General features: G+C 64.8%; 44 protein-coding genes (1 of these 44 running past the window's edge). 21 read left to right on the forward strand and 23 right to left on the reverse strand.

Annotated elements, in window-relative coordinates:
• The 12 genes from VGM61_RS12760 to VGM61_RS12815 form a co-directional block, all read right to left on the reverse strand.
• A partial coding sequence (locus tag VGM61_RS12760; protein ID WP_331523209.1) for a filamentous hemagglutinin N-terminal domain-containing protein occupies positions 1–8,685 on the reverse strand: 8,685 nt, incomplete at its 3' end.
• A 115-nt stretch (positions 8,686–8,800) separates the two neighbouring features.
• Positions 8,801–9,190, reverse strand: coding sequence for a hypothetical protein (locus tag VGM61_RS12765; RefSeq protein ID WP_331523210.1), 390 nt, complete (start codon positions 9,188–9,190; stop codon positions 8,801–8,803).
• 71 nt (positions 9,191–9,261) lie between these two features.
• The gene (locus tag VGM61_RS12770; protein WP_331523211.1) at positions 9,262–9,894 is read right to left on the reverse strand and encodes a hypothetical protein; all 633 of its coding nucleotides are present in this window, start codon (positions 9,892–9,894) and stop codon (positions 9,262–9,264) included.
• Between the two features lie 9 nt (positions 9,895–9,903).
• A complete protein-coding gene (locus VGM61_RS12775; RefSeq protein WP_331523212.1) occupies positions 9,904–11,616 on the reverse strand; it encodes a putative porin in 1,713 nt (570 codons plus the stop codon).
• A 52-nt stretch (positions 11,617–11,668) separates the two neighbouring features.
• The gene (locus tag VGM61_RS12780; RefSeq protein ID WP_331523213.1) at positions 11,669–12,364 is read right to left on the reverse strand and encodes a TonB family protein; all 696 of its coding nucleotides are present in this window, start codon (positions 12,362–12,364) and stop codon (positions 11,669–11,671) included.
• Positions 12,361–12,765, reverse strand: coding sequence for a biopolymer transporter ExbD (locus VGM61_RS12785; protein ID WP_331523214.1), 405 nt, complete (start codon positions 12,763–12,765; stop codon positions 12,361–12,363). The genes VGM61_RS12780 and VGM61_RS12785 overlap by 4 nt, the downstream gene beginning before the upstream one ends.
• 12 nt (positions 12,766–12,777) lie before the next feature.
• Complete coding sequence (locus VGM61_RS12790; RefSeq protein WP_331523215.1) at positions 12,778–14,610, reverse strand: DUF2341 domain-containing protein; 1,833 nt, start codon at positions 14,608–14,610, stop codon at positions 12,778–12,780.
• 41 nt (positions 14,611–14,651) lie between these two features.
• Positions 14,652–16,235, reverse strand: a complete 1,584-nt coding sequence (locus tag VGM61_RS12795) for a ShlB/FhaC/HecB family hemolysin secretion/activation protein (protein WP_331523216.1) — start codon at positions 16,233–16,235, stop codon at positions 14,652–14,654.
• A gap of 204 nt (positions 16,236–16,439) precedes the next feature.
• Entirely contained in the window at positions 16,440–17,414 is a 975-nt protein-coding gene (locus VGM61_RS12800) for a FecR family protein (RefSeq protein ID WP_331523285.1), read from the reverse strand.
• Between the two features lie 5 nt (positions 17,415–17,419).
• Entirely contained in the window at positions 17,420–17,956 is a 537-nt protein-coding gene (locus VGM61_RS12805; protein WP_331523217.1) for an RNA polymerase sigma factor, read from the reverse strand.
• Between the two features lies 1 nt (position 17,957).
• Complete coding sequence (locus tag VGM61_RS12810) at positions 17,958–18,587, reverse strand: secretin and TonB N-terminal domain-containing protein (RefSeq protein ID WP_331523218.1); 630 nt, start codon at positions 18,585–18,587, stop codon at positions 17,958–17,960.
• Positions 18,588–18,802: 215 nt separating this feature from the next.
• On the reverse strand, positions 18,803–19,171 hold the full coding sequence (locus VGM61_RS12815) for a hypothetical protein (protein WP_331523219.1): 369 nt from the start codon (positions 19,169–19,171) through the stop codon (positions 18,803–18,805).
• Positions 19,172–19,294: 123 nt separating this feature from the next.
• Here VGM61_RS12815 and VGM61_RS12820 point away from each other — a divergent pair, with 123 nt between their 5' ends.
• The 3 genes from VGM61_RS12820 (at position 19,295) to VGM61_RS12830 (ending at position 21,560) form a co-directional block, all read left to right on the forward strand.
• Positions 19,295–19,489 carry a hypothetical protein gene (locus VGM61_RS12820; RefSeq protein ID WP_331523220.1) on the forward strand — a complete coding sequence of 65 codons (195 nt, stop codon included), beginning with the start codon at positions 19,295–19,297 and terminating at the stop codon, positions 19,487–19,489.
• 76 nt (positions 19,490–19,565) lie between these two features.
• Complete coding sequence (locus VGM61_RS12825) at positions 19,566–21,047, forward strand: glycoside hydrolase family 32 protein (RefSeq protein WP_331523221.1); 1,482 nt, start codon at positions 19,566–19,568, stop codon at positions 21,045–21,047.
• A gap of 105 nt (positions 21,048–21,152) precedes the next feature.
• Positions 21,153–21,560, forward strand: a complete 408-nt coding sequence (locus VGM61_RS12830) for a hypothetical protein (RefSeq protein WP_331523222.1) — start codon at positions 21,153–21,155, stop codon at positions 21,558–21,560.
• Between the two features lie 18 nt (positions 21,561–21,578).
• Here the strand turns inward: VGM61_RS12830 and VGM61_RS12835 are convergent, their stop codons facing one another.
• Positions 21,579–23,078 carry a serine hydrolase domain-containing protein gene (locus VGM61_RS12835; RefSeq protein ID WP_331523223.1) on the reverse strand — a complete coding sequence of 500 codons (1,500 nt, stop codon included), beginning with the start codon at positions 23,076–23,078 and terminating at the stop codon, positions 21,579–21,581.
• Between the two features lie 502 nt (positions 23,079–23,580).
• On the opposite strand from VGM61_RS12835, the gene VGM61_RS12840 reads away from it, so the two are divergent.
• Together VGM61_RS12840 and VGM61_RS12845 are read left to right on the forward strand one after the other, a co-directional pair.
• Positions 23,581–23,736 (forward strand): hypothetical protein, encoded by a 156-nt coding sequence (locus VGM61_RS12840; protein ID WP_331523224.1) that lies wholly within the window; start codon positions 23,581–23,583, stop codon positions 23,734–23,736.
• A 44-nt stretch (positions 23,737–23,780) separates the two neighbouring features.
• Positions 23,781–32,372: a GH36-type glycosyl hydrolase domain-containing protein gene (locus VGM61_RS12845; protein ID WP_331523225.1), complete on the forward strand. Its 8,592-nt coding sequence runs from the start codon at positions 23,781–23,783 to the stop codon at positions 32,370–32,372.
• A 261-nt stretch (positions 32,373–32,633) separates the two neighbouring features.
• On the opposite strand, the gene VGM61_RS12850 is transcribed toward VGM61_RS12845, so the two are convergent.
• Genes VGM61_RS12850 through VGM61_RS12860 form a run of 3 tightly spaced genes read right to left on the reverse strand, consistent with a single transcriptional unit; the run spans position 32,634 to position 34,291 of the window.
• Positions 32,634–33,176 (reverse strand): DinB family protein, encoded by a 543-nt coding sequence (locus VGM61_RS12850; protein ID WP_331523226.1) that lies wholly within the window; start codon positions 33,174–33,176, stop codon positions 32,634–32,636.
• 54 nt (positions 33,177–33,230) lie between these two features.
• Positions 33,231–33,758, reverse strand: a complete 528-nt coding sequence (locus VGM61_RS12855) for a lipocalin family protein (protein ID WP_331523227.1) — start codon at positions 33,756–33,758, stop codon at positions 33,231–33,233.
• Positions 33,755–34,291 (reverse strand): DUF2878 domain-containing protein, encoded by a 537-nt coding sequence (locus VGM61_RS12860; protein ID WP_331523228.1) that lies wholly within the window; start codon positions 34,289–34,291, stop codon positions 33,755–33,757. The genes VGM61_RS12855 and VGM61_RS12860 overlap by 4 nt, the downstream gene beginning before the upstream one ends.
• Positions 34,292–34,476: 185 nt before the next feature.
• On the opposite strand from VGM61_RS12860, the gene VGM61_RS12865 reads away from it, so the two are divergent.
• Complete coding sequence (locus tag VGM61_RS12865; protein WP_331523229.1) at positions 34,477–35,148, forward strand: class I SAM-dependent methyltransferase; 672 nt, start codon at positions 34,477–34,479, stop codon at positions 35,146–35,148.
• A gap of 68 nt (positions 35,149–35,216) precedes the next feature.
• The gene (locus VGM61_RS12870; protein ID WP_331523230.1) at positions 35,217–37,394 is read left to right on the forward strand and encodes a Six-hairpin glycosidase-like protein; all 2,178 of its coding nucleotides are present in this window, start codon (positions 35,217–35,219) and stop codon (positions 37,392–37,394) included.
• 8 nt (positions 37,395–37,402) lie between these two features.
• Here the strand turns inward: VGM61_RS12870 and VGM61_RS12875 are convergent, their stop codons facing one another.
• Both VGM61_RS12875 and VGM61_RS12880 read right to left on the reverse strand, forming a co-directional pair.
• Positions 37,403–37,645, reverse strand: a complete 243-nt coding sequence (locus VGM61_RS12875) for a hypothetical protein (RefSeq protein ID WP_331523231.1) — start codon at positions 37,643–37,645, stop codon at positions 37,403–37,405.
• Positions 37,646–37,735: 90 nt separating this feature from the next.
• Positions 37,736–39,154, reverse strand: a complete 1,419-nt coding sequence (locus VGM61_RS12880; RefSeq protein WP_331523232.1) for a PLP-dependent aminotransferase family protein — start codon at positions 39,152–39,154, stop codon at positions 37,736–37,738.
• Between the two features lie 96 nt (positions 39,155–39,250).
• On the opposite strand from VGM61_RS12880, the gene VGM61_RS12885 reads away from it, so the two are divergent.
• The gene (locus VGM61_RS12885; protein WP_331523233.1) at positions 39,251–39,688 is read left to right on the forward strand and encodes a carboxymuconolactone decarboxylase family protein; all 438 of its coding nucleotides are present in this window, start codon (positions 39,251–39,253) and stop codon (positions 39,686–39,688) included.
• 101 nt (positions 39,689–39,789) lie between these two features.
• Here the strand turns inward: VGM61_RS12885 and VGM61_RS12890 are convergent, their stop codons facing one another.
• Complete coding sequence (locus VGM61_RS12890) at positions 39,790–40,047, reverse strand: hypothetical protein (protein ID WP_331523234.1); 258 nt, start codon at positions 40,045–40,047, stop codon at positions 39,790–39,792.
• 210 nt (positions 40,048–40,257) lie between these two features.
• Positions 40,258–40,920, reverse strand: coding sequence for a glutathione S-transferase family protein (locus tag VGM61_RS12895; RefSeq protein ID WP_331523235.1), 663 nt, complete (start codon positions 40,918–40,920; stop codon positions 40,258–40,260).
• A 224-nt stretch (positions 40,921–41,144) separates the two neighbouring features.
• Between VGM61_RS12895 and VGM61_RS12900 the strand changes: the two genes are divergently transcribed.
• The 5 genes from VGM61_RS12900 to VGM61_RS12920 all read left to right on the forward strand — a co-directional run bounded on the left by VGM61_RS12900 (position 41,145) and on the right by VGM61_RS12920 (position 47,306).
• A complete protein-coding gene (locus VGM61_RS12900) occupies positions 41,145–43,586 on the forward strand; it encodes a TonB-dependent receptor (protein ID WP_331523236.1) in 2,442 nt (813 codons plus the stop codon).
• A 115-nt stretch (positions 43,587–43,701) separates the two neighbouring features.
• Positions 43,702–44,568: a glycine betaine ABC transporter substrate-binding protein gene (locus VGM61_RS12905; RefSeq protein ID WP_331523237.1), complete on the forward strand. Its 867-nt coding sequence runs from the start codon at positions 43,702–43,704 to the stop codon at positions 44,566–44,568.
• Positions 44,555–45,667 carry an ABC transporter permease gene (locus VGM61_RS12910; RefSeq protein WP_331523238.1) on the forward strand — a complete coding sequence of 371 codons (1,113 nt, stop codon included), beginning with the start codon at positions 44,555–44,557 and terminating at the stop codon, positions 45,665–45,667. Before VGM61_RS12905 ends, VGM61_RS12910 begins: the two co-directional genes overlap by 14 nt.
• Positions 45,664–46,587, forward strand: a complete 924-nt coding sequence (locus tag VGM61_RS12915; RefSeq protein ID WP_331523239.1) for an ABC transporter ATP-binding protein — start codon at positions 45,664–45,666, stop codon at positions 46,585–46,587. Before VGM61_RS12910 ends, VGM61_RS12915 begins: the two co-directional genes overlap by 4 nt.
• Positions 46,584–47,306: an ABC transporter permease gene (locus VGM61_RS12920; protein ID WP_331523240.1), complete on the forward strand. Its 723-nt coding sequence runs from the start codon at positions 46,584–46,586 to the stop codon at positions 47,304–47,306. The genes VGM61_RS12915 and VGM61_RS12920 overlap by 4 nt, the downstream gene beginning before the upstream one ends.
• Here VGM61_RS12920 and VGM61_RS12925 read toward each other — a convergent pair.
• A complete protein-coding gene (locus VGM61_RS12925; protein ID WP_331523241.1) occupies positions 47,287–48,162 on the reverse strand; it encodes an alpha/beta hydrolase family protein in 876 nt (291 codons plus the stop codon). The two genes, VGM61_RS12920 and VGM61_RS12925, sit on opposite strands and share 20 nt — an antisense overlap.
• Before the next feature lie 131 nt (positions 48,163–48,293).
• Between VGM61_RS12925 and VGM61_RS12930 the strand changes: the two genes are divergently transcribed.
• From VGM61_RS12930 to VGM61_RS12965, 8 genes are read left to right on the forward strand one after another with little or no spacing between them, the layout of a single operon-like run.
• On the forward strand, positions 48,294–49,004 hold the full coding sequence (locus tag VGM61_RS12930) for a FadR/GntR family transcriptional regulator (RefSeq protein WP_331523242.1): 711 nt from the start codon (positions 48,294–48,296) through the stop codon (positions 49,002–49,004).
• Positions 49,001–49,933 (forward strand): 2-dehydro-3-deoxygalactonokinase, encoded by a 933-nt coding sequence (locus VGM61_RS12935; RefSeq protein ID WP_331523243.1) that lies wholly within the window; start codon positions 49,001–49,003, stop codon positions 49,931–49,933. The genes VGM61_RS12930 and VGM61_RS12935 overlap by 4 nt, the downstream gene beginning before the upstream one ends.
• On the forward strand, positions 49,930–50,568 hold the full coding sequence (locus VGM61_RS12940) for a 2-dehydro-3-deoxy-6-phosphogalactonate aldolase (RefSeq protein ID WP_331523244.1): 639 nt from the start codon (positions 49,930–49,932) through the stop codon (positions 50,566–50,568). Before VGM61_RS12935 ends, VGM61_RS12940 begins: the two co-directional genes overlap by 4 nt.
• The gene (gene dgoD, locus VGM61_RS12945) at positions 50,565–51,713 is read left to right on the forward strand and encodes a galactonate dehydratase (protein ID WP_331523245.1); all 1,149 of its coding nucleotides are present in this window, start codon (positions 50,565–50,567) and stop codon (positions 51,711–51,713) included. The genes VGM61_RS12940 and dgoD overlap by 4 nt, the downstream gene beginning before the upstream one ends.
• A complete protein-coding gene (locus tag VGM61_RS12950) occupies positions 51,713–52,480 on the forward strand; it encodes an SDR family oxidoreductase (RefSeq protein WP_331523246.1) in 768 nt (255 codons plus the stop codon). The genes dgoD and VGM61_RS12950 overlap by 1 nt, the downstream gene beginning before the upstream one ends.
• Positions 52,477–53,391, forward strand: coding sequence for an SMP-30/gluconolactonase/LRE family protein (locus VGM61_RS12955; RefSeq protein WP_331523247.1), 915 nt, complete (start codon positions 52,477–52,479; stop codon positions 53,389–53,391). The genes VGM61_RS12950 and VGM61_RS12955 overlap by 4 nt, the downstream gene beginning before the upstream one ends.
• Before the next feature lie 33 nt (positions 53,392–53,424).
• The gene (locus tag VGM61_RS12960) at positions 53,425–54,825 is read left to right on the forward strand and encodes a sugar porter family MFS transporter (protein ID WP_331523248.1); all 1,401 of its coding nucleotides are present in this window, start codon (positions 53,425–53,427) and stop codon (positions 54,823–54,825) included.
• Between the two features lie 5 nt (positions 54,826–54,830).
• On the forward strand, positions 54,831–55,616 hold the full coding sequence (locus VGM61_RS12965) for a 3-hydroxybutyrate dehydrogenase (RefSeq protein ID WP_331523249.1): 786 nt from the start codon (positions 54,831–54,833) through the stop codon (positions 55,614–55,616).
• A 22-nt stretch (positions 55,617–55,638) separates the two neighbouring features.
• Here the strand turns inward: VGM61_RS12965 and VGM61_RS12970 are convergent, their stop codons facing one another.
• Positions 55,639–56,628 carry an LLM class flavin-dependent oxidoreductase gene (locus tag VGM61_RS12970; protein WP_331523250.1) on the reverse strand — a complete coding sequence of 330 codons (990 nt, stop codon included), beginning with the start codon at positions 56,626–56,628 and terminating at the stop codon, positions 55,639–55,641.
• A gap of 37 nt (positions 56,629–56,665) precedes the next feature.
• Positions 56,666–57,671, reverse strand: the 3' portion of a protein-coding gene (locus tag VGM61_RS12975; protein ID WP_331523251.1) for a hypothetical protein. The gene runs 332 nt beyond the window's last position; only the last 1,006 of its 1,338 coding nucleotides appear in the window; its start codon lies beyond the right edge, outside the window; its stop codon occupies positions 56,666–56,668.

Raw genomic sequence — 57,671 nt, forward strand, 5'->3', positions numbered from 1 at the left:
GTAGTCGGCGGTTTGGTTCTGCAACGGTGCCTGCAGTGGCTGGTAGTACGGATCGGCGGTGATGTCCGCGACGCCACCGCCCGGTGTCGCGCCACTGGCCACGGTGCCGTTCTTCAGGTTGATCGAGCCGTTCCAGATGCCGTTGGCGTCCAGGTACTGCTGGGAGTTCTGGTAGGCGGCAACGGCGTCGGCATAGCCATTGTCGTTCACCGGCGGCGGCGGTGCCGCCGGATCTGCAAGCACAGCCCCATCGTTCTGCTGGTAGAAGCCATCGGTAATGCTGGCCTGGATGTCCAGCTCATTGGCCGCGCGCACCGTCAGGATGGGTGCCTGGTCCTGGTAGCGATAGGCCAGGGTGATCTGGCCGTCGGACCCGGTAACACCGGCACCGAGGTTCCAGTTGGTCAGCACCGAGATCGTGCCGCCGTTGTTGCCGTCCAACGGATTGCGCAGGTCGATGCCGGGGCGAACCGCCGCGTTGGCAATGCCGCTGAAACGGTCGCCAAAAGCAAAGCCTGGCTGTTCCACGAAACCCATCAGCGTTCCGGCACCCTGGCTGGCGTCGCCACCGATATAACCGTAGAACGTTTGATGATCGGCATTTGCCGAATCGGGCATGAAATAGTCGTTAGTAAGGTACTGTTTCAACTGTGCGTCGTCCAACGGCGCATCGAGCACGCTACCGGCTGCGTCCACCCACTTGCCGGCAACCATCGACGGCGCACCCGTACTACCGTCGGCATACCAGCCCGACGGGTCGATCACACCGTCGAAGTGTTTGCTCAGGTCGTCGTTCTTGTCGCCGCTGCTCCACACCGCAAAAGGCTCGATGTCCACCTGTCGCGCACCTGCAATGGACTTGCCACCGCCATCGATGGCAATGCGTACATCGCCATCGGCCAGCAGCGGCGCGCGGAAGCTCACATGGCCGCCCGTGGAGGGGTCACTGGACCCACCCGAGACGTCCACCAGCGCATTTGCGCCAAGATGGATGAAGCCCGAACCTGCCGCGTCCACGTTCTGGTACCCATAGGTGGTGTTCAACGAACCATTGGTCACGCCGTCGGTGTCGATCACCACATCGCCGCCACGCTGGCCGGTGATCGAACTGGTGGCGCGCAACGTGCCTTCGATATCCACGCCGCTCTTGCCGTAGAGCTCGATGTGGCTGCCCGAAGGCGCCGACGCGTCGATGGTTCCGTCAACGATCACATTGCCATCAGTGGCGCCGGGAAGGGCACCGCCGTTGGCGGTGAGGTAAACCTTCTGTGCCACCAGGTTGTGGCCGCCCGAGAGCTGCAGATTGCCCGCGCCGCTGGTGACCCCCACCATGCCGGTCAAGCCGGCATCCGCGGCCATGGCGGCAATGGTGTCCAGGTCCACGGCCGCGCCCGATGTCAGGCTGAAATAACCGCCGCGGTAACCATCGCCTGCGTGGCCATTGATCTGTCCATCGAGCGTCGCAGAGCCGCCAGCCGTTAAGTTGAGGCTACCGGCATCGCCACCCTGCGCAGCTCCAGCGAAATCAAGCCAGGCGCCCGGCTGCAGGTTCACATTGCCATGGGTTGCCGTGATCGTCAGTGCGCCGCCGGGTGCATAAGTCTGGGTATCGAAGAAGGTCTTGTTGACCCCAGCAGTGTCCGCGCGGCTTCCGGCCAGGAAGTCGATATTGCCCGACGTAGCCGTGAGGTCCAGGTTGCCTGCAGCGGCCTGCAGGTCACTGCCGATGGCAAGGCTGCCCGCCTGCAGCGTAAGCGCGCCACCCATCGCATCACGCCGCAGGGCTGTGCCCGCACCCGGGGCGACGGTCATGGCGCCAGTGGTGGTAAGGCTCGTATCGGCGCCACTGTCGGCCATCAGGATCGGTGTCTGCAGGTGCACGTCCAGGCTGCCAAAGTCCACGCCGCCAGTTCCCTGCCCCACCATGCCCTGCGTGGCGGTTGCCGCAAAGCTGCCGAAGCCCTGTAAGGTAGTGGTTCCGGGGCCGAAGTCGATTTCGTTGGCTTGCGCGGCAAAGCTACCGCTGCCCGCCGCGAAGCTTCCGTCCTGGCTTCCCAGGGTGTTGCCCAGGCGCAGGGTTCCGGCCTCTACCGCCACCTGCCTACCGTCGCTGGCGAGCACCGGCGCACTTAGTTCCAGCGTATTGTCGAGCGAGACGTTCACGTCGCCGATGAAGTCGATGGCGCCGCGGCTGCGCAAGGTTACCGAGTCGGCATTACGGAACAGGTTCAGCGTCTGCGGACCGATCACGAGCCCACTCAGGCCGGCTGACCCATCGTTGCCGACAAAGGTGATCAGGTTGCTGTTGGCGTCGATGGCTTTGCCTGTAAATGTCGCCGTGGGATCAACCACCGTAGCGCCAGTGGCATCGAGGGTGAGCGCACTGCCACCATCGATGCTGGCACTTGCATCGATGGTCAGGCGGCCCTGCGACGTACCTGCCACGCCACCCACGCCCGGAACCTGGAAGCGCGTCGTGGTGGCGGCACCGTTCTGTGAAACACGCAGCATGGAACCGTCCCCGCTCACGCCGGGTACACTGGCGCCGTTGGCATCGACCGACGGATCGCTGCCGAACACCAGCGCATGCGTACTTGAAGGATTGCCGTCGCCACGGGCCTGGATCACGCCGCCACTTTCCACCAGCACGCCTTCCGCATCGGCATTGGCCGTGCCGCGCGTGACCAGCATGATTTCCTGGCCGACCAATGGATGGGTCGCATCGTTGGACAGCACCACGCTATCGGCCACGCTGGTGATCTGGTCACCATTATCTGCCGCGCTTCGCGTACCCCCCACCAACAGGCTGCCGGCACCCAGTTGGGTGAGGCCATCGGCCGAGAGTTGCAGGTAACCATCGCGTGCGGTCTCGCCATCGCCCAGGACCTGGATCGCCTGGGCGGCGATGTCCACCTGGGAGCTACGTCCATCCTCAGCCGGTTCAGCTGTCAGGGTTGCACCCAGGTCGAGGGTCTTGCCGGCGGAAAGCACCAGCCGTGCGGCATCGCGCGGCGTAGGCGGCGCGACGTTACCCGCCTTGCTGGCCAGGTTGTCGAAGAACGTATCGGCGTCGGAAAGGGTGTACTGCGAATACTGCTGCCATACCGGGCCGCCCTGTAACAGGAACGTAGTGGTCTGCGCCGAACGCGAACCACTGAGTGCGTTGGCCATGTAACCCACCGCGCTGATGGTGCCGTCGGGCTGGATCGCCGTGCGGCCGGCCACGCCAGCGGGCGCGCCGGTGTCCTGGACCACGCGGAATGCTCCGGGGAGGGTGGCATACCCCGCTGGCAACAAGGTGTACGTGCCATCGGGCAAGCCCGGCACGCCCGACAGATAGATAGCCTGGCCCAACAACGGCGGAATGTTTCCGTTCAACTGGATCGATGTGTCGTGGGCCGCCACTGGCGCGTGATAGCCCGGCACGATGGCGTACACCGCACGACCATCGGCATATTGCGGCACTGCCGTGCCCGAACCATTGCCTTGCGTGAAGTCCGTGCTGTACTGGGCAAGCACGTCACGCGTGCCACCGGTACCGGGTACCCATTCCTGGGCTTGCAGCTTGCCGCCGCCGGAAAGGTCGATACCCGCACCCTTGTCCAGGGCAAGGTTCGTGCCGCCGATGGTGATCTGCCCGGACGGCGGTGCGGTGATGTCGGCCGAATTGACGTCAGTTGAAACGTTGTAACGCCATTCCGTGCCGTCAACGGTGGTTCCGAAGGGAACAGTGGCGCCATCGAGCGACACGGAAGTCAGGCTGCCATCGGCAAGATGCACGCTCTTCGTGGCAACCAGGGGGAACAGCGACGGATCCAGTCCGAAGGCCGCCGCGTCGGCGGATGGGTCCTTCACGCCAAGTACCAGGGTGCCGGCGGGCACCTTGATGCTGCCTTCCTGCTCAATGTGGTCCGCGCTCACCAGCAGCGCGCCACCGGCGGAAAGCGGAGCATCGGATGGACCGTTGGGCAGGAAGGTTATCGTGGTTTCACGTGCGTTCCCATTGGCATCGGCGATACCCGATGCGTTGGCGTCGATCACGAACCGGTCATCGGTGGCCGGATAAAGCTGGGCCGCCTTGAAGGTGAGGTCGCCCGTGGTAAACAGCAGCCCCGTCGGTACCACACCGTTGATCGCGGCAAGGTTGTTGTTGAACCGGATGTCGCCGCTGGCGTTGAACGTCGCGCCGGCCCATTGCTGCAGATTGACGCTATCGCCAATGTCGATGAAGTCGGCATCGACGACAAGGTTTCCATCGCCTGCACGTGCGATGACGCCGGTGCTGCCACCGCCATTGAAGCTGGCGTATGGCGCACGGATGTGCACGGTGCCGTCACCCTGGGCGTAAGAACCCGCAATCGTCGCCAGGCTTGTGCTTTGGTCGGGCAAGGCGACGAGCGTGGATGCTTCGGCAGTAAAGGAGCGGGCGACATCGATGTCCACATCGCCGGCGAAACCGATCACCGACCCGGCGTTGAGGTCCAAGGTGGAGATGCCCGAGCCATGCAGGCGGTCGGCCACGAAATTCAGGACACCCGAAGGGCCATTTGCTTCCACCGTAGCGCCGGGTGTCAGCGAAGAATCCAGCGCGTCGCCCGACTGCCGTACCAGGATGCCCGCAGGGGTCGGCAATCCCACTCGGCTTGGTCCCAGGGTGGAGATGGTGAGCGTACCGCCGTCGGCCAGCGGACCGCCGCCGTGGGCCAAAAGCGTGCTGTCCACGTCAAGCCCGATGGTAGCTGCCAGGCTGATATCGCCAGCATCGCTCCACACCGGTGAACGCAGATAACCCAATGTGTCGCCGACGAAGAGCTGGGCGGCAACCGGCAGGTCAAACTGGTCTGCAACACCCGATACATCGATTCGGGAGCCTTCCCTGGCAAGCACGTAGCCGTCCTTGCTTGAAAGCGATACGGATCCTCCGGCCAGCACGACGCCCGCGCGAGGCGTGAACGGCAACGCGGTATCCGAAGGATCCCGCACCGGCGTCGCCAGCGGATCAATCAGGGCAACGCCTGAGGCGTCAAGCGAAGCGTCCGAGCCCAGCCACACTTGTGCAATGGTGGGTTGCTTGACGGAGTTCGCTAGGGTCGAGATGTCGATGCTGCCGCCATGTGCCGTCACGTCCCCAAGCACGGTGACCGACTTCTCGCTGGCGAGGTTGACGCTGCCGCCGGCATCCACGCCGATGGACGAACCATTGTCCAGCAGCAACGCGCCGGTAAGGCCCGGGTAACTGGGGGGGCCGAGCGATCCGCTTGCGGCTATACGGTTCCATCCAAGATAGTTACCCGCGGCCAGGCTGAAACCTGGACCGCGACCATCCGCCGTGTCGCGCGTCGCCCAGCGGTGATAAGCATCCAGGCTGCCGATGGCCGCATAGGAGTAGATATCGCTCCCCGTGGTCGCCGTGCGCAGCGCGTCAAGATCCGGCAGGAGGTTGTCGCGTTGCACTTTCACGGAGGTACCCGCGGCAACCGTCGCGTCCGCTATGGCACTCAAAGAATAGTTGTCAAAACCCTTGCCGGCGAAGAATCCGGCGTCGAGATGGAGCGTATCGGGTGTCAGCAGATGATTGCTGTCGCCGCCAATCTCGATCGCCGGCGCCTGTAAGGTGAAGTTGCCGCCACCGCTGAAACCGTAGCCCAGGATGCTGCCGCCCATGGTGATACGGCCACCGTGCAAGGTGGTCGGCGAGCTGGCATTCACGCCGAACACCTGCGGGCCACCATAGGTCACCAGCGACACATCGCCGCCCTCACCCTCGGGCACGCCGTCGCGGATGCGAACCAGGCCATCGGCGCCTACGTAACCGCCGCCGGAGACATCAATCATGCTGCCGGCCTGCAGCACGATCGACCCTGTGCCATCGACGAGTTTGTCGGGACTGCCCAAATAGGCCTGGTCCGTGGTCAGGCTAACGCTGCCACCGTTGATGTAGAGGTCGCCCTGCAAGGCATCGGAACTTGCACCGCTATCATTTACCCACAGCCCACGCGTGCTGACAACGGCGCTATCACCCAGCGTAATGTCCGCGCCCTGCAGCGACGCCGAGCCATCCTCACCGGCCTGCGCGCTCGGCGTGTGGGTGGTCAACTGTATCTGGCCCGACGGTGCGGTGAGCGTACCGAGGATGTCGATGCGGGAGCCTTCCAGGTTGATCAACCCGCCGGGCGCGACCGCCAGCACCGTGCCCGGCGCCTCCACGATCGGTGCGTAGTTCCCGAAGGAGTCCGCATTGATCGTGACACTGCCGAACCCGGCACGGGTAATGGTGTCGGCTGGGATAATCAGCCAGTTCCGCAGGTTATCTTCCGTTGTCGCGGTTGCGTCCTGTGAGGCGAGAACCATGTCCCAGGGGGTATCGGCAGCGAAACCCGGAACCAGGTCATCGAGAGTGAGCGATGACTGCTGCAAACGGATGCCTGGTGTAGTCGCCCGGCGAATGGTCGAGGCTGGCATGACCTCGATTTCCAGTATCCCGGGTGCGGGCGGCGTGCCGTTGACGATCTGGTTGCGGCCGACATACGCGATAGCCGAGATATCGCCGTCAAGCACCAGTGCATCGTCGGCATCGATGGTCAGGCTGCCGGCGGCGCTGCCGCTGATGAAACCTTCATCCCAGCGCCGGGTCCCTGCAAGGATCGGCGAATTGTACGTTTGCGAAACACCCCAGCGCGGGTGGTTAATCGAGTACTGGCCCGCAAACCCGACGTAATCCATTTGCGGATCGGCCGTGGCGATGTTGTAAATGCGGCCGTCGGCACCGAGCAGGTTGGGGGTGTCTATCCAGCCCGCCTGGTAGGCGAGGTAGCCGCCATCGAGCTTTAGCTGGGCGCCCGAGTGTACGATCACCTCATCGCCGTTCAGGCTGATGGCGCCACCTCGCGTGAGCATCTGCGAAATATCACGCGGCACGTTGTCGACATAGCCAGCCACGTTCAGGATGGGGCTGCCGACCCAGTCCAGGCCGTCGGCGCGCGTTCCCGACTGGCTGCTGTCGATCAGGATGTCTTTTTGCGTATACAGGAAGCTGTTGCGCAATAGCGGGGAGTTCGCCAGTTCGTTTTGGCCAATACGCGGGATGTCCACTAACAACGCCGACACCGGCAGCACGACATTGGCCAACCCGGAGACGTCGATCACCGCGCCGTCGTCGACGTATACTCTGCCGGCGTTGGGCAACGGCAGCGAATTCGCATTGTTCCGAATGGCGGCGACATCGAGGGTTGCGGCCGGCGCTTCGACTTGCGAGCCGCTGGCGAATGTCACTGTGCCGCCGACGAGAGTGACCGCACCGTTCACGAAGACCTTGTCGGCGCTTGGGCTGGACGAAGTGGTGGCGCCATCCTTCTCAGGCAGGATGGTGGTGACCGATCCCGTGCCGAACGTCAGGCTGCCAGACCGAGCGAATGAACCGATGGTAACGGTAGAACTGTTGCCGTAATCCTGTGCCCGCAGTTCGATGCTGCCCGGCTGGCTGATGCTGGTGGAAGCCAGCACAACACCTTCCTGGTCCACGTTGTAGCCGAGCAGCTGCACGCCGCCGCGACGTGCCTGCACCAGGCCAGTGTTTAGCGCAGTTCCACGGTTCGCCAGATAATCCTGGCCGGAGAATATCAGCGTGCTGGCATATGCGTGCAGGGGGCCGGTAGCACCGGTGCTGCCCACGTTGGTTGCGGCTACCAGGATCGCTTGCCCATCGTCAGCCACCACCTGGCCGGCATTGCTAACATTTGGCGCCGCCACCAGTGCGAAGCCCTGGGCACCGGTGCTCAGCGAAGCACCCTTCTCGATCACTACGTCATGCTTCTGGCCGTCCGTGAAATCAGAGACCAACATACCTTGGCGGGGTGCACCATCGGGTGTTGCAGCCAGCCCCTCATTCAAGAACGTCGTGTTGCTGGTAACTACATCCGAACTAAACAAATCCAACGACGACACCAACAACGAATGCGTATTAACCGTACTGCCACCACCAAACAGGAACCCGTTCCGGTTAAGCAGGTACACCGTACCCTCAGCCTTCACATGCCCCAGTATCTGGCTCGGCGAATCCCCCGCCGCGATACGATTAAGCGCGATCCACTGGTTGCCGCCGCTGGTCTGGTTACCCGCACTCTGGTTGAAGTAAAGCGTGGTATCACGCCCCACATTGAAGCTATCCCAGTTCAGGATCGCCTTGGCGGCCGTCTGCTTCACTTCCACGGTGGTCTGGCCATTGGCCACGCTCTGCGTGGGCGCATTGGCGTTCTGCCACAACGTGGGATCGGTGGCGATGCCTGCCGCCGGCGCAAGGCCGCCGACGGCCAGGCCATTGGGGATATTCGACGGTATCGTGCCGGCAAGGCTGGCGGCGGCCTTCTGCGCAGCCATCTGCGCGGCCACAGCCTGCGCCGCATTGTTCAGGTTCGTAATCGACTGCTGCACATTCTTCTGCAGCAAGGCATTGCCCGGCGTCAAAGCGCCACCCGTGTTCGCTCCGCCCGTGCCCGGCGTGGTCACGTTGCTCGAAGCGCCAGGCTGCCCCTTCTGCGCCAGCCATGCCGCACTGAATGCCTGTGGTCCGGCGGCATGCGCATTCATGCTGCCCGCGGCCAGTGCCAGTGTGATCAACTGCGCCAGTGTGCGTCGGCGCAACGCCGGGCGGCGGTTGGCGGGAAGGTTGGATGCACGTGCGCTCATGGGCTTGTCCGGTGTGCGGCGATCCTGCCGCCAAAGGTCGCGCGCGTCCCTGCGCACGGTAATGACGCTGGTGTGCCACGTTTCATTGCGCGTGGATGACAGTGGGCCATGGCTGTCATTCCTCGCTGTTCAAGCTGTTGCGGGTCATCGAAGCGATTTCAGGATCAAGGCCCGGCAGAGCCGCCAGGGCCGCCAGTTCGTCGGCGGCAAGCTCGGCCAGCACGTGGTGGATTGCCGAGCGCCAGCCCTCGGAGCACCAGGCGTTGAGTACGTGCAACAGCACCTTCAGGGGCGGCAATTCTTCGGTGTGGTGGTCAACGCGACGCAATCGAAGCTTCGATTCCACGACATAACGCGCGCGGCCCGTCAGCACGTGGGTCTCGGATTCGAGCAGGATCGCCAGCACCTCGCGGGAGCAGCGGTCCAGCACCACGTCGGCATTGGGCTGGTGCCGCTCGGCGATCAGCTGGTGAATCGCCTCGGCCAATGCGTCAGGCACGCTCATCGGTAGGCCGCGAGCGGCCCAGGCCGCTGCCCTTGCTGTAGACGTTCTTCCATGATGCGTGCCTGGTTGCATCAGCGCCCCGGAGCCTGCTTGGCCGGGTCGAAGCGCTGGTCGTAGAGTTTGTCGCCAAAGGCTTGCGCTGCGTTCTCCAGGCGCACCCGCGCACTGGCGGCAAAAGGCTGCCGTGCCGACATCACCTGGCCCATGTCGATGTGTTCGTAGGCATCAAGGATCTCCTTGCCCACGTCGTAGAGTTGGATGTTCTTCGCAGCGCAGGTATCGAGCCTGGCATTGACCTGTTCAAGCTGTCCCGCCAGGCGCGCGCGTTCGGTTTCGGTGGCGCGTGCGGCCGTGGCGGACTGGTCATAGTCATGCTTGTAGCGGTCGGCCGTGGTCTGCAACGTCTGCTGGCGGGCACGCTCACTGGCCAGTGCCTGGGCATCGCCGGCGCTGCGTCCCTTGCTGCTGGCAAGCTCGGCACGGGCGGCTTCGGCTTCCTTGCGCGCCGCGTCACGCTCGGCTTCAAGGGCAGCATTGCGCGATTGCAGCTGGGCCTGTTGGCCCTGCATGTCCTGCACCTGCCCCTGCAGCTGGCGAAGCTGGTCGCGCAAACGCGATTCAAGGCTGGCCGGTTGCGCAACGACGCTGCCTGCAAATACCAGCGACAGCAGGAGTGCAAGCGGTAGAAGGGTACGTTTTTTCATCATCGCCTCCTAGAACCGCGCGTTCATTTCAAGCTGGATCACGTCAATCGACAGCGGCGGCCCGTACACCTGCTTGGCATTGAAGTAGCGCGCTGACAACCAGGTGTACTTGTTCAGGCCGTAGCTGCCGCTAAACACGAAGCCCTTGGCGTTGGTGCCGCCCAGGTGGAAGTCCGGATCGTTCAGGCCATCGACCACGGCATCCGGCTGCAGGTACTTGTAAGCGAACACCACGTTCCAGTCGTTGACTTCGGTAGGCTGCGGATGGCCAAGGGTGGCGCGCAGCATCCAGCCCACCGGACCGCTCTTGTAGCTGTCGGCGGTGATATCACCGCTGCCGAAGTTGTTCACCAGCCGGTTCAGCCCGATGTTCGGGCCGAAGGCATCGGCGCTGTGGTAAGACATGTTGCGCACGTACTCAGCCTCCAGGCGAAGCGGCGTACCGGCTACGTGCATGTCCAGCTGGGTGATCGCATCGGCCAGGTGGTAGTCGTACACCAGGCCCACGAACTGCGGTTGGGCGTAGGCGCTGGGCGAGGACGGATCGGGCACGATGTCACGCAGCAGGAACAGCGAGTTGCCCTTCTGCATATAGGCCGGGCGCGTGTTGTCGGTGCTGCAGAAATCCACGCCCTGGTAGATCGCGCATGGGCTGGACAACTCACCGCGCAAGTCGTTGAAGCGGTAATAGGCCAGCGCGGTCTTCCACTGCGTGTCTTCGCTGATCTTCCAGTTCACGCCCACCTGGGCGGCGGTCAGCCACTTGTCGCGGCTGGAATCCTTCGGGCTCTGGGTGCTGGGGAAGTCATCGGCCTGGTACTCGATCGGGAACATGCCCGCCGTGGCAAAACCGCTGAGGTCGCCAACCAGCGGCACGTTGAACTTGCCGGCAAGGCCGTCGAAGTTCAGGTCGTTGGCAAACAGCAGGTCGCTGCTCATGAACGGGTTGGGCATGCGGCCACCGGTAATGGCGAACCAATCGGCCGGCTTCCAGGTCAGGTAGGCCTGGTCGAGCCAGAGATCCTTCTTGGTGAAGCCGCCGCCCAGGGTCTGCGTGGTCGACACCGGATTGTTGTCGTTGCCGGTACCCAGGGCGATGCCTGCGCTTACCGTGTCACCCAAGGTGATGTCGGCCTTCAGGCGCGCTCGGATGCGCAGCGAGTTGGTGCGGTTTTCCAGCGTGTTCAACAACGGCGGCGGGTTCTGCGAATTGAGGTCGTAAGGGCCATTGCGGTTGAGCGAGGCGAAGTCGACCACTGGCGAGGCATTGCCCTTGTCGAAGTAGTTGAATTGGTCGCGGAAGCGCATGTCGCCGGACCACGCAATGCGGTCGAGCCAGCCTGGCAGGGCGTCGGGCTGGGCCCAGTGCTCCGCGCGCGCCTGCGCCATCACTTCCTGCTTCACTTCATCGCGGATCTGGTTACGCACCACCTGCGGCACGTACTGCACATGCACCGGGCCCGTGGCGGGAACGGCCTGGTCGGCCGGCGGCACGGCGGCGGGCGTTGCCTGCGCAGCTTCCGCGTTGGCCTGTGCGATCAGGCCATCGGCGTCAGCCTGGGTCAGCACGCCGCGCTTCACCAGCAGGCGCACCAGGTTGATCGTGGCGTTGGACGACGGCGAGGTCTGTGCCATCGCCGGGGCCGCGCCCAGCGCAAGCCCGATGGCCACCGCCAGCACGCCGAACCGAAGCGAGCGCTGAAGGGCTTTGTGCATGGTCATGCTTTTCTCCGGAACTTTAAAAAGTCGTGTGCTGTTCATGGGCATGGATAAGTCAGCCGGGTCGGCGGCCGCGGATCAGCACGCGCAAGGGGAAGTGCGTGGTTGCCGGCGGTGGCACATCGACCGCGGGCATTGCCCGCAAGGCCTCGGCCAGCGCGGCATCGGTTTTTTCACTGCCGGTAGAATTGACCAGCTGCGCGCGGGTAAGCCGTCCATCGGGATCCATCCAGATGTCCACGCGCACCTCGAAGGCGAGGCGGTTGACGCGTTCGTCGCGCTGCACGGCCTGCTGTATGGCATAACCCAGGTACTGGTCGTACGACGCACCGCCGACACCCGTACCGCCATTGGCGCCCACCATGCCGCCGCCCTCGCCCGCGCCGATGTTGAAGGCGTCGTTGCCGGCCTGGGCGGGACCATTGATGGTCACCTGCTTGGCGGTGTCCGGTGCCTGCTTGGGCGCTTCAACGGGCTTCGCCGGGCTGTTCGGCTTCGGCAATTCCTGTTCCACTTCCTGCTTCTTCGGCTCCGGCGGCTTTTCCTTCGGCGGCGGGGGTGGCGGAGGCAATGGCGTGATGGTGGCGATGCGCGGCGCCGAGCGGCGCACGCCCACTTCGCTGCCGGCGAACTTCCAGATGGCGAAGGCCGCCAGCAGCACTAGCGTCAACAGCACGATCCAGCCACGCCAGCGTTGCCAGCGCGCCGCACCCGGCGAGGGCTCGACCCAGTTGGGAGGACCTGACGTCATGTGGACTGCTTGCCCGTGACCAGGCCCACCTGGCTCAGATCCAGTCGGCGCAGCAGATCGAGGATGTCCACCACCTTCTGGTACTGGACATTGGCATCACCTTTCACGATCACCGGGAAATCGGGTGTGGATGCCTTCTGCGTGCGCAGCCGCTGCTCGAGCTCATCCAGGGTTACCGGGAAGGCATCAAGGAAGATCTGCCCGGTTTCGGACACCGTGATGGCCTTGGTCTGCGCCTTGGAAAGGCTCACCGAGGCGCTGGCCTTGGGCAGGTTCACCTTCACGCCCTGCACCGAGGCCGTGGTCATGATGATGAAGATCACCAGCAGTACGTACGCCAGGTCGAGCATGGGCGTGATGTTGATGTCGTCGTACGGCTTGTCGTCGTCCTGGGCGCGCATGGGATACTTCCTCTAGCCTTCCAGGGATTTCTGGTCGACGCTGCGATGCAGCTCGGCCAGGCGCGTGGTGAACTCATCGACGAACACCTGCATGTTCGCGGTGACGTTCTTGTTGCGGGTAAGCAGGTAGTTGTAGCCAAACAATGCCGGGATCGCGACGACAAGGCCTGCGATCGTGGCCAGCAGCGCCGCGGCGATGCCGGGGGCGATGGCGTTCACGTTCACGTCGCCCGCGGCGGCAATGGCGGCGAAGGTGATCATCACACCCACCACCGTTCCCAGCAGGCCCAGGAAGGGCCCGCCGGAAATCGCGATGGTCAGCAGCACCATCGATTTGGACAGTGCCTGGTTCTCGCGCACAAGCGTGGCATCCATGGCAGCGCGGATCGCTTCGATCGATTCGGAGGCGATCACCACATGCCCGCTGCTATCACGGCGGCGCCAGACTTCCCGGGCGCCGGTGGCGTACAAGTGGTACAGCGACGACTCGCCGAATTCCCGGCGGCCGCCGGCGTTGGCCGTATCGGAACCTGCCAGGCCAAGCAGGTCGTTGCCCAGTTCGTGGTAGCGCGACAGGAAACGATCGTTGGCCGCGGTGATGGTGGACACATAGCGCCCCTTGCGCCACATCACCACCCACGACAGCACCGCCATGATCATCAGGATGCCGATCACCACCCATGCATCGGCGGTGACGGACTTGACGATGATGCCGAAGTAACCAAAGCCGGCGCCCGACTTCTTCTCGTCTTCGCCGTACTGCACCAGCTTGGTTTCGGCGCCCTGGGCATACGCATCAAGATGCACGACGGTGGCGGAGCGGGCGATGCGCGAGAGGCGAAGTTCGTCCAGATCACCCACGAAAGGCGCGGTGACTGGCGCGGGCGTGTTCGTGGCCCCGCCCGTGATCGCATCCGAGGCGGCATCCGCGCCAATCGTGGCGGCGACGGTAAAGGCCGGCAGTGCGGCGGCGACGTCACCATAGGGCGCGCCGTTCACATACAGCTGGACCTTGCCGTTGGCGGCCGTAACGGCGATATGCGTCCACTGCCCGGCTTTGATGGCACCCGCCGTGGCGTTGGGCTGCGAGGCCACGCCGTTGACGTCGACGAAGGGAAGGCCACCGGCATCCAGGCCCACCAGGAGGTCACGGCCATCCTGGCGCCGCGCATAAACCAGTTCACGGGCGGTGGGAAGCGCGTCCACTTTCAGCCAGGTGCTGAAGGTGAAGCCGCCACCGTCGGTGGTATTGAGCGATGCACTGCTCGGCAGTACCAGCGGCGAGCTGCCGTCCAGGTGCGCCGCCTTGCCGATCACACCATCGATGGTGCGCACGGCACCGTGTTGCGCGTTGTTGGCGTAGGCGGTGGCGTCTTTCGGGCTCGACCCGGCTGCATCGTCGAAGTGATAGACCAGGCTGTAGTCGGCGTCGAACACCGCGCTGCCCTTGCCTGTGGCCACCGCCTTGCTGTTGCCGTAGTACATCCAGATAGGCTGCTGCGTGGACACACCGATATCCGGGATATCCACCCAGATCATCGCTACGCCCAGCAATGGATCAAAGCGCTCGATCTGGTAGTTCAGGGGCGTCTTGCCGTCGGCAGCGATGAAGCGGATGTCACCACCGCCCTCACCCACACCGTCGAACTGGAAATTGCCCGAGTGCAGGCGAATCAGCAGGGGTACGCGCCCCGTCGCCTGGGTCAGGTTGCCACCGGCAGGCGTGCTGTCGATGGTGATCGCCTTCCGATAGGCGTAATCGGAATCCCACCAGGACGTATCGGCGCGAACCACCTGGGGCAACCAGGCAAGAACGATGAGGCAGGCCAAGGTCAAAAATCGCATAGCTTGTATTCCCCTGAAAGTACGGTCCCCGGCCTTGCGGCCTACAGATCCGCCCTGAGACTGAAATGGATGCGTGTGTCGTGCGCGCGCGTGGACTGTCCGTCCTTGAACGGAAAGGCGACCTCGAGCGTGCCGGAAAGGATGTTGAACACTTCAAAGCGCGTACCCAGGCCTGCACTCAGAAGGTTGAAGCGGGTCTGGCGCGTGTCGCCCAGGCTCGGGTCATTCACGTCCACCGGCTGGGCCAGCGCATTGGAAAGCAACAGGTGGGCGGCGTCGACGAAGGCATGGAATCGCAGGTCGTTGACCGGCTTACCAAGGTTGCCTCCCAGCGATGGGGTGCGCAGTTCCACCGAACCGATCACGCCGTGGTCGGCGGTGTCTTCCGCTTCCAGGTAACCGCGCACGGAACTGTCGCCGCCCGCGGCAAACTGTTCGCTCGATACCAGCGATGTGTTCGATGCCTGGGCACTGCCACGCAGCGCCATGCTGAAGCCGTTGGTGAAGTTGTACACATGACCCAGGTCGCCCTTCGCGTAGAAGAAGTCAGCCTTGGCCTGGTAGCGCTGGTTGTCGAACTGTGCCGAGTTGCTGCCGCCGGCGCGCATGCCCGCCGTGGCGCCGATGGAGAACGTGGTGGTGGATTTTTCCCGTGCCACCTGCCCGCTGTAGGTGGCGGTGAAGGGAATATAGGTGATCGGCGATTTCGACTCGGCGCCGTTGAAGCCTATGTTCTGGTCGAAATGCTTGCGGCTTACGCCCAGGTTCACCGACTGCGCAAATCCGCCATGCGTGGGCAAGGTGGCGATGAACTGGAAGCCGAAGGCATTGCCCTTGCCCAGCACCGTGGTGCCACCGACGATATTCGCGTTGCTGTTGGATTTGTACGCCGTGCCCAGCACGCTCCAGGTGTCGTCCAACGGTGCCAGGTAGGAACCGGCATACACCTCGGCGGCCTGGCGGTCGGACGGCGCCACGATATAGGTGAACGAAGCGGACTGTCCCTTCTGCCACAGGTTGTCGTTGCGCACCGAAGCCGTGGTGCGCAACTCCGGCGTGTTCACGCTGTGGTCGTTGTTCACTTCCACGCTGCCGTGCCAGGGCGAGGCGTCGTCTACCTTCAGGGTGACATCCATCGTCTGCGACATCGTGCCGGGCTTGAGCACCGGCACCACCTGCTGGCCCGGCTGGCGGTTTACCTGGGTTAGCTGGTCCTGGGCGTTGTGGAAATTCGGCAGGGTTCCTTCGGCAAGGGCCGGCACGGCGTCACGAATGGCCTGCGGCGAGTGATAGCGTGCACCTTCCACGCGCACGCGGCCGATGCTGTTCTCCATCACCTGCAGGTGGATCACGCCGCCCTTCACCGCCTGCTGCGGCACGTCCACCACCACCGACTGGTAGCCGCGATCCTGGTACACCTTCTGTAGTGCATCGCGCGCGCCATTGACGTCACCCATCGACCGGCCGGGGCCGAGGTACGGGTAGACGGCCGTCTCGATATCTAGGGCCGGCAACGCGGTGTTGCCATCCACCACGTATTCGTTGACATCGAATGTCGCCGGCGCGGCAGCAACGGGCGCCTCCTGTGCCGGTGTGACCGATGCCGCGGCCCACAGCATGCCCATGCCGACGCACAGCCCTCGCCTTGCCATGCGTAGCGGTGGCACACATCCGCTCATACGCCCACCCGCCGCCCGTGCTTGCTCACGCCGCCGTTTCCCCTGTGGTTAATCCGTTCGCACGCCGATAACGACGTGCTGCTCGTCTAACAGACGGACGCGGGCACGCCGCACTGAACCGTTGTCACAAAAGATTCACGTGCCACCGCCTCAGCCGAGGAGGATGACCCCGCCAGGCAACGTGGTGATGTCAGCGCCGTAGGCGTCGTGGATCAGCGTGGCAATGTCGGCCATCTGGTCGAGCGAGAACCGGGCGTGCACCTTGCGTGCCGCCAGTTCGCGGTTGGTCAGGATAATTTTGCCGGGGCGATAGCGATTGATATCGTCAATGACCGCCGACAGGGGTTCATCGTCATAAATCAGCAACTGGCGGCGCCACGCCATGGCTACGTCCGGGTTTACCGCCACGGCCACGCCCGGGCCCTGGTCGTCATAACCCAGTTGCTGCGATGGCTTCACCGTCGCTTCCAGGCCGCCACAGGCCAGTTCCGTGGAACCTTCCAGGCAGGTCACCTGGACGCCGCGGTCCATGCAGCGCACGTTGCACTCGCTCGATGCCGCCGCCAGCACGCGGCCGTTGCCGGCCTGCACGGCGAAGGGCTGGGCCAGCCACTGCCCGGTCGTGATCGTGGCCTCGCCTTCGAGCAGGGTCATGCCGCGACCGCCGGGTACTAGCCTGATCGCGGTTTGCGTATTCATTTCCACCACCACGCCGCGCGCCACTTCCACGCGGCGCTGTTCGCCCTTGGCCGTGCGCAGGTCCGCGCCGTCGGCTTCGAGCCATGCAGTGATGGGCGCCCGCGCCAGTAACACCGCGGCAGTGGCGGCCACGGCACCACCGATGAATGCACGGCGGCTCATGCGCGGACCGCCACGATCGCGGCTGGGCTGTTTCCGGCTCAGCTGCGAGCTCTCGCGGATATTCGGGGCATGGCGAGCCAGGTCTTCCCACAGCATGCGCGTGCGTGCAAATGCCTGGGCATGTGCCGGGCTGCGCGCGCACCACTGGCGGAACGCCTGGGCGTCGGCCACGGTGGCGTGGCCTGAGGTCAGGCGTAGTAACCACGCCTGCGCTTCCCGGCGCAGCTCGTCGTCCGTTGTCCGGTGGAATGGGTGACCGTCCATATCAGTCAAGACGTTTTACCGGAGCCGGGACCGAACCGCTGCGTTACTTTTCGGTCAAGTTGCCGCCCACAGTGCTCCAGGGCCTTCTTCAGTTCCTTGCCCACCATGCGCGTGGAAATGCCGAAATGGCGCGCGATATCGGCTTGCGGGGTTTCCTCCACACGCGCTGCCACCAGGATCGCGCGCTGGCGCGGCGTGAGTTCCATCAAGGCGGCCTCGAGCTGGCCGATTTCCTGGCGCGAGCGGAATACCCAGGCGGGATCGAGGCAGTCGTCGGCAATATGCAAAAGCTCGTCGATCTCACCGCCGGTCAGCAGCCTGCTGTTGGCCTTGCGCTGGTCGGCGGCGACGTTCAGCGCCATGCGGAACAGGTATCCCACGGGGTTGTGGACCACCCGATCGGAAGGACCCATGCCTTCCACGCGCAGGAAAGTCTCTTGCATCACGTCATTGACCAATTCGTCGGGGAGGCGGCGCCGGCGCAGCCGTCCGGCGAACGACTGGTAGTGCTCCATGAAAAGATTGAGCATCGTCGGCTGCATGTCAGGCGGGCTCCCTGGCACTCACGCCGGTGCAGGGATCGGCCTTGCCCGGTGTGCGCGGCCGCAGCAGCAGGGTCACCGGCTGCGGCATCGCCGCCGGTGGCGGGGACAGGTGCACACTCCGCACGGCAGAGGCGATGGCGCGGTCGGAACCGTCATTACCGGTCGTGTCCAGGAGGTTCACTTTATCGACGGTGCCGGTGCCCGTGATCCACAGCTGCATCGCCAGGCGGAACGTACCCGGACGGGTCGTCGCCGAAGCACACAGGGCCGCAGTGACCTGCGCCTGCAGTTCGCGCGCGTAGTTTTCCTCGACGAAGGAAGGCGTGTCGTCGTGGGCGTCTTCGGATGTTGAGCCGGCGAAGCTGAGGTTGGTCTCGGCACCGGGTCGTGTGTCGGGGATCACAGTAAACCCGCCATGGGCCGCGTACTGTGCGCGCAGGCCGGTGCCGGCCAGGAGTTCTCGCAAGGCATCGGCGGGATCGAACAGCCCCCGCACACCCGGCGACTGACGACCCTGGGTCAATGAGTCGTCGATCAGCACGGCAAGGCCGGTGGCCTCGCTATAGGCACGAAGGGCCGTCACGAGCGGTTGCGCCGGTATGTCGAACCGAACTTCGTCATCGGTCACGTGGCTCGCTGCTGGCGCCACGGGGAGCTGCGTTCGCTCGGAGCCCAGGCATGGGAAGCTAAGGCAGGCCAGGACGCCGATCCACGCGACAGTGCCACGCGTCACGGCCATCCCCGTCCACCCGAAAGGTCTTTGGTCTCTACCAACGGCTAACTTAGGTGCCATGCATAACAGTACGGCATCACTTTGATGACAATTTTCATGACAGACGCGTGTCAGCCGCCGGGCCGCGGAACCAGAAGAGCCGGCGGCGATGGTGCCGCGGGCCTTGCCGGGTGGACGGATTTGCCAAGGTTGTCACCCATGCGCTGGCCAAGGGCCGATTGGTTGAACTGGCCCACACGGCGGTTGGACGACTCTTTCTCCACCGCACCTGCTACCGCCAATGTCGATGTGCTCCCTGCGGCGGGAAGCATTTGCCGGGACAGACAGGCATAGGACAGCACCGCCCGGCCATTCACCTGGACATCCACGCAGGTGTCGGCGCCGTCCGCGCCCGATGGTTGGCGCTGTGCGCGCACGGGTGCGACCAGGCAGGGCTGCACGATGAGCGCGACGAGCATGACTTTTCTGAGGTCGAACATGGTTTCGCTTCCGGTGCGGGTGTCGCTATGGTGGATTCTGCACCCATTAGGACATGAGGAACTTCACATCGGGATGTTGCATGGCGAAAAACTTGGCGAGCGGCCAACATCCGTCCCAAAGGCTTGCATCGCACAAAGCGCCTTGGCGCTTCGATCAACGTCAACGGCACCGAGATCGGCCCGATGGTGACACCCGACGGCCGTGGGTTCGTATTCTCGCGCGATGCTGCCGGCGATGCCTCGGGTGAATGGTTCCTGGCGAAGTTCGATGCTTCGGCGAAGTGGCCCGGTAGCTGCGGGAAAACCGAGGTCGAATAAGCGACAGGCACGTCACGACGGGCTCTTCATATCACATGGTATTTTCATACCCATGTGAACCGAAGGAGAGTTGTGCATGGCCAGCGCAGGCAATTTCTCTGCACGCCGCAGGAACTTCATCTCACTTTCCATCCTGGCTGCACTGGCGGCGCCGCTGGCGCGAGCGAATGGGTTTATCCCAGGCACGGCCCCTGCCCGCGACCTCGCCCGCGATCCCATGCGCCCCACCTTCCACTTCCTGCCGAAGGCCGGCTGGATCAACGACCCGAACGGGCCGATTTTCCATAACGGCATGTACCACCTGTTTTACCAGTACAACGCGGCGCTGAAGATCACCGGCGGCATGTCATGGGGCCACGCGACGAGCCGCGACATGGTGCATTGGCGGCATGAGGCACTGGCCATGGCGCCGGTGCCAGACAGCCCGGATTCGTTCGGCGTGTGGACCGGATCGTGCCTGGCGGTGGACAAGCGCGTATATGCGGTCTACACCGGCGTTGCCAAATCCGATGTCGCGCATGCCTCCGTGCATGGCGACCAGGAACTGCACGAAACACAGATGATCTCCTGGTCGGACGACGCCGGCCTTGATCACTGGAAACGTCCCGCACGAACCATCGTGGCCGATCCGCCGCCGGGCATGAAGGTGACCGGCTTCCGCGATCCATCGCTGTGGCGTCAGGGCGGGTACTTTTACATGACTGTCGGTAGCGGCGAGGCCCATAAGGGTGGCTGCGTACTGCTTTATCGCTCGCGCGACCTGGCGACGTTCGAGTACCAGCACCGCCTGGTGGGCGCAGACTGGAATGGCGCCCCGGCCGACGATGGTGGCGACATGTGGGAGTGCCCGGAATTCTTTCCCCTGGGAGACGGCCACGTGCTGATCTACTCCACTGAAGGCCGTGCCCACTGGTTGTCGGGCAAGCTCGATACCGACACGATGGTGTTCCATCCTGCCAAACAAGGGGTGCTCGACACCGGCGCCTTCTACGCACCCAAGACCCAACTCGATGCGCAGGGCGAACGTATCCTTTGGGGCTGGGTGCAGGAAACCCGTTCATCAGACGCCTTTGAAGCTGCGGGCTGGGCCGGCATGATCAGCCTGCCGCGGCGGTTGCGCCTGGACACCGATGGTCGTTTGCGGATGGATATTCCCGCGGTAACCAAACAGCTGCGGGCAGGATCTTTGGCAGGCAAGCGCTCTGGCGAGCACGCCGTATTCATCCTTCCCGGATCGAACGGCGAAGTGGTGTGCGCGGGCGTGAAGGATGCGCCGTTCGAAGTGATCGTGACGGCGGCCAGCGAAGAACTGCTGCGTATTGCCTTTGCGCCGGACGAGCACGAATTCTCCGCAGCGTCGCGCCGCATCCCCTTGTCCGTCGGCGATGAGCCCAGCGTTCACCTCTTCGTCGACGGCTCGGTGATCGAAGCTGTCATCGGCAAGCGGGAGGGCTATACCACGCGCTTCTATATCAAGAATGCTCCAGACATCACCGTGGAAGTTCGTGGCGAGGGCGTTCGGGCGCAGGCGTGGTCGGTCAGCGCGACGCCTACTTAACGCACGTCGTTCTCCTACGGAAGAGCACCTTCAAGCGCCATTACATGTTTTCAGTTATAGGCCTATCGTCGTCCACCATGCCGACGAAACAGGCGGGAAAGGCACATGCTCGAACCTGACAATCAAGCCGAACTGGCAACGTCACAAGCCGGCGTATTCGTACGGCAACTCAGGCACCCAAACCACCAGCCACGTATCGGATGTGTCGCAAACTCCGCCACATCTATTGAACAAGCGACCACTGAAGACGATGATGCCACCATGTCCATCGAACTCCTCAAAGATATCTCTACGCGAGTCCTCTCACTAGAGAGCGACTCACGCAGGAACACGTGCGATATTGCAACCATCAAAACCACCATTGCGCACATGCCCACCAAACTCTGGATCGCGGCGTGGGGCTTGACGGTGCTGGGAGCTCTTACGCTGGCGCAGTGGCGCGTTATCACCGTACTGTTGCAGGGGCTGGGGGCGCAGCTTGCTTCGGACGTCGCGCGCGCCATCACGCAGTAGAGCTCCCGCCCGGCTCGCTCAACGCTGCCTGGTCAGCTTCGCCCAGAATGGAAGCACCGTCATCCTTGCAGGCGTCTTGTCCCAGGCGTCTATCTCGCCGTCGATGCGGTCGCCGCGCAACTTCAGGCTAAGGCTCAGTTTCGTCAACTTCGCACGCTCGGCATCGGGTGCGCCTGTCCCCCCCGTGGTGTCACCGGATATCCAGCCGTCCACGATGCCCAGGTCGGTGATGGGTGCAGGCAACTGCCCTTCGATGGCAAACGTGCTTTTGCCCTGCTTGTCGATCACGAGCGTCGCATTCACGCGATGACCTTGCGCCTGCACCGTCCCGCGCCACGTTCCCTGATATTCAGCGGTAAGCGGCGCGGGTGCAGCCACTGGTTGCTTCGGTATACCTTGCCATGAAGGGGCAACGGCCCGGATCAACCGGTCACGCACGCTTGTGATGAATTCCCCGTCGGAATGGCGGTTATTCAAAACAATGCAGGCAACATCGAAGCCGGGCACCAGCACGAATTCGGCATTCACCCCGGTCTGCCCGCCACCGTGGTACAGCACGTCCGTCTTGCCGTCCGTCTGGTGCACCTGCCATCCCATGCCATAGAAGAAACCTGGCGCCACATCCGAATGCGGCGCGTGGAGCTGATCGATCTGTGCATCGGTAAGGATCGCCTTCTGGCCAGCCAGGTGATCCTTCAGGTGGAACATCGCAAAGCGCGCCAGGTCGTGCGCACTGGCCACCACCTCGCCCGATCCTGGCGTGGCGGTAAGGTAAAACGGTAGCGGTTTGCCGTCGTCCGTGTAGCGCACAGCCATCGACGAGCGACGTGAAACATCGGTGCCGAAGAAGGTGTCGTGCAGGCCAAGCGGAGCCAGCACGGCTTTTTGCAGGTACCGCCCGTATTCCATGCCCGATTGACGGGCGACGATGCCGGCCAGCGCCGCCATGCCGACATTGGAGTAAGCGTAGTGCTCGCCGGGTTGGGCCATGGTATGGCCATAGTCTTCCAGCATCTGGTCCACCGACGGCTGGTGGTCGTCGGTGCCGTCAAGGTACATGGCAAACAACGAGGCCAGGCCCGCGGAGTGCGTTGCCATCTGCATCACGGTCACGCCGTTGGCAGGGCCGTTCTCGTCGACGATCTTGGCTTTGCCGAGGTATTCGTTGCCTGGGTGGTCGAGCTTGATCTTCCCTGCCGCCACCAGCGTCATCAGCGCCGTGGTGGTGAATGGTTTGGTGGTGGAGGCAATGGAGAACGGCGTGTGCGCCGTGACCTTCCTTCCCGCCTGCTGGTCGGCCCATCCGAAGCCCTGCTCCCAGATGATCCTGCCATGGCTCGTCAGTGCCAGCGACACACCCGTAAGCCGGCCTGCGGCCATTTCCTTGTTGATATCGTTTTCGATGGAGGTTCGCACCGAGGCCGGTATCGATCCGGGGGCTTGCACCGCGGCCGCCGGCCGCGGAACGCTCGCCAGCACCAACGACACCACAGCCATGCCTTGCAGGAACCTTTTCATGCACCTTTCCCTCGTCGATAACGGGGGAGAGTCTGCCGGGGAGCGCCATCGCCAGCTTGTGCCACCGGTCATTTAAACCTTTTCGGAAAGCGCCATTCGATCAAGCCCGGTTAAAAGATTTTCTCCAGCACCGCCACCAACTCACCGTGCACCAGCCGCTCGGTGATCGCCTCGACCGGGTATGTCTTGGTGAAGCTCTCGCAGCCTTGTCGGGGCCCGTGGTGGAACGGTCCAGTTTCATTCGGGCCACGGCTTTGTCGTGCTTGCGACGGCTGGCGAATACGGCCTTCACGGCTTCTTCAATCTGGATATCCATGATGTCCGTACGCCTTGCATCCAACGGGGTGAGGATCGACCCGAACACATCATTCCACCGCCATTCCTGCCGAAACAACAATGATCTACGCGTGAGGGTGTAGTGTGCACAAGCTCGCTGATAAAACCCAGCGCTCACGGGGCAGACCGTGGGCGCGCTGGGGCCGCGCGCAAGGCGGCTACTAGAATGAACGTATGGACTTGCATCATTGCCGGCAAGCGGAAGAAATCCCGCTCCATGTCGGTGCTGGTGGCCATGGCCTTCGCCGAGGCATTCACGCGCCTGGCGACGGTGCAAACCGCAAGCCTTGCCGGCATGCGCCGCCCATACCCGCTGCATTGAGACGCCCGGTTTCCACCGACCGCCTGTTGGCCCGGTTACGTCGCATGCAACGTCGCCGGAGGGTGGCGCGGCAACCGGTAGCAGCTTCAGAACCTATCCTGCGAGCCGAGCTTTTCAGTGCGCGCGAGATGGATGCGCACGGCGAGGTATTGGCCTCGCAGCATGTGTTGGGGACCCGCCGCGCACCGGAGCGGTTGCTCGCTCGCCTGGCCGACAACGAGGCGACGCTGATCCAGTCGTGCGAGCGCCTGACGTCGGTCAATCGCCTGGGCTGGGCCATCACGCCCGCAGCCGAATGGTTGCTCGACAACCTGTACCTGATCGAGGAACAGATCCGCATCGCCCGGCAGGACCTGCCGCGAGGCTATAGCCGTGCACTGCCCCAACTGCGCGGCGGCGCATCGGCAGGCTTGCCGCGGGTCTACGACATCGCCCTTGAAACCATCTCCCACGGGGACGGGCGCGTGGATGCCGCGAACCTGGAGCGGTTCATCCAGGCCTATCAGCAAGTGACCCCGTTGCAGCTGGGCGAGCTGTGGGCGGTGCCGATCATGTTGCGCCTGGCGCTGATTGAAAACCTGCGCCGAGTGGCCGCCAGGGTGATGGCCGACCGTCGCGGTCGCGCCCTGGCCGCCCATTGGGCCGACGCCATGATGGTGCTGGCACGGGACGATCCAAAGAACGTGGTGCTGGTCGTGGCCGACATGGCACGAACGGACCCGGAAATGTCCAGCCCGTTCGTGGCTGAGCTCGCACGGCGGTTGCAGGGCCAGGGGCCTGCGCTTGCGCTGCCACTGAACTGGATCGAGCAGCGCCTGGCGGAGTCCGGGCAAAGCATCGAGCACCTGGTGCAGCTCGAATCGCAGCTGCAGGCCTCCAACCAGGTCACCATCGCCAACAGCATCGGTAGTCTGCGCCTCCTGGCCACGATCGACTGGAGGGAATTCGTCGAGCGCGCAAGCCTGGTGGAAGCGGAACTGCGGCGCGATCCCGCGGGCGTCTACCCCCTGATGGATTTCGCCACCCGCGACCACTACCGCCACGTCGTGGAGCGGCTGGCGCGCGGCGGCCACGGCAGCGAGCGGGAGATCGCCCACGCCGCAGTCGCGTTGTGCGAGCAATCAGGGGAGCCGCCCGGCAGCGTACGGCGCCACGTCGGCTTCTTCCTGGTCGACAAGGGGCGCGCGAAGCTGGAAGCATCGCTATCCCTGCGCGCCAGCGTCGCTGATCGCGCGCGTCGCGCTTTCGACCGGGCGCCGGTCGCAATATTCCTTGCCTTGATACTGACGCTCACCGCCGCCCTTGCCGAGCCTACGATCATGTTGGCCGGCACGGGTTTTCCGGCCACGTGGATATGGGCCCTGGCGAGCGTTGCGGCCGTCTTGGTGGCAAGCCAGCTTGCGCTAAGCCTCGGGAACCTGCTGGCCACATTGGCGGTATCGCCTCATGCGTTGCCACGTATGGACTATGCCTTCGGCATTCCCGGGACAGCCCGCACGATGGTGGTGATCCCGAGCCTGGTGGCCGGCGCCCGGGACCTGGAAGCCCTGGTAGACGCGCTGGAAGTTCGCTTCCTGGCCAATCGCGACGACCATTTACACTTTGCCCTGCTTACCGACTTCACCGATGCCAGCACGCAGACGCTGCCCGGGGACACCGCCTTGCTGAATCTGGCGCGCCTGCGTATTGAAGCCCTGAACGAACGCTACCTCACCACCACCGTCGATCGTTTCTTCCTGTTCCATCGCGGACGTACATGGAGCGCCACCAGCCAGTGCTGGATGGGGCACGAGCGCAAGCGCGGCAAGCTCGCCGATCTGAACCGGCTGCTGCGTGGCGGCCCCACGGACGCTTTCGTGCTGATTGCAGGCGACCTGGCCGCACTTCCCCCCGTGCGTTATGTGATCACCCTGGACACCGACACGCAGCTCCCGCGCGAATCGGCGCATGTGCTGGTGGGCACCATGGACCATCTGCTGAACCGGCCCGCGTTCGATGCACATCACCGCCGCGTGGTAGTGGGACATGGCATCCTGCAGCCAAGGGTCGGCATCAGCCTGCCCAACATTGCCCGCTCGCGCTATGCCCGCCTGCATGGAAGCGATGCCGGCATCGATCCCTATACGCGCAACGTATCGGACGTCTACCAGGATCTCTTCGACGAAGGATCCTTCATCGGCAAGGGCATCTACGACGTCGACGTATTCGAGGCTTCGCTGGCCGGTCGTCTGCCGCCTGAGCGCATCCTTAGCCACGACCTCATCGAAGGCTGCTTTGCCCGCGCGGGCCTGGTCAGCGATGTCGAGCTGTACGAGGAATATCCAGCCCGCTACGTGGACGATGCCCGGCGCCGCCACCGCTGGATACGCGGCGATTGGCAATTGCTCCCATGGCTGTTGCCCTGGGCGCCTATCGCATCGCGCGGCTGGCGAGTGAATCCACTGTCGGTACTGTCCCGCTGGAAGATCCTGGACAACTTGCGTCGAAGCCTGGTGCCGCCGGCGTTGTTGGCGATGTTGCTGGTGGGCTGGCTGGCGCTGGTGCCCTTCGGGGAGTGGACAGCTGTCGCCATGGCCATGCTGCTGTTGCCATCGGCGTTGTCGTCGCTGCTCGACCTCGTACAGAAACAGGCAGGCGTGGGCATGCGCCAGCACCTGCATGCCGCCCTGGGAAATATCGGCCAGCACGGCATGCGTGCCATCTTGACGTTGGCGATGTTGCCGCACGAGGCGGCCTATAGCCTCGATGCCATTGGGCGCACCCTCTGGCGCATGACTGTATCGAAGAAGGCTTTGCTCGAATGGCAGCCATCCGAAGATGTCGCCAGGCGCAGTAACCAGGAGGCCTGGGCGCTGTGGCGCCAGATGGCGGCGGGGCCGGTGGTGGCGGTGGCGACGTTCGCGCTTGTCATGCTCCAGCGTCCTCTCGCCCTGGTGGTGGCCGCGCCCTTCCTGGCCGCATGGTTCGTCTCGCCCGCGCTGGCCCGATGGATCAGCCTGCCGCAGCGGCCACCTTCGGTAGCGCCCACGGTTGAGCAACATGCCTACCTGCGGGTCGTGGCGCGCAAGACGTGGGCCTTCTTCGACCAGCACGTGGGACCGGAAGACCACTGGCTGCCGCCGGACAACGTGCAGCTTGACCCGGCTCCCACGGTGGCCCACCGCACCTCGCCCACCAACATGGGCCTTGCCTTGCTGGCCAACCTGGCGGCTCGGGACTTCGGCTACCTGGATGTTTCCCGCCTGCTGGACCGCACCAGCCAGGGCCTGGCCACGATGGCCCTGCTCGAGCGGCATCGCGGGCATTTCTACAACTGGTACGACACGCTCTCGTTGCAGCCCTTGCGGCCGCTGTACGTATCGTCCGTGGATAGCGGCAACCTTGCCGGCCACCTCCTTGCCTTGCGCATGGGGCTGCTCGAACTCCTCGACCGGCCCATTTTCGACGGCACGTGCCTGGACGGGCTACGGGACACGCTGCTGTTGCTCAAGGGTTCGGTGGAAGGCAACACGCCAGATATCGACTACCTGCTGCACGGCCTGGCGACGGCCCTGCCCGTTACCAGCAGTCATGTGCTGGACCTGCTGAAGGCACAACACGACGGGGCCGCGGCATTGGTGGTGACCCATGCGAGCGACGGGGAGGCTGCGTTCTGGTCGAAACAATTTCTCGAGCAGTGCGCCGGCCTGCTTGCCGATGCGCGCTGGCTGCACCTGGATCCCATGCTGGGCGATGCACATAGCTTCGTCGGCATACCTACCTTGCGTGAGCTCTCGCGTGCCGAGCCATTGGGCTGGCCCGCCAAGACCGATGCGGAGCTCGTTCGAAACCGGGCGCACGATCGCATTGCCTGGATCGAGCAATTGGCAGCGCAGGCCGACGATATGGCGGTGATGGACTTCCAGTTCCTCTACGAGGGAACGCGGCGACTGTTGTCGATCGGCTACGACGTGGAACAGCGGCGCCTGGATGCCAGTTACTACGACCTGCTTGCCTCCGAAGCCAGGCTCGCCAGTTACGTAGCCATCGCCCAGGGCCAGTTGCCACAGGAACACTGGTTCTCGATGGGCCGCCTCCTGACCACCACGGGCGGTTCACCCGTGCTGCTGTCGTGGACGGGCTCGATGTTCGAGTACCTGATGCCGATGCTAGTGATGCCGAGCTTCGAAGGCACGCTGCTGGACCAGACCTGCCGCGCCGCGGTGGAGCGCCAGGTCCAGTACGGCGGCCAACTGGGACGTCCGTGGGGCGTTTCCGAATCCGGATACAACGCGCTGGACGTGCACCTGACCTACCAGTACCGCGCCTTTGGCGTGCCTGGGCTAGGCCTGAAACGCGGGCTGGCCGAAGACATCGTGATGGCGCCCTACGCCTGCCTGCTGGCAGCGATGGTAAGGCCCGCACAGGCTGCCACCAATCTGCAACGCCTGGCCGGCATGGGCATGGAAGCCAGGCTCGGTTTCTACGAGGCCATCGATTTCACGCCGTCGCGGCTCCCGGTAGACCAAGACGCGGCCATGGTGAAGTCGTACATGGTTCACCACCAGGGCATGTCGCTTCTGGCGCTGGCGCATACGCTGCTGGGCAAACCCATGCAGCGGCGTTTTATGGCCGATCCGCAACTGCGTGCCACCTCGTTGCTGCTGCAGGAACGCGTGCCACGCACGGCCGCCGAATACCTTCATGTCACCGGCTTCCCGGAACCGGAAGGCACCACGTCCGTCGTGGAGCCACGCCTTCGTCTGTTCACCGATCCCGACCGCGCCCGCCCGGCCGTGCAGCTGCTCTCCAATGGGCACTACCACGTAATGGTAAGCAGCGCCGGCGGCGGCTATAGCCGGTACCGCGACCTGGCCGTCACCCGTTGGCGCGAGGACATCACCCGCGACCATTGGGGCATGCATGGTTATGTGCGCGACGTGGCCACCGGTGATACGTGGTCGACCGCGCACCAACCCACGCTAGCCAAGGTCGACCGCTTCGAAGCTATCTTCTCCGAATCGCGCGCGGAATTCCGCGTGCGCCGCAACGAGGTGGATACCCACACCCAGATCGTCGTATCCCCCGAGGACGACATCGAGCTGCGCCGCGTGCGCGTGACCAACCTTGGCCGCACCCAGCGCACCATCGAGCTGACCAGTTACGGCGAAGTCGTACTGGCACCGCCGATGGCGGACCTGCTGCACCCGGCCTTCAGCAAGCTGTTCGTGCAGACCGAAGTGGTGCATGACTTGCAGGCCATCCTGTGCACGCGCAGGCCACGCTCGCACGACGAAGCGACCCCGTGGATGTGCCACTTGCTGGCTGTGCACGATGCGCACGTACAGGAAGTGTCCTACGAAACCGACCGGGCCCGTTTTCTCGGACGCGGGCGCGATGCATCACGGCCACGCGCGCTCGATGGCGACGTCTCCACGCTGTCCGGATGCGCTGGATCCGTGCTCGACCCGATCGTCGCCATCCGTTGCCGGATCGTGCTGGAGCCAGAACAGTCGGCCACGTTGGATTTTGTCACCGGCATCGCCGACACCCGCGAAGGTTGTATCGGCCTGATCGGGAAGTACCGCGACCGGCACCTGGCCGACCGTGTGTTCGACCTGGCCTGGACCCATGCCCAGGTGTTGCTGCGCCAGCTCAATGCCACGCTGGCGCAGGCGCAGCTGTACGAGCACATGGCAACTTCGATCATCTATCCCAACGCCACGCTTCGCGCCGATCCGGCGATCATCGCCAGCAACCGGCGCGGACAGTCAGGGTTATGGGGACAGGCTATCTCGGGCGACCTGCCGATCGTGCTGCTGCAGATCGCCGACCCGTTGCGGATCGACCTGGCGCGGCAACTGGTGCAGGCCCATGCCTACTGGCGCCTGAAGGGACTGGCCGTGGACCTGGTGATATGGAACGAGGATCGTGCCGGCTATCGGCAGGAATTGCAGGACCAGATCATGGGCCTGATCACCTCCGGCAGTGAGGCGAGCCTGCTTGATCGTCCCGGCGGCATCTTCGTGCGCGGTACGCAACAGCTCTCGCCGGAGGATCGCCAGGTCACCATGGCCAGCGCGCGCATCATCGTCAGCGATGCGCGCGGCAGCCTGGCCGAGCAAATCGACCGCCACCTGGCCGGCTCGCGCGCGCCCGGCGATTCCGCTCCACATCCGGCGCGCCTGCCACGGGTGACGGCTCCGGGCCTTGAACCCATTGAGCCGCCTGCCACGCTGGATCTTCAGCAGCCCAATCCCTTTGGCGGGTTCGGCGCCGACGGCCGGGAATACGTGGTGGTGCTCGATGAAGGCGAGCCGACACCGGCACCGTGGTGCAACGTCATTGCCAACGATCAGTTCGGTACCGTGGTTTCAGAAAGCGGCAGTGCCTATACCTGGGCCGAAAATGCCCATGAGCTGCGCCTCACCCCCTGGGGAAACGACCCGGTGGAAGACCTGTGCGGCGAAGCGATGTACCTGCGCGATGACGAGACCGACCATGTATGGTCGCCAGCGCCGATGCCCCGCCGGGGCGAGGGACGCTACATCACCCGCCATGGCGCGGGCTACAGCGTGTTCGAGCACGTCGAACGAGACATCCGCAGCGAGATGTGGACCTACGTCGCTACCGACGCAGCGATAAAATTCCTCGTGCTGAAGCTGCACAACCAGTCCACCCGGGCGCGCCGGCTGTCGGCCACGGGCTACGTGGAATGGGTGCTTGGCGATGTGCGCGAGAAAACCGCCATGCAAGTGGTTACGTCCACCGACCCGGCCAGCGGCGCAATCTTCGCCCGCAATGCCTACAACACGGAATTCCCCGGTCGCGTGGCCTTCTTCGATGTAGAAGATCCCAAGCGACGGATCGGCGGCGACCGTGCCGAGTTCCTGGGACGCAACGGCAGCATGGCGGCACCGGCAGCCCTCGGCCGGGCGCAATGGTCGTCGCGAGTGGGGGCAGGCCTGGATCCGTGCGCCGCGATCCAACTCGACATCGTCCTGGAACCGGGCGAGAAACGCGAGGTGGTGTTTCGCATGGGGCTGGGCTCCGACGAGGCCGCCGCTTCCGCACTGGTCCATCGCTTCCGCCGCAATGGCACGGCCGCCGACGAACTGCAGCGGGTGCACGCGCAGTGGGATGTGTTGCTGGGTGCGGTGCAGGTGCGAACACCCGAGGCCGGGGTAGACCTGCTTGCCAACCGCTGGCTGATGTACCAGGCCATCGCCTGCCGCTTGTGGGCGCGCAGCGGCTATTACCAGTCGGGCGGCGCCATGGGCTACCGCGATCAGCTGCAGGACGCCATGGCCATGCTGCATGCGGCGCCATCGCTGCTACGCGCGCAGCTGCTTCTATGCGCAGCCCATCAATTCCCCGAAGGCGACGTGCAACATTGGTGGCATCCACCACTAAACCGCGGCGTGCGCACGCAATGTTCGGATGACTTCCTATGGCTTGCGCTGGCCACCGCACGCTACGTGCTGGCCACCGGCGACCTGGCGGTGCTGGATGAGCCGGTGGGTTATATCGAAGGACGCGCGCTGTCGCCGGGCGAGGAGTCCTATTACGACTTGCCGCAACCCTCGATGCTGCGCGAGCCACTCTACCGGCATTGCGTGCGCGCCATCGAGCGCGGCCTGGCGCGCGGCGTGCACGGGCTGCCATTGATAGGCAGCGGCGACTGGAATGACGGCATGAACCGCGTGGGTGAGAAGGGCCGCGGCGAAAGCGTGTGGCTGGGATTCTTTACCGGCTTCGTCATGAAGGAATTTGCCAAGGTCGCGCGCCGCCGCGCCGACGATGCCTTTGCCGATGCATGTGCGACGCACGTGGCGAACCTGCGCGAAGCCGTCGAGCGCGAGGCGTGGGACGGGGCCTGGTACCGCCGCGCCTGGTTCGACGATGGCACGCCGCTGGGTTCGGCGGCCAACCAGGAGTGCCGCATCGATTCCATCGCGCAAAGCTGGTCGGTACTGTCCGGCATGGGCCCGGACGGACGCCGGCGGCAGGCCATGGCATCGCTTGATGAGCACCTGGTACGCGCCGATGCTGGCCTGATACAGCTGCTGGATCCTCCCTTCGACCGTACCTCCATGGACCCTGGCTATATTCGCGGGTACGTTCCTGGCGTGCGAGAAAACGGCGGCCAGTACACCCATGCGGCGATCTGGGCGGTGATGGCTTTCGCCGAGCTGGGCAACGCCGAGCGGGCCTGGGAACTGCTACGGATGATCCAGCCTGGCAGCCATGTCGGTGACGCGGCAAGCACCGATGTCTACAAGGTGGAACCCTACGTGGTGACGGCCGATATCTATGCCGTGCCACCCCATGTCGGGCGCGGCGGCTGGAGCTGGTACACCGGTTCCGCTGGCTGGATGTATCGCCTGGTGTTGGAATCGCTGCTGGGCGTGCACTTGGTGGATGGAGCGCTGGAATTTCACCCGGTGGTACCGGCATCCTGGGAGGGTTTCCAGGTTACCTATCGCCACCACGAGGCCACTTATCAGGTGACCCTGCGCAAGGCGGCGCCGGGTGAAGCGTCCAGCGTGATGCGCGACGGGCAGGAGCTGCCGGGCGGACGCGTCGTGTTTGGTGATCCGGCCGGCATCTATCCGGTGGAGGTGGTCTACGCGGGGCAGGCCAGCGCGCAGTCGTAGCATCTCATGGACACGGCGACAACACGCCAGCGCGCAACCTTCGCTTGCACCCTGCGTAAATCGCGCCATCCCAGGCCGTACGAAATGAACAAGCCCCCCATTGCGCCACCTAGCGGAAAGCCAACCTCGCGTCGGGAATGCACCGAGGCGTACAACGTCGCGGCCGCGCACAATCCCCATGTGGCGCCAGACAAGTCAGTGGTGATCAAGCACGACCCAGCCACCAGGTCCAAGAAGCTCCCGGCCAGGCACTAGCACCCGTCAGGCGTCGAACGGTGGAGCGATAACGATCAAGTCCGTGTCGCCTATGTCCAGGCCGGCCTGGGCAAGCAGGGTAGTGACCTGCCCGCGGTGGTGTGTCTGGTGGTTGAAGCAGTGCGCCACCAGCGGGAAGAATTCGTAGGTAAATGTGCCGCCTGCACGCGAGGTATAGGCAATCGGAAGATCGAGGTTCTCCTCGTGGAGATTCTCCGTCCAGGCCGGGATCATCGCGTCGAGCATCTGGCGGCGTTGCCACAACAAGCGGATGTCAGCGTAGGGCCAGCCTTCGTCGAGGCCCGGTACACGGTAGTCCAGCATCGGCTCGAGCGCGGGGAGGCCATCCGGATGAGTGGCGAAGCGCTTCAGCCAGATGGAATCGGCCATGGTTATGTGGTTGAGAGTGGCCAGGATCGAGCCGAAGAATGCCCCACGGTCTGCGGAGAGTTCCTCGTCGGGAAGCTTCATCGCCGTGGCATACAGGCGCTCGTTCATCCACGCGTTATAGCGGGCGAGGAGGCGCAGATGGTCGACACGCTGCTTCACGGCACACATCCCAGGCTCAGGTTCAAGCCCCAAGTGTAGCCACGTCAACCTGGCTTATTGGGGGATCCTGCGGATCTTCGCCGTGCTGTAGCCCATCGCACCAACCCTGGCGATCAGTGCGTCGTAGTCGCCTTGCGAGGGATAGGGCGTGCGCGACATCACCCATACGTAATCGCGGGCGTCGCGCGCCACGATCATCTGGCTGTAGTCGTCGGCCAGGTAGGCCACCTTGTACTGCGCCTTCATGAGCCAGAACAGTTTGACCGCCCAGACGGCGTTGCCCGTGCCCGGCTGTACGGTGGCGGGAGCACTGACGCTTTTCTCCGGGCCGTCCGGCGCGCCGTTGCGAAAGTTCAGCGAGGTGGTCACCTGGTTATCCCCTTGCAGGGAATAGGTCTGCACCGCCTTGTAGGCGTTCTTCTCGAAGCGGGTGGGAATGGCCGCCACGACGTACCAGCGGCCCATGAATCGCGGGAGATCCACGTGCAGCACTGGCTTTATCGGCTCTTCGGCGAAGGACAGTGCTGGGACGGCGGCCATCGCCAGCGTCATGACCAGGAAAATGGAGATGCCCCGGATCATGCATTGATTCCTTCAGTGGCGTCTTTTTTCCCAGGGTGGGCGAGCATGGCCAGGAGCGGCGTGGCTACTGCCCAGCCCACGGCGAGTACGGCCGTCGCGCGCCAGGCGGGCGAAGAAAACGCCACCACGTGCCAGCCCCGCGAGGCGCCCAGGTAAGCCAACGGGCCACCGATGGCGCCGAATACCGCCGCCAGCCACGGACGTGATTGCAGGTAGACCAGCGCCCCGGTGAATGTGAGCGAGAAGCTGGCCCACAGGACCAGGATCCACAGCGGCGGGAAGGGCATGCCCGGCCACGGCGCGGCGTAGATGGCTAGTCCGGCGTGGATGAGGGTGCCGTCCACCAGGCAACCCATGACGACGGCGCAGAGCATCAGCAACACACTGCACCCGGGGCGGGGAGCGAAAGCCAGTTGGCAGCCGGCAAAGATTACCCACCCCAGCACGCCCGGCCACGACAGGCCATGGGCGGCGCCGATCACGGCGGCGAACCAGACGGCCTGGTAGCCAAGGAAGCTGGTCCAGAAATTCACGCGTGGTGCCTTCTAACGGAAAGGGATGCTTGTTGAAGATACGAAGGACAGCAAGGCGCGGATGCAACCTCCGTCGCAGCTCCGACGATCTATCACGTCCGATCGACGACCAACGGCACATGCCGTGGCGCGTCCAAGGTCGAACAATGGGGCCGTACCCAGCGCATCAGGAGGATGCCGCCGCCATGAAGAACCACGACAGGGAATTTGCCGGGCATGCGGTGTACTCGCCGCTCACCCTGAGCGTGTACGACGCGCTCGTGCTGGGCGTGTCCAATCCCCTGCTTTGGAAATGCCCGACGCAGAAGATCCTGGACTTCTACAACGAGAACATCTCGTCCAACCACCTGGACGTGGGCGTGGGCACGGGCTGGTACCTGGATCATTGCCGCTTCCCCGACCCCGCGCCCCGGCTGGCGTTGATGGATGCGAACGGCAACTCCCTGGACAAGGCTGCCAGCCGGGTGGTCCGCTACGGCCCGGAGACTTACCTCACCGATGTGTTGCAGCCGGTGCCCGGGCGCATCGAGCCCTTCGATTCGATCGCGCTCACCTACCTGCTGCACTGCCTGCCCGGCGACCTGGCCCGGAAATGCGTCGTCTTCGACCATCTCCGTCCGCTGCTGCGCGAGGGCGGCGTGATGTTTGGCGCCACCATCCTTGGTGCCAACGTCGCCTGTGGCGGTGTCGCACGCAGGCTGATGGCGTTTTACAACGCGCGGCAGATCTTCTCCAATACCCACGACAGCCTTGCCGGTCTTGAACAGGAACTGCACACCCGCTTCGACGACGTGCAGCTTCGCGTGATCGGTTGCGTGGCGCTGTTCCGCGTGAGGACCCGGGCGCCCTCCCGCTAGCAGGCTGCCGGCAATCCCCCTTGTCGACCGGGGCTAGAATGGCCCGGATCAATGAATGGAGCCGACCCATGCCGACTGCCCGCGTGACGATGATCCGCTTGACGATGGCGCTCGTTCTTGGCACTGCCGCATGCGCCGCACTCGCCGATGGTGTCACCCGCGAGGGCACCACCTTCCAGGGACGACAGGCCCGCATCAGCGCCAACGCCGATGGCTCGTTCCGCCTGGCCTATGATGGTGGCACGCGCGACATCGCCGCGCAGGCATGGAAAACCACCACCGCCAGCCCGTTGTTCGATGGCCTGTTCGCCATGGCCCAGGCCGATCTTGCCGCCGATTCGGTCAAGGCGATCAGCGACTCGGGTTTCGACCATGGCCAGCCGATTGCCTGCGATTGTTTCGTCACGGGTGAGAAATGGCCCTTCGTGTGGACGCGGGACCTTTCGTTCTCGGTGGACCTGGGCCTGTGGCGGTTCGACCCCCAACGCGCGCGCAACTCCTTCGCTTTCAAGATATCGGGCGTGCGCCAGCCCGGCGCGGGCGATGGCACCTATGTGATGCAGGACACAGGGTCCGGTGGCAGCTGGCCGATCAGCACCGATCGCGTGGTGTGGTTCACCGGTGCGCAGCATCTGTTGAGCGACAAGGCCTTTGCCGCGCGCTATGACAAGGCCCTGGCCGACACGCTGGCGCAGGACCGCAGCTTCGCCTTCGACAGCCGCCTGGGCCTGTACCGGGGAGAAACTTCGTTCCTGGACTGGCGCGAGCAGACCTACCCCGCATGGACAAAGGAAGATGTCACTTTCATCGCCGAATCGTTCGCCCTGTCGACCAACGTGCTGCACTACCAGGCGCTGCGCATCGCTGCGTCCCGACTGCATGACGGCACAGACTACGCCGGCCAGGCCGCGGCACTGAAAGCGGCGATCAACCATCGCTTCTGGCGCGACGACCGCGGCATGTACATGAGCTACATCGGCGGCGACGTGGAGCCCGCGCCGTTCGATACCTACGACATGCTGGGCCTGGCGCTGGCCATCGACAGCGGCGTGGCCGATACCGCCCATGCAAAGAAGATCCTGGCCAATTACCCGGTGTGGCCGGCGGGCACCCCGGTGATCTGGCCCGAACGCCGCGACCAGCCGATCTACCACAACCGCGCGATCTGGCCTTTCGTCAGCGCCTATGCCTTGCGTGCCGCGCGCCGGGCCGATGCGCCGGCGCACATCGAGCACGAGATACGCTCGCTGATGCAGGGCGCCGCGCTCTCAGGTTCGAACATGGAGAATTTCGAACTTGCCTCGCAAAAAATCCACGTCGACGAAGGTCCGCTCAGTGGGCCGGTGGTGGATTCACCGCGCCAGCTATGGTCGGTGGGTGCCTATCTGGGCATGGTGACGGAAGGCGTGTTCGGGCTGGAACCGGACGACACCATCGTGCCCAAGCTGCCGGTCGGACTGGCACGGGATCTCTTCGGCGACAACGACACCATCGCGCTCGATACCGGCGCCCGACGGATCGTGCTGCACAAGCCGGCCGGCATGGAAGGCAACCTGCTCGTGGCGGACAAGCGCAAGACATCGGGCCGCACCACGGATATCTGGCTGAAGGCCACGGCGGTACCTGAGGTGCCATTGCGCAAGGATGCCCCGCTGTACGCGCCGGCGGCGCCCAATGCGCCAGTGATCGCCAGTCATGGCGGCAGCGATAGCGTCAAGCTCCCGGCTGATGGCGTGTTGTACGTCAACGGCCAGCGCACCACGGCTACCACCCTGCCCCATCGGGCCACGGTGCAATGCGTGAGCGTCACCGTCGAACAACACGGGCTCGAATCCTTGCATAGCCCCACGCGTTGCGTGGGTGAGGTGCAATCCCTGCAAGGCGAAGGCCCATGGACGTTCACCCCGTCGCACGAGGGACCGGTGCAGCTTCGGTTGTCCTATGAGAACGATAATGGACCGGTGAATACCGGTGTGACCGCGGCGGTGCGCCGCGCGCAGATGCAGTGCGAAGGCGCCCCGGTGCAAGTGCAGGTGATCGTGATGCCGCACGGTATCCGCCGGCAGGTGTCCACACCCGCGCGCTTCAACGTACCCGCCCATGGTTCGTGCACCATCAGCCTGAAGCCTGGCTTCAACATGTCGTACCTGACGCAATTCGCGCATTACACGCAGGCGAAGGGCGGGGCATCAGGCCCGCTTGATACCGCACGTGTTTTCGGCGCGTCGGTGATGCCGCTGCCCTGAACGGACGATCAGGCGCACAGCTGCCCGATGAGGTCTTCCAGCAGCGAGCCTTCGTGGGTGGCCTGGTAGTTGTCGTCGAAGCCGATGCGGGTGAGGAGGTCTTCACAGGCATCGCGGAAGTCGTCGCGGATCTCCTGCTCGCCGCCCACCACCAGGCCGCCGGGACCGTGCAGTATGAGTTCGGCCAGTTCACTGGTTTCACGATGCGCGAGCAACAAGGTGCGCACTTCTTCCGAGATGCGGATCTTCATCGGTCAGCCTGGTCGTCCGGCCATGGTGAGTGGCTCGAGCTGGCCCGATTGTGCTGGCAGCAAGGGCATTTGACCAGCCCCCGCTTTTCGCTACGAACCAAGCTCCGATACCAATGCCGACATGGACGCGTTGATGTCATCGACATCCACCGCGGCATAGCCGAATAACAGGCCGGCCGGCCCCGGGCTGCCTTCATAAAAAGGGGTGATACCGTGAAGTCCGATGCCATGCGTGGCCGCGCGGGCAACCGTGTCCGCCTCACCGATGCCACGGAGCAACGCGGTGATATGGATGCCCGCCGACGATGGAGCCGCTTCCATCCACGCCGCGAGAGGTCCCTGTATCCAACCCAGCAGGGTTTCGCGGCGACGGGCATAGATGCGTTGCGCTCGGCGCAGGTGACGGCCGAAGTCGCCCTCCAGCATGAAATGGCCCAGCGCCAGCTGTGTCAGCGTGCATCCGTGCCAGTCGCCCAGTTGCCGCGCCTTGAGCAAAACCGGCATCAAAGAGGGCGGAGGGATGGCGTAGCCCATGCGCAGATCGGGAAACATGGTCTTGGAGAATGAACCCACGTAGATCACCACGCCGGCGTGATCGAGGCTTTTGAGCGACTCCACCGGCCGCCCGTCGAAGCGGAACTCACCGTCATAGTCGTCCTCGATCACCACCGCACCCCGGCGGGCGGCGGCTTCCACCAGGGCCACTCGCCGCTCCAGGCTCATCGGCATGCCCAGTGGGAATTGATGTGACGGCGTGACATAGATCACCCGCGCCTGGGCAGGGATGGCATCGACGATCATGCCCTGTGCGTCGACGGGTACCGGCACCACGTGCGCACCCAGGGCACGCATGGCCGCTCGCGCGGGCGGATAGCCGGGATCTTCCACGGCGACGGTGTCACCCGGTTCCACCATGACGCGGGCGATGAGGTCCAGTGCCTGCTGCGCACCGGCAGTCACCAGCACGTCGTTCCATTGGCAGGCCACGGCGCGTTGCATGCCCACGTATCGCGAAATGGCCAGGCGCAGTTCCTGTTCACCACCGGGGTCGCGGTAGTTCCCGGGCATATGTGCCTGCTTGCGCATGGCATGAGCCACGGCACGGCGCCAGGCGGCAAAGTCGATGATGCGCCGATCCACCACGCCACCACGGAAGTCCGCCCGCAGGCCTGCGCCGGGCCGCGGCATGGCGAGCGCGTCGGGAACCGATCGCCATAGGGACGCAGGCACGATGTCGATCGATACCGGGCTCCGCCCGGCGGAAGACGCCAGGTCCTGTCCGACGAAACTGCCTCTCGCTCCGCGGCCCACCACGAACCCCTCGGCCTCGAGTTGCTCGTATACCTCCAGCGTGGTCTTTCGACTGACCGCCAATTGCGATGCGAGGTCACGCGTGGACGGCAGGCGTTGGCCGGCGGCCAGGCGTCCTTCCACGATGGCCGCACGCAGTTGCCGGTAGAGCTGCGCGGTGAGCCCGTGGCGCTCGTCGATGGTGAGCTGGAGATCCACTCTTGGCTACCTTGGAATATCGAAAAATGGCCATTTTATAGCGCCATGTCGAAGCATAACCTGACTCCATTACCCATGCAGGAGTCACCGACCGATATGAAACAGCGCCTGGATTTCTACGAGGCCAGCCCCGACGCGATCAAGGCGATGCTCGGGCTGGAGCAGCGAGTGGCTAAAAGCGGGCTGGAGAAGCCATTGGTGGACCTGGTGCGCCTGCGAGCCTCGCAGATCAACGGCTGCGCCTTCTGCATGGACATGCACGTGGCCGATGCCCGTAAGGGGGGCGAGAACGAGCGCCGCCTGGCAACCCTGGGGGCCTGGCGGGAAACGCCTTTCTTTACCGATCGCGAGCGCGCGGCGCTAGCCTGGACCGAAGCACTCACCCTGGTGGCGGCGGGTCATGTTCCGGACGAAGTCTGGAACGAAGTGCATCCACATTTTTCCGAAGCTGAACTGGCCGACCTCACCTTGCTGGTGGTGGCCATCAACGGCTGGAACCGTTTTTCCATTGGCTTTCGCAAGCCCCTGGACTGAGAACCGGGGACACAAGAACCCTGCCGCGCGGTTGCGCGGCAGGGTCATGAAAGCCGGCGCGCCTACCTGGAAAGAGCCAGGCGCGCGCCGATACCGACCTGTTAGTGCGCGGTGGAGCCGGAAGCCGGGGCAGCGGTGCCGGAGGCAGCCGGGGCCATGGCCGAACCGGAGGTTGCCGGGGTCATGGCCGAGCCGGAGGTTGCCGGCGGGGTAGCTTCCGGAGCTGCAGCCGGGGCGGCCGGAGCCGTCGACGCACCAGCCGGAGCCGGCGGGGTGTCGCTGTTGTTGGAGCTGCAGGCAGCAGCCAGGGCGATGACGGAGGCGAGGGCGAGCAGGCGGAGCGAGGTGGTGGCTTTCATGTCTTTTTCCATGGCTTAAAAGGGCAAAGGGCAGACGCGATGCCAACCAGCGATTCGGTTGATTCTTCCACGGCATTGGAACACCGCGCCTGCGTTCGGATAGTGCAACTGCTTTTGTCAGCTGACGGGGATCGGTTGATGAAACCGATTTAACGACCCAGTTGCCGGTCCCCCGCCCAGGCCATCGCCTTTCGGCAACGTCCCAGGCGCCTATTCTGCACCGGATTGGGTCGAATCATTCAACCAGTCGCTAATTCCCTCACGCCGGCAAGCCTCGATAAATGACGACATCGAGCGCCGGCGCTTCACATAGCCTGCCATGTTTGGCCAGTTTGTGGCAGGTCGCGCCATGTTACGGGTCCAGCGCATCAGCATGGTAACGAGGAAATCCAGGCTCGTCAGGCGCCCCGACAGGAAGAAATCGCGGCCATCGGCCAGGTGATCGTCCAATCGTGCCACCGCCGCTTCGATGCGTGAGCGCGATACCGCCCGCATGGCGTCGGCGCCCGACGGGTCGCCATCGATGCCCGCATAGAACCAGTCGCGCATGGCCGGAAGCACGCTGTTGGCAAGGAATATCGTCCATTCCAGGTACTCGGCGCGGTCGCGGTCGCCGGGCAAGGGACCCCATTCGCGCTCGGGATGCCGCTCGGCAAGCAGGGTGGCCAGCGCCACGCACTCGTGCCGCGGCTGGCTATCGACGATGAGTGTGGGAACGCGCCCGGCCGGGTTGAGCGCCAGGTAAGCAGGATCTTTCTGCGCACCGGTATCGATGTCCACCAGCACCTTCTCGAAGGGCACGCCCAGCTCGATGAGCATCCAGTGGATCACGAAGCTCGCTGTGGAGGGTGAGTAGTAGAGCGTGTAGCCCAAGGCCGATCTCCCGTGATCCTGATCGCGAATTTTAGCCCAGCCCACAACCGTAACCCTTGATGTTGCGCTGCACCATAGGAAAGATTCACGTAGCACAAGACCTCTACATTTCCGTTACATTCGGATTGCCGCAACGCAACATGCGAGCCGCGCCACTTTGCCTGACCGGCGAATGCAGACCGGTGGCAGGGGATCTTCCAGCACTTCTTTCCACGAGGGGCAGCATGCGAATCCAGCCTGGCATCCGTCGTCATTCCTTATTCGTTGCGCTGGGCATCGCCCTCGCGCTCCCGGCGTCCAACGTCTTCGCGCAGGATCAGGCCCTGGCAAGCGCGGGGCCATCCGAACAGGACGCCCGGCAACTGCAGCAGGTGATCGTGACGGGCACCCGCACCACCAACCGGACGGAGGCTGAATCCCTTTCGCCGATCGACGTGCTGACGCCGGCCGACCTTTCAGCCAGTGGAAGCACGGACCTGGCCTCGGCCCTTTCCTCACTGCTGCCATCGCTGGATTTCCCGCGCCCGGCGATCAACGACGGCAACGATGCGATCCGGCCGGCCAGCCTGCGGGGCCTGTCGCCCGACGACGTGCTGGTGCTGGTGGACGGCAAGCGTTACCACACCACCAGCCTGATCAACTACAACTCCGCCATTGGCCGTGGCTCGGCACCGGTGGATCTGAACTCCATCCCGGTTTCAGCCATCGATCATATCGAGGTGCTGCGTGATGGTGCCGCAGCGCAGTACGGCTCCGATGCCATCGCCGGCGTGATCAACGTGGTGCTCAAGCACGGCGGTGAGGCAGGCCAGAACTCGATCACCGCCAGCGGCGGCATCCAGGACAAAGGCGACGGCGCGCAGAACGGCCTGATGGGTTCGGTAGGCATTCCGCTGGGCGGCGATGGCAAAGGCGGCAAGGCGCCGGGCTGGGTGCGCCTGGCCTGGAATTACAGCAACACCATGAAGACCAACCGCGCGGAGAATACCGATATCTCCACCACGCTTGCCGGTGCGCCCAATCCCAGCGGCATTCCGTACGAGCGCTACGGTGATCCCTCGGTGGTGACCAAGCAGGCGCTGTTGAACTTCGGCTACGACATTACCCCGGGGGTGGAACTTTACGGCTACCTCAACCTCGGCCGCCGCGAAGTGGATTCCAATGGCTATTACCGCGCCTTCGATTCCACCCGCAACGTGATCGAGGTGTACCCCAACGGGTTCCTGCCGCACATCATCAACAACTCGAACGACAGTGCCGCGGTACTGGGAGCGCGCGGCACCACCGACGGTGGCTGGAGCTGGGACGCCTCGGCCGATTACGGCGTGAACAACCTGGTGTTCGATATCGGCAACTCGATCAACACCAACCTTTACCGCTCCACGGGTTCTTCGCCTACCTACTTCTACGCCGGCGGGTTCCGCAACGAACAGGGCGTGGCCAACCTGGACATCAGCAAGCCGCTGCAACTGGGTTGGCTGCCGAACCCACTGACGCTTTCCTTCGGTGGTGAATACCGGCACGAGAAATACACCATCGACGCCGGCGAGCCGGATTCGTACTACTTCAATCCCGATACGTTGATCCCCGGCACCACGGGCCCCTATGCCGGTGGTTCGCAAGTGTTCCCGGGTCTCACCCCATCGGTGGCGGGTACCTTTACCCGCCATAGCGAAGCGGCTTACGTGGACGCCGAGACCGACATCACCAGCCGGTTTTCCGCCGGTGCCGCGGCGCGTTATGAGCACTACAGCGATGCAGGCTCCACGCGGTCGGGGAAACTGTCCGGACGCTTCCAACTCACCGACACGGTCGCCCTGCGCGGCACGGTGTCCAATGGCTTCCGCGCGCCGTCATTGGCCCAGCAGAACTACGAATCGGTGGTCACGCTGATCCAGAACGGCACGCTGGCGCAGATCGGCACCTTCCGCACATCGGACCCCGCCGCCATCGCTCTGGGCGCCAAGCCACTGACCCCTGAGAAATCCACCAACTACGGCCTGGGCGCGGTATGGCAACCGGACAATGCCTTCAGCGCCACGCTGGATGTGTACCAGATCCGCATCTGGAACCAGATTCTCTATTCCGACCAGATCGCCGTGGATCCGACGCCGACCAGCCAGGTGACCGGTGCCCAGTTCTTCGTCAACGGCGCCACCACCCGCACACGCGGCGCGGACCTGATCCTGAACTACACCACCGATCTGGACACCTGGGGCAAGCTGCGCTTCTCAGCCAGCGGCAATTACAACAAGACCAAGGTGCTTGAGATCACCACGCCGGCGTTCGGCCGCAGCAGCGAGGGCTTGTTGACTTCCAGCACGCCGCGTACCAAGTACGTATTCGCCGGTGACTGGCTGCTGGGCAACTTCGACCTGCATGCCAACCTCACCCGCTATGGCGCGGTGATACGGCGTGGCGACCTGGACGACACCAGCCAGGACCAGAAATTCTCCGCGCGCTGGCTGCTGGATCTTGCCGCCAGCTATAACGTCGATGCCTGGACCTTCACCCTGGGGGGCGACAACGTCACCAACCAGTACCCGACCAAGTCGGCCCTGAACAACATCTACGAAGACCGGGCGGACGGCCTGCAGTACTCCTCGCTATCGCCGTTCGGGTTCAACGGCCGCTATTGGTACGGGAAGGTCACCTTCAAGTTCTGACCGTTGCACCGCGCCGGTTTCACGCTTCGCCGGTTTATAGTCGGGCCCGACCTCTTGCTAAGGAAACGGGCCCATCGCCACCTGGCGCACCATCCTCGTCGTTGCCTGCCTGTCGTTGACGGGCAACGCCTCCGCCCAAGCCATCCGTGTCGGCTCCAAGGCTGACAACGAGGGCGCCGTGCTCGGCCAGTTGATCGTGCAGGTGCTGCGCCATGCCGGCATGAGCGTGGACGACCGTACGCAGCTGGGGCCCACCGCCATCGTGCGCCGCGCCCTTCTGGCGGGCGAACTGGACATCTATCCCGAATACACCGGCAATGCTGCGTTCTTCTTCCACCGGGAAGACGACCCGGCATTTCGCGATGCATCGGCCGCGCATGCGCTCGCCGCGACGCTCGACCTCAGGGCCAACGCACTGGTGTGGATGAAGGCAGCGCCGGCGGACAACCATTGGGGCATCGCCGTCCCGCGCGCCGTGGCAGAGCGGGAGCACGTGCGCACACTGAACGACTTCGCACGCTGGGTGAACAGCGGTGCGCGGGTGAAACTGGCAGGTTCCGCGGAGTTCGTCGACAGCGCCGCGGCATTGCCTGCATTCGAGCAGGCCTACGGCTTCACCATGCAAGGCTCCCAATTGCTGGTGCTGGCCGGCGGCGATACCTCGGTGACGATCAAGGCCGCGGCCGAAGGCACCTCGGGCGTAAACGCCAGCATGGTGTACCTGACCGACGGCGCCCTGGCGGTGACGGGCCTGGTGGCACTGGAGGATCCCCGCCATGTCGAACTGGTGTACCAGGCGGCGCCGGTGGCACGCGCGGCGTTGTTGAAAAAGTATCCTGCCATTCCCGCCCTGCTCGATCCGGTTTTCGGACGCCTGGATGTCGACACGCTGCGCCGGTTGAATGCGCGCACCCAGGTGGATGGCACCGATGCCTCGGTGGTGGCGCACGACTTCCTGGAAGGTATCCATGCGCTGGACTGAGCGCACCTGGCCGCTCGCCCTGTTGGCGCTGGGCGTGACCGGCCTGCTGGCGTCGGTGGCATTGAACGCGGTCGTGCTGGCGCCGAACCGGTTGCTTACGGGGCACGGTTACGTGTCCATCGCCCTACCCGCCCTGCGATGGCTGCCCCTGGCGTGGCTGGTGGTACTTGCGACGGCACGCATGAGGGGCATGGCGGGCCTGGTCGTTGCCATGTTGTTGTTGCCGGCCCTGCTGGTGGCCACGGGGTTCGCCGCCAACGGCTTGCTTGCCACGGCGGGCGGACACGCGCGGGTGCAGTTGGGCTCGGGCTTCTGGTGCATGGCCACCTCGGCGGTGTTGCTGGTGGCTGATCGCCAGCGCGAGATCCGGATGCGGGCTTCCCTGCGCCTTGCATGCTGGATAGGCCTTGCCATGCTGGTGGTGGCGATGACTGCGGCGGGCATGTTCGACAGGCTGTCCATCGTGCAGGAATTCGTCCTGCAGCGAGCGCGTTTCCTCACCGCCGTGGGGCAGCATCTGTTACTGGCTTTCTCCGCCACCGCTGCCGCGGTGGTCCTGGGCGCGCCGCTGGCCGTGGCGGTAGCGCAGCGCCGACGCGGCCGCGGTATCTCCCTGGCCGTGTTGAACCTGGTGCAGACCATTCCGTCGATGGCGCTGTTCGCCCTGCTGGTGGCGCCCCTGGCGTGGCTGGGCGTGGGCGGTACCGGCAATGCACCGGCCCTGGTGGCGCTCACCGCCTATGCCTTGCTGCCTGTCATGCGCTACACGCTGGCGGGCCTGGCTACGGCTCCATCTTCAGCCCTGGACGCGGCGCGCGGCCTGGGCCTGCAACCGTGGCAGGTGCTTACCCGGGTGCAGTTGCCGCTGGGGCTGCCGGTATTCGCCGCGGGCCTGCGCATCGTGCTGGTGCAGTCGATCGGCCTGGCCGCGGTGGCGGCGCTGGTGGGTGCCGGTGGCCTGGGGCGCTTCGTGTTCCTGGGTCTTGGCCAGGGTGCCAACGACCTTGTCATGCTGGGGACGCTGGCCATCATTGCGCTGGCCCTTGCCGCCGATGGCGCCTGCCGCGCTCTGGAACGATGGATGGAGCCGCACGCATGATCGAATTTTCTAATGTCAGTAAACGATTCGGGCAGGACGAGGCGGTCGATGGCGTATCGCTGAGCATCGCTTCGGGCGAGTTGTTCGTGATGGTCGGCCCTTCAGGTTCGGGCAAGTCCACCTTGCTGCGCATGATCAATCGCCTTGTCGAGCCCGACGAAGGCTCGGTGTGCATCGACGGGCAGGATGTACGCAATACCCCCGTGACTGAACTTCGCCGCGGCATCGGTTATGCCATCCAGTCGGTCGGCCTGTTTCCGCACTGGTCGGTGGCAAGGAACATCGGCACCGTTCCCCGCCTCCTGGGCTGGAAGGAAGATCGCATCGCATCGCGCGTTGCGGAATTGATGGCGATGGTGGAGCTCGATGCCAGCATTGCCAAGCGCCTGCCGGCAGAGCTCTCCGGCGGCCAGCAACAACGCGTGGGTGTGGCGCGGGCGATGGCGGCGCAACCGATCATCGTGCTGATGGACGAGCCCTTCGGCGCGCTCGATCCGGTCACGCGCGAAAAACTCCAGCATGCCTTCCGCCGCATCCACGCCGATATCGGCACCACCGTGGTGTTCGTCACCCACGACATGGATGAAGCGCTGCAATTGGGTGACCGCATTGCCTTCATCGATGGCGGGCATGTCCGTCAGTGCGGCACGCCGCTGGAACTGCTGCTGCACCCGGCCGACGATGTCGTCCGCGGTTTCGTCGGTGGCACCTCGGCGGGTTTGCGCCTGCTGTCGGTGCGCAAGGTTCGCGATGTCATGGCGCCAGGCAACGTGGCTGATGGAACGCCGTCGATCCATGCCGAGGCCGATCTTCGCCAGGCGCTGTCGATGATGGTCGACCGGGGCTTGCGTGCGCTTCGCGTCGATGGCGCCGGGGACCAGGTGATCAGCCTGGACGGCCTGCTGGTGCCGCCGTCATGAACTGGCGCATCGCCGTGCCGGCGCTCACCCTGGCGGCGCTGCTGCTTTGGCTGCCGCATTCGGCACCTGCCTTCCACGCGATGTTCCCTTCGGTGGGAAAACCGGTGTACCTGCGCACTGGGTTCGGGCAACTGTTGGCCATCCATGCCGGCATCGTGTTGCTGGCGAGCGCCACGGCGGTGCTCGTGGGGCTGGCCGTGGCCGCACTGGTGACGCGCCCCTTCGCACGCAGCCTGCTGCCGACGGCCAACGCCGTGGCCGTGGTAGGCCAGACCATCCCGCCGGTGGCCGTGCTGGTGTTGTCCGTCCCCTTGCTCGGTTTCGGTGCGCCGCCTACCCTGTTGGCGCTTACCGTGTACGGGGTGCTGCCGGTGCTTGGCCAGGCCATCGCGGGCCTGCGCAGCGTCCCGCCGGAGGCGATCGCCGCCGCTGACGGCATGGGCTACGGGCCCTGGCGGCGCCTGAAGGATGCCGAGTTGCCCCTGGCGGTACCGGCGATCATGTCCGGCGTGCGGCTATCGGTGATCGTGGCCGTGGGCACGGCCACGATCGGGTCCACCGTGGGCGCCACCACCCTTGGCTCGCCCATCATCGAAGGGTTGGTCGGCAACAACCCCGCGTACGTCGTACAGGGCGCGCTGTTGGTGGCTGCCCTGGCGATGCTGGCCGATGGCCTGCTCGAATGGGTGGAACGGCGCGTTACTTCGCGTGGTCGCTAAGCCAGTCGACCACGGTTGAGGTCATCGCCAGGCGCTTGTCCGAATAAGGATGGTCGGTGTCGAAGTGGCGGGTCTGGACGTCCGCGTCCCCGGCCTTGCGCAGTGCATCGGCCAAAGCCTCCGCCGAGGGCTGCAGGCCGTCGTTGGCGGTGACCAGCAGGGCCGGGCGGTCTTTGAGCATCGGCACCCACGACTGGAATTTCCAGGTGGCGGCATTGGCCTGGGCTTCGGCGACCAGTCCATCCACGCTGCAGCCCGCCAGCGGAAGGATGTCTTCCTCCCATTCCTTGCGCTCAGCGCCCTTGACCATGTCCGCGGTGACGCTGCCCATGTCGGCGCCGGAAATCATCACCAGGCCCTTGACGTCTTTCGCATGGCCCACGGCCCAGCCCGCGGCAAAGCCGCCCATGCTATGACCGGCGACGAAGATCCGGCTGCGGTCGATGCGATAGTCCTTCGCATGGGCCGGGTCCTGCACGAACGCCACGGCGGCATCTGCATCCTCCAGCACGTGGGCGAACGAGAACGTGCCCGGACTGCCCCATGACCCGCGGTAATGCAGCGTCAGTACATTGAATCCGGCACGGCGGACGGCTTGCGCCAGGTCGAGGTTTTGTTCATTGCCGGGAAAACCATGGAAAAGCACCAGGGTGGGATGCGGCCCTACGCCCGGGGCGAGGTAAAACACCGCATTCATCTTCGAACCATGGCTGTCGATCTGGGCGACCTGCATGCTGGCCGGGTTTGCCTTGTCAGCCGGTGGGTCGGCGGTGACTACGCCGGGGTGGGGATAGGGAGCGGCGGAAACGCCGAAAACCAGCAATGACAGGACAAGGCAGGGCCATATCGCGCGCATCGGGGACATTCCTGTTGCTGGAGGTGTCCAAGCGTGGAACCTGCCGAATTTGAGCGCAAGGTGAACCGGTGTATTTCGCGGATGTTGTGCTATAAATGATTTGTATGACAAATGACCCTGAGGGGGTCCATGTGGCACGAACGACGGGACCGCGAAACCTGCATGGCCAGGTGGTCCAGGAACTGGGGCAGATGATCGTCGGCGGCAACCTTGCGCCGGGCGAGGCGTTGCCGCGTGAAGAAGCCCTGGCCACCCGCATGGCGGTCAGCCGCACGGTACTACGCGAAGCGCTGAAAGTGTTGGCTACCAAGGGCTTGATCGAAACCCGCCAGAAGACCGGCATGCGCGTGCGCGAGGTGCGCTTCTGGAACCAGCTCGACGCCGATGTCCTGGCCTGGCGTTGCGCGGCGATGCCCACCGACGACTTCGTCGACAAACTGGTGGAGATGCGCGAGATCGTCGAACCCGCCGCCGCGGCCGCCGCCGCGCGCCGTCGCGACGACATCCAGTTGGCGGAGGTCGCCGCCGCCTACGAGGCGATGGACGCGGCCATGGACCTGGACGCCTGGGCCGAAGCCGACGTTCGCTTCCACGAGGCGGTGCTGCGCGCCACCAACAATGAATTGCTCGGCTCGCTGTTCTCGGTGATCCAGACCGCGCTTGCCACGTATTTCCTGATGTCCGCCCGTACCACCGCCAACTTCCGTTATTCCCTCCCCCAGCACCATGCCGTGTACGACGCCATCCGCCGCCGCCGGCCCAACGCCGCGGCCGACGCGATGCGCGGCCTGATCAGCGATTCGCGCGACACCCTGAAAACGCGCCGCGCGGTAAAACCATGAACCACCTGATCGCCCTGGATTGGGGCACCTCCAGCTTCCGCGCCTACCTGCTCGATGCCGCCGGTTCCATCGTGGAAACCCGCTCCAGGCCCTGGGGCATCCGCCAGTTGCCCGACGGTGGCTTCGGTGGCGCCTTCGCCGCCATGGTGGCCGGCTGGCCCGACTGCCCGGTGATCGCCGCCGGCATGGTGGGCAGCCGGAACGGCTGGCAGGAAGTGCCCTACCTTGATATTCCCGCAGGCGTCGATGAGCTGGCCGCCGCGCTGGTGCCGGTCGCCGCCCCTGGCGGACGCGTAGTGCACCTGGTGCCAGGCCTGCACAACAGCCGCGGACCCGACGTGATGCGAGGTGAGGAAACCCAGCTGGTCGGCGCGCTGGCGCTGCGGCCGCCGCCCCAGGGTGAAGCCACCGTGGTGCTGCCGGGCACCCACAGCAAATGGGTGCGGGTGAAGGAAGGCGTGGTCACCGATTTCGTCACCACCATGACAGGCGAACTCTTCGCCCTGCTGTCCCGCCATTCGATCCTGGCGGTGGAGATCAAGCCCGATGCACCCCTGGATGTCGATGCCTTCAGTCGCGGCGTGCGCACCGCACGCGCCAGTGGCGCTGCCGGAGGCGTGTCGCGGCTGTTCTCGACGCGGGCGTTGATGCTCGATGGCACGCTCGATGCCTCAAGCGTCCCGGATTACCTCTCGGGCCTGCTGATCGGCGAGGAAATCCGTTCCACCCTGGCCGATGGCCGCATGGACTGCACGTTGCCGCTGCGCCTGGTGGGTGATGCCGCCCTGGGCGCGCGCTACCGCATGGCCGCCAGCGATTTTTCCCTCACTGTTTCACCTGCCGTGGAGGACACCGCCGCCCACGGGCTGTGGCTGATCGCCCGGCGTGCCCATTTGCACGAACGAACCATCCACGGAGTTTCCCCATGATCGGCGCCTGGCTTGGCCCCCTTCCGCTCGTCGCCATCCTGCGTGGCATCACCCCAGGCGAGGCCGCCGACACCGGCGATGTCCTGGTCGATGCGGGCTTCCGCATCCTTGAGGTACCCCTCAATTCCCCCGACCCTTTGCGCAGCATCAGCATCATGTCCGAACGCTTCGGCGACCGTGCGCTGGTGGGTGCCGGCACCGTGCTGTCGCCCGCGCGTGTCGAAGAAGTCGCTGCCGCCGGCGGCAAGATCATCGTCATGCCGCATGCGGATGTGGCGGTGATCCGCGCGGCCAAAGCCGCGGGGCTTTACTGCCTGCCGGGTGTGTCCACCACCACCGAGGCCTTCGCGGCGCTCGACGCCGGCGCCGATGCGCTGAAGATTTTCCCGGCCGAGCTGATCGGCCCGCATGTACTCAAGGCGTGGCGAGCCGTGCTGCCGAAGGATCTGGCGTTGCTGCCGGTCGGCGGCATCGAGCCCGGCAACATGGCCGGGTTCGTCGCGGCCGGGGCGAACGGTTTTGGCATTGGCGGGGCGTTGTACGCACCAGGCCGGCCGATCAGCGACACGAAAGCCCGCGCGCAGGCTTTCGCACAGGCCTGGGCTGCATTGGCCGCCAAGGGAGCCGGCGCATGAAGATCACCGCGATCACCACCTTCATCGTGCCTCCGCGCTGGTGCTTCGTGCGCGTGGACACCGACGCCGGTATCAGCGGCTGGGGTGAGCCGGTCATCGAGGGCCGCGCGCATACCGTGGCCGCTGCGGTGAGCGAACTGGCCGACTACCTGATCGGCAAGGATCCGCGCCACATCCAGGATCACTGGAACGTGTTGTACCGCGCCGGTTTCTACCGGGGAGGCCCGGTGCTTATGAGCGCGCTCGCCGGCATCGACCACGCCCTGTGGGACATCCACGGAAAGGCGCTGGGAGTGCCCGTGCATGCCCTGCTGGGCGGGCCCGTGCGCAACAAGATCCGTGTGTATTCGTGGATCGGCGGCGATCGCCCGGCCGACACCGCCGACGCCGCCCGGGCGGCAGTCGCCCGCGGTTTCAGCGCCGTGAAGATGAACGGCACCGAAGAACTGCAGTACGTCGATTCGCATGCCAAGGTCGACCGCATGCTGGCCAATGTGCAGGCCGTGCGCGAAGCCGTCGGCCCGGACATCGGCCTGGGCGTGGACTTCCACGGCCGCGTGCACAAGCCCATGGCCAAGGTATTGATGCGCGAACTGGCACCGTACAACCTGATGTTCATCGAAGAGCCCGTGCTCTCGGAGCATCTGGAGAGCATTCCGGAACTGGCGGCCATCTCGCCCGCGCCGATCGCCCTGGGCGAGCGGCTGTATTCCCGCTTCGATTTCAAGCGCGTGCTGCAGACCGGCGGCGTGGACATCATCCAGCCCGACCCGGCGCATGCCGGTGGCATCACCGAAACGGTGAAGATCGCCGCGATGGCCGAAGCCTATGACGTGGCCGTGGCCCTGCATTGCCCGCTGGGGCCGATCGCGCTGGCGGCGAATCTGCAGATCGATGCCGTCAGCCACAACGCGTTCATCCAGGAGCAGAGCCTGGGCATCCACTACAACGCGGCGAACGACCTGCTCGATTACGTGACCGACCGCAGCGTGTTCGCCTATGAAGACGGTTTCGTCGCCATCCCCAACGGGCCAGGTCTTGGTATCGAAGTGAACCAGGCCTATGTGGATGAACGCGCCGCCGTGGGCCATCGCTGGCGGAACCCGGTGTGGCGCCATGAAGACGGCAGCGTGGCGGAGTGGTAATGAACCAGATGTACGCCAGCTACCCGAGCCTGCGCGACCGCGCCGTGCTGATCACCGGCGGTGCCAGCGGCATCGGCGCGTCGTTCGTTGCACAGTTCGCCCGCCAGGGCGCACGCGTGGCCTTTGTCGATCTCGACGACAACGCCGCGACCGACTTGATCGGATCCCTTGGCGATGCGCCTTTCAAGCCAGTCTACGCACACACCGACCTCACTGACCTGGAAGCCGTTGCCGCATCCATCCAGGCATTGCGCGCGCAAACCGGCCCGTTCGGTGTGCTGATCAACAGCGCCGCCAACGACGCAAGGCATTCGCTCGACCAGGTGGACGAAGCCTTCTTCAACAAGAGCCTTGCGGTGAACCTGCGCCACCAGGTGTTCGTCACCAAAGCCGTGGTGCCTGACATGAAACAGCTGGGCCACGGCTCGATCATCTGCATGGGCTCCACCGGCTGGATCCAGAAGAACGCAGGCTACCCGTTGTACGCGATGGCCAAGGCCGCGGTACGCGGCTTCGTCAACGGCATGGCGCGGGAGCTTGGCGCGCAGAACATCCGCATCAACTGCCTGGTACCGGGCTGGGTGATCACGCCCAAGCAGCGCGAGCTTTGGCTCGACGAAGAAGGCGAGGCGTCGATCCGGCGCATGCAGTGCATGCCCGGCCACATCGAGCCCGACGACCTGGCCCGCGCCGCACTGTTCCTGGCCGCCGACGACAGCCGCATGTGTACGGGCCAGGATTACATCGTGGATGGTGGCTGGGTATGACCGATTCGCGCATCGCCCATGCGGCGGGAAACATCCTGGGTGAAGGCGTGCAATGGGACGACCGCGGCCAGTCGGTGTGGTGGACGGATATCGCCGGATGCACGCTTTGGCGCCTGCACCCGGCCAGCGGTGACGTTGCCCATTGGACCATGCCCGAGCGGCTGGCTTCGTTCGCGCTTTGCGACGATCCAGGCGTGCTGTTATTGGCGCTGGCTTCGCGACTGGCCTTCTGGCGCATCGATAGCGGCGAACTGCTGGAGCTGATGGAAGTGGAACCGGGAAAGCACACGCGCGCGAATGACGGCGCCTGCGATCGCCAGGGCCGCTTCGTCTTCGGCACGCTGCACGAGCCGGCCACTGGCCCGAAGCAACCCGTGGGCGGTTTTTACCGTCTCGATCGCCACTTGCAGCTTGAACACCTGCCATTGCCTGGCGTGGCAATCAGCAACTCGATTGCCTTCAGCCCCAGCGGCGACGTGATGTACTTCTGCGACTCGCTGGACAAACGCATCATGTGCGTGGATTACGGCGACACCCTCGGCACACCGCGCGTGTTCGTCGATCTTCGCGATGAACCGGGCGAACCGGACGGCTCCACCGTCGATGCCGACGGTGGGCTGTGGAATGCGAGCTGGGGCGCTGGCCGGGTATGCCGCTATGCCGCCGACGGAACCCTCGCTGGCGTGTTCGAACTGCCGGCACAACAGCCGACACGGCCTGCCTTCGGCGGGCCGATGCTCGATCGCTTGTACGTCACCAGCGCCAGCGACGGTTTGCAAGCGGCGGCGCGCGACGTGGGCGATGGTGCACTGCACATATTCGAGCCGGGCTTCACTGGTTTGACCGAACCCCGCTTCGCGGGTGCACCACCCACGGGCCGGGCATGGCAAGATGCCCGCGCTACCCATTGAACGACGACTTCCAACGCACCTCGGGAACACCCTATGAATAGCGTTGCATCCACTGCCGCGGCCACTACACCGTCGCATGCCAAAGCCACGGCCATCTTCACCTGCATCCTGGCCGCGCTCGCCGGCCTGATGTTCGGCCTGGACATCGGCGTGATCTCCGGCGCCACCGATTTCATCAAGGCCGATTTCGCCATCAGCGATCGCACCATCGAATGGATCGTGAGTTCCATGATGATCGGCGCTGCAGCAGGCGCGCTCGGTGCTGGCTGGCTGTCCTCGTCCCTGGGCCGCAAGCGCTCGCTGGTCCTGGGCGCCATTCTGTTCGTCATAGGTTCGGTGCTCTGCGGCGTCGCGACCAATCCCGAAACGCTGATCGTCGCCCGCGTGATCCTGGGCCTGGCCATCGGCATCGCATCGTTCACCGCACCGCTTTACCTGGCCGAAGTGGCTCCGGAGCGGATCCGTGGTGCGATGATCTCGCTCTACCAGCTGATGATCACCATCGGCATCCTGGTGGCCTTCCTGTCAGACCTCGCCTTCAGCTACACCGGCAGCTGGCGCTGGATGCTCGGCATCATCGCCGTCCCGGGCGCGTTGTTCCTGCTCGGTGTGCTGTGGCTGCCGGACAGCCCGCGCTGGCTGATGATGAAAGGCCGCACGAAAGAAGCGGAGGACGTACTGCTGAAGCTCCGCGGTAACCGTGGGATGGTCGATCATGAGATGGCCGACATCGCCGAGTCGCTTCAGACCCCGCAGCGCGGCTGGCACCTGTTCCAGGAAAACAGCAACTTCCGCCGCTCGGTGGGCCTGGGCGTGCTGCTGCAGGTGATGCAGCAGCTGACCGGCATGAACGTGATGATGTACTACGCGCCGCGCATCTTCGGCACGCTGGGCTACGATCATGAATCACAGTTGTGGTTCACCGCCATCGTCGGCCTGACCAACGTGCTGGCTACGTTCATCGCCATCGGCCTGGTCGACCGCATCGGCCGCAAGCCCATCCTGTACGCCGGCTTCGTGGTCATGACCATCTCGCTGGCGATCGTCGGCACGATGATCCACATCGGTACCACCACCCGTGCCGAGCAATACTTCACGGTGGGCACCTTGCTGGTCTTCATCATCGGCTTCGCCATGTCGGCCGGTCCGCTGATCTGGACACTGTGCTCGGAGGTGCAGCCGCTGAAGGGCCGCGACTTCGGCATCGGCGTGTCGACCTTCACCAACTGGGCGATGAACTGGGTGGTGGGCAACACCTTCCTGACCCTGGTCAACGGTATCGGCCCGGGGCAGACGTTCTGGCTGTATGCGGCCTTCAATGCAGTATTCATCGTGCTCACGTTCTGGCTGGTACCGGAAACCAAGGGCGTCACGCTGGAAGATATCGAGCGCAAGCTGATGCACGGCAAGAAGCTGCGCGATATCGGCGCCTGATCGACATGGGCGAGCTCGATGGCAAGGTCGCGCTGGTTACCGGTGCTGCCAGCGGCATCGGCAAGGCCATTGCGCAGGCCTTTCACCACGCCGGTGCGCGGGTGGTGATCGCCGACCTCGACCGCGACGGCGCCGAAATGGTGGCCGGTGAAATCGACGGCGGCCGTGGCGATGCGATGGGCGTGGCCATGGACGTCACCGACGAAGAAGCCGTCAACCAGGGCTTCGACGAGGTCGCCACGCGCTGGGGAGCGTTGGACATCCTGGTGTCCAACGCGGGCATCCAGATCATCGCACCACTGGTCGACCTGGAGTTCGCGGCCTGGAAAAAGATGCTCGCCATCCACCTCGATGGCGCGTTCCTTACCTCACGTGCGGCGATGCGGCAGATGCTTGCCGCCGGCAAGGGCGGCTCGATCCTGCTGATGGGCTCGGCGCACTCGCACGTGGCGTCGAAGTTCAAGGCGCCTTACGTCACCGCCAAGCACGGCCTGCTGGGCCTGGCCCGCACCATCGCGAAAGAAGGCGCGGCGCAGGGCATCCGCGCCAACGTGCTGTGCCCGGGTTTCGTCCGTACGCCGCTGGTCGATAAACAGATTCCAGAACAGGCGAAGGAGCTTGGCATCAGCGAAAGCGAGGTGATCCGCGATGTGATGCTGCGCGACACGGTTGACGGGGAATTCACCACGCTTGACGACATCGCCCGCGTGGCGGTGTTCATGGCGGCCTTTCCCACCAGTGCGATTACCGGCCAGTCGCTGCTGGCTTCGCATGGTTGGGTAATGAACTAGGCATCGCGCCGGGCACCGAAAGCTAGAGCGCCCTCATCACCTGCGCCGCCAGTTCAAACGACTTAAGCCGCGCAGCATGGTCGAAGATCTGCGCCGTCAGCATCACCTCATCGGCGCCGGTGGTGGCGATGAAATCCTTCAGCTTCGCGCGCACGGTATCGGCCGAACCCACCGCCGCGTACTGCATGGTGTGTTCCAGCCCACGCTTCTCCATCTCCGTCCAACGGCCGTCCATGGTGTCCACGGGAGGTTGCAGCTGGCCGGGAGTGCCGCGCCGCAAGTTCAGGAACTGCTGCTGCAACGAAGTGAAGAGGTACCGGGCTTCGTCATCGGTGTCGGCGACGAAAGCGTTCACGCCCACCATCGCGTAGGGTTTGTCCAACTGCGCGGACGGACGAAACAATGTGCGATACACCTGCAGCGCCTGCATCAATGCATCGGGTGCAAAATGCGATGCGAAGGCGAACGGCAGGCCCAGCTCCGCCGCCAGGCGCGCACTGAACAGGCTCGATCCCAGCAGCCACAGGGGAATATTCGAATCCTGCCCGGGCACCGCGCGGACGCGCTGCAATGGGTGCGGTTCGCCCAGGAACTGCTGCAGTTCGGCGACGTCTTCGGGAAACCGCTCGTCGCTGGCTCCCAATTCCCGGCGCAGGGCGCGCGCGGTGAGTTGGTCGCTACCGGGCGCGCGGCCCAGTCCAAGGTCGATGCGGCCGGGGAACAGCGCTTCGAGGGTGCCGAACTGCTCGGCGATCACCAAAGGCGCGTGGTTGGGAAGCATCACGCCCCCGGAACCCACGCGGATGGTCGAGGTGGCCGCAGCGACGTGGGCGATCACAATCGAGGTGGCCGCACTGGCAATGCCAGACATATTGTGGTGTTCGGCAAGCCAGAAGCGCTTGTAGCCCCAGGCTTCCGCATGCACCGCCAGGTCGCGGCTGTTGTTCAGGGCGTCGCTGGCGCTGCCGCCCTTGACGATGGGGGAGAGGTCGAGAACGGAATAGGAAGTCATGCTCCGTCAGATGGCGGCATGCCCGGGCATTGCAAGATCAGGAGGCAGGAACCGGCAGTGGCACCGTGGTCACACGCTCGCCGTCGACCGGCGCATAAAGGTCCATCACCAGGCTGATGCCGTCGGGGCCCGCCTTGATCGGCCGCGAACCTGGCGGATTCACGCTTGCCGGCCGCGCGGCCACGCGGGCGGCAAGGGTGCGGTAATCGCCCTTCAGGGTGCGCAGCCACAGTGCGGTGCCGAACATGCGCAAGGTGGCGGCGTAATCCCGGTTGCGCCGCAGGTACGGCACGAAATTCGGCACGCCGGCCACGGCCAGGTCCACACCCTGGACATTGCCGATCCGGTCGATGAAATCTGGGGTGGGCCGGGGCTGGATGGCATCGTCCAGATGGGCATCGGCCAGTTCCGCCGCCCGCACGTCGGCCTTGCATGCGGCCACGAATGCAGGTGCTGCCAGCCGGCGGGTCTGGTCGCGGCTGAGCAGCCACGAGGCGCCGCCCGCGCCATGCTCCACCACCGGGAAATTCTCCACGCTGCCAAAGCTGCCGCGCCACTGGGCACGGGAAACCTCGCAGAAATCTACGTCGGCATCCACCGGCGGCGCGAACGCCGCGGCGCAGATAGCGGGCACCGGCGCGTCATCGGGCATCTGCGCCAGCATGTCCATGGCCAGGCCCCCGGCTTCGATCGCCCAGCGTGCCGTGATCATCGAGCCGAGCGCATCGTTGCCACCCACATGCAGGCGGCGCATGGTCAGCGCGCTGGTGCAGGCCTGGGCCAGGCCTTCCTGCTGCCGGCCCTCGACGAAATCCGAAGCCGCCGCCGTGAGCCAGAGCGCCTGCACGTCGCCGATATCCGGACCGGGCGCCGCCGTGACCGGCGGCATGTCGTTCCAGAGGTAATCCATGCCGGCCAGGCCGGCGATGGCGGCCAGACGGTCGGCATGGCGGGTCAGCGCCAGGCGCGTGGCCTCCGGATGGGTGCGCACCTGCGCCAGGCACTGGGAGACAGGACGGCAGATCGCCGCGCGGTCGTCGTCG

The sequence above is a fragment of the Pinirhizobacter sp. genome (genome assembly GCF_036499745.1).
Classification (GTDB): Bacteria; Pseudomonadota; Gammaproteobacteria; order Xanthomonadales; family Rhodanobacteraceae; genus Pinirhizobacter.

What these genes read in the sequence shown, in the direction of transcription:
- VGM61_RS12790 (WP_331523215.1), bottom strand. Translation starts at nt 14,610, where the DNA reads ATGCGATTTTTGACCTTGGCCTGCCTCATCGTTCTTGCCTGGTTGCCC.
- VGM61_RS12965 (WP_331523249.1), top strand. Translation starts at nt 54,831, where the DNA reads ATGGGCGAGCTCGATGGCAAGGTCGCGCTGGTTACCGGTGCTGCCAGC.
- VGM61_RS12900 (WP_331523236.1), top strand. Translation starts at nt 41,145, where the DNA reads ATGCGAATCCAGCCTGGCATCCGTCGTCATTCCTTATTCGTTGCGCTG.
- VGM61_RS12970 (WP_331523250.1), bottom strand. Translation starts at nt 56,628, where the DNA reads ATGACTTCCTATTCCGTTCTCGACCTCTCCCCCATCGTCAAGGGCGGC.
- VGM61_RS12910 (WP_331523238.1), top strand. Translation starts at nt 44,555, where the DNA reads ATGCGCTGGACTGAGCGCACCTGGCCGCTCGCCCTGTTGGCGCTGGGC.
- VGM61_RS12805 (WP_331523217.1), bottom strand. Translation starts at nt 17,956, where the DNA reads ATGCAGCCGACGATGCTCAATCTTTTCATGGAGCACTACCAGTCGTTC.
- VGM61_RS12815 (WP_331523219.1), bottom strand. Translation starts at nt 19,171, where the DNA reads ATGTTCGACCTCAGAAAAGTCATGCTCGTCGCGCTCATCGTGCAGCCC.
- VGM61_RS12840 (WP_331523224.1), top strand. Translation starts at nt 23,581, where the DNA reads ATGAACGTATGGACTTGCATCATTGCCGGCAAGCGGAAGAAATCCCGC.
- VGM61_RS12780 (WP_331523213.1), bottom strand. Translation starts at nt 12,364, where the DNA reads ATGACGTCAGGTCCTCCCAACTGGGTCGAGCCCTCGCCGGGTGCGGCG.
- VGM61_RS12940 (WP_331523244.1), top strand. Translation starts at nt 49,930, where the DNA reads ATGATCGGCGCCTGGCTTGGCCCCCTTCCGCTCGTCGCCATCCTGCGT.
- VGM61_RS12825 (WP_331523221.1), top strand. Translation starts at nt 19,566, where the DNA reads ATGGCCAGCGCAGGCAATTTCTCTGCACGCCGCAGGAACTTCATCTCA.
- VGM61_RS12785 (WP_331523214.1), bottom strand. Translation starts at nt 12,765, where the DNA reads ATGCGCGCCCAGGACGACGACAAGCCGTACGACGACATCAACATCACG.
- VGM61_RS12920 (WP_331523240.1), top strand. Translation starts at nt 46,584, where the DNA reads ATGAACTGGCGCATCGCCGTGCCGGCGCTCACCCTGGCGGCGCTGCTG.
- VGM61_RS12875 (WP_331523231.1), bottom strand. Translation starts at nt 37,645, where the DNA reads ATGAAGATCCGCATCTCGGAAGAAGTGCGCACCTTGTTGCTCGCGCAT.
- VGM61_RS12915 (WP_331523239.1), top strand. Translation starts at nt 45,664, where the DNA reads ATGATCGAATTTTCTAATGTCAGTAAACGATTCGGGCAGGACGAGGCG.
- VGM61_RS12775 (WP_331523212.1), bottom strand. Translation starts at nt 11,616, where the DNA reads ATGACCATGCACAAAGCCCTTCAGCGCTCGCTTCGGTTCGGCGTGCTG.
- VGM61_RS12870 (WP_331523230.1), top strand. Translation starts at nt 35,217, where the DNA reads ATGCCGACTGCCCGCGTGACGATGATCCGCTTGACGATGGCGCTCGTT.
- VGM61_RS12865 (WP_331523229.1), top strand. Translation starts at nt 34,477, where the DNA reads ATGAAGAACCACGACAGGGAATTTGCCGGGCATGCGGTGTACTCGCCG.
- VGM61_RS12960 (WP_331523248.1), top strand. Translation starts at nt 53,425, where the DNA reads ATGAATAGCGTTGCATCCACTGCCGCGGCCACTACACCGTCGCATGCC.
- VGM61_RS12845 (WP_331523225.1), top strand. Translation starts at nt 23,781, where the DNA reads ATGCAACGTCGCCGGAGGGTGGCGCGGCAACCGGTAGCAGCTTCAGAA.
- dgoD (WP_331523245.1), top strand. Translation starts at nt 50,565, where the DNA reads ATGAAGATCACCGCGATCACCACCTTCATCGTGCCTCCGCGCTGGTGC.
- VGM61_RS12765 (WP_331523210.1), bottom strand. Translation starts at nt 9,190, where the DNA reads ATGAGCGTGCCTGACGCATTGGCCGAGGCGATTCACCAGCTGATCGCC.
- VGM61_RS12955 (WP_331523247.1), top strand. Translation starts at nt 52,477, where the DNA reads ATGACCGATTCGCGCATCGCCCATGCGGCGGGAAACATCCTGGGTGAA.
- VGM61_RS12835 (WP_331523223.1), bottom strand. Translation starts at nt 23,078, where the DNA reads ATGAAAAGGTTCCTGCAAGGCATGGCTGTGGTGTCGTTGGTGCTGGCG.
- VGM61_RS12935 (WP_331523243.1), top strand. Translation starts at nt 49,001, where the DNA reads ATGAACCACCTGATCGCCCTGGATTGGGGCACCTCCAGCTTCCGCGCC.
- VGM61_RS12890 (WP_331523234.1), bottom strand. Translation starts at nt 40,047, where the DNA reads ATGAAAGCCACCACCTCGCTCCGCCTGCTCGCCCTCGCCTCCGTCATC.
- VGM61_RS12830 (WP_331523222.1), top strand. Translation starts at nt 21,153, where the DNA reads ATGCTCGAACCTGACAATCAAGCCGAACTGGCAACGTCACAAGCCGGC.
- VGM61_RS12770 (WP_331523211.1), bottom strand. Translation starts at nt 9,894, where the DNA reads ATGAAAAAACGTACCCTTCTACCGCTTGCACTCCTGCTGTCGCTGGTA.
- VGM61_RS12855 (WP_331523227.1), bottom strand. Translation starts at nt 33,758, where the DNA reads ATGATCCGGGGCATCTCCATTTTCCTGGTCATGACGCTGGCGATGGCC.
- VGM61_RS12795 (WP_331523216.1), bottom strand. Translation starts at nt 16,235, where the DNA reads ATGGGCATGCTGTGGGCCGCGGCATCGGTCACACCGGCACAGGAGGCG.
- VGM61_RS12950 (WP_331523246.1), top strand. Translation starts at nt 51,713, where the DNA reads ATGAACCAGATGTACGCCAGCTACCCGAGCCTGCGCGACCGCGCCGTG.
- VGM61_RS12800 (WP_331523285.1), bottom strand. Translation starts at nt 17,414, where the DNA reads ATGGACGGTCACCCATTCCACCGGACAACGGACGACGAGCTGCGCCGG.
- VGM61_RS12925 (WP_331523241.1), bottom strand. Translation starts at nt 48,162, where the DNA reads ATGCGCGCGATATGGCCCTGCCTTGTCCTGTCATTGCTGGTTTTCGGC.
- VGM61_RS12885 (WP_331523233.1), top strand. Translation starts at nt 39,251, where the DNA reads ATGAAACAGCGCCTGGATTTCTACGAGGCCAGCCCCGACGCGATCAAG.